Source organism: Amycolatopsis sp. NPDC049159 (assembly GCF_040648295.1).
Lineage (GTDB): Bacteria > Actinomycetota > Actinomycetes > Mycobacteriales > Pseudonocardiaceae > Amycolatopsis > Amycolatopsis pretoriensis_A.
Genome location: NZ_JBEZDL010000014.1, coordinates 166,665 through 215,547, shown reverse-complemented (window position 1 = coordinate 215,547; position 48,883 = coordinate 166,665). Strand labels below are relative to the sequence as shown.

The 48,883-nt window shown below is 71.6% G+C and carries 49 protein-coding genes and 1 pseudogene; 27 read left to right on the top strand and 23 right to left on the bottom strand.

The window, feature by feature from the left end:
* Nucleotides 1–746: 746 nt before the first annotated feature.
* Nucleotides 747–995 carry a hypothetical protein gene (locus tag AB0B33_RS26325; RefSeq protein WP_247020277.1) on the bottom strand — a complete coding sequence of 83 codons (249 nt, stop codon included), beginning with the start codon at nt 993–995 and terminating at the stop codon, nt 747–749.
* A gap of 169 nt (nt 996–1,164) precedes the next feature.
* Here AB0B33_RS26325 and AB0B33_RS26320 point away from each other — a divergent pair, with 169 nt between their 5' ends.
* The 7 genes from AB0B33_RS26320 (at nt 1,165) to AB0B33_RS26290 (ending at nt 5,849) form a co-directional block, all read left to right on the top strand.
* Complete coding sequence (locus AB0B33_RS26320) at nt 1,165–1,305, top strand: hypothetical protein (protein WP_247020279.1); 141 nt, start codon at nt 1,165–1,167, stop codon at nt 1,303–1,305.
* Between the two features lie 154 nt (nt 1,306–1,459).
* Nucleotides 1,460–1,771 carry a DUF6235 family protein gene (locus AB0B33_RS26315; RefSeq protein ID WP_247020281.1) on the top strand — a complete coding sequence of 104 codons (312 nt, stop codon included), beginning with the start codon at nt 1,460–1,462 and terminating at the stop codon, nt 1,769–1,771.
* A gap of 255 nt (nt 1,772–2,026) precedes the next feature.
* Nucleotides 2,027–2,503 (top strand): DUF6423 family protein, encoded by a 477-nt coding sequence (locus tag AB0B33_RS26310; RefSeq protein ID WP_315863277.1) that lies wholly within the window; start codon nt 2,027–2,029, stop codon nt 2,501–2,503.
* Nucleotides 2,504–2,537: 34 nt separating this feature from the next.
* Complete coding sequence (locus AB0B33_RS26305; RefSeq protein WP_360776569.1) at nt 2,538–3,866, top strand: hypothetical protein; 1,329 nt, start codon at nt 2,538–2,540, stop codon at nt 3,864–3,866.
* Between the two features lie 11 nt (nt 3,867–3,877).
* Complete coding sequence (locus AB0B33_RS26300; RefSeq protein WP_247020287.1) at nt 3,878–4,330, top strand: DUF6187 family protein; 453 nt, start codon at nt 3,878–3,880, stop codon at nt 4,328–4,330.
* Nucleotides 4,302–4,850, top strand: coding sequence for a peroxidase-related enzyme (locus AB0B33_RS26295; RefSeq protein ID WP_360776567.1), 549 nt, complete (start codon nt 4,302–4,304; stop codon nt 4,848–4,850). The genes AB0B33_RS26300 and AB0B33_RS26295 overlap by 29 nt, the downstream gene beginning before the upstream one ends.
* A 69-nt stretch (nt 4,851–4,919) precedes the next feature.
* Nucleotides 4,920–5,849: a hypothetical protein gene (locus tag AB0B33_RS26290; RefSeq protein ID WP_360776565.1), complete on the top strand. Its 930-nt coding sequence runs from the start codon at nt 4,920–4,922 to the stop codon at nt 5,847–5,849.
* Nucleotides 5,850–5,901: 52 nt separating this feature from the next.
* On the opposite strand, the gene AB0B33_RS26285 is transcribed toward AB0B33_RS26290, so the two are convergent.
* From AB0B33_RS26285 to AB0B33_RS26275, 3 genes are all read right to left on the bottom strand, one after another.
* Nucleotides 5,902–7,014 carry an epoxide hydrolase family protein gene (locus tag AB0B33_RS26285; protein WP_360776563.1) on the bottom strand — a complete coding sequence of 371 codons (1,113 nt, stop codon included), beginning with the start codon at nt 7,012–7,014 and terminating at the stop codon, nt 5,902–5,904.
* A 58-nt stretch (nt 7,015–7,072) separates the two neighbouring features.
* Nucleotides 7,073–7,867, bottom strand: a complete 795-nt coding sequence (locus tag AB0B33_RS26280) for an SAM-dependent methyltransferase (protein ID WP_360776561.1) — start codon at nt 7,865–7,867, stop codon at nt 7,073–7,075.
* Nucleotides 7,868–7,944: 77 nt separating this feature from the next.
* A complete protein-coding gene (locus AB0B33_RS26275) occupies nt 7,945–8,607 on the bottom strand; it encodes a DUF899 domain-containing protein (protein WP_360776559.1) in 663 nt (220 codons plus the stop codon).
* Between the two features lie 258 nt (nt 8,608–8,865).
* On the opposite strand from AB0B33_RS26275, the gene tpx reads away from it, so the two are divergent.
* The 4 genes from tpx (at nt 8,866) to AB0B33_RS26255 (ending at nt 11,622) form a co-directional block, all read left to right on the top strand.
* Entirely contained in the window at nt 8,866–9,405 is a 540-nt protein-coding gene (tpx, locus tag AB0B33_RS26270; protein ID WP_247020300.1) for a thiol peroxidase, read from the top strand.
* Between the two features lie 108 nt (nt 9,406–9,513).
* The gene (locus AB0B33_RS26265; RefSeq protein WP_360776557.1) at nt 9,514–9,972 is read left to right on the top strand and encodes an SgcJ/EcaC family oxidoreductase; all 459 of its coding nucleotides are present in this window, start codon (nt 9,514–9,516) and stop codon (nt 9,970–9,972) included.
* Between the two features lie 23 nt (nt 9,973–9,995).
* Entirely contained in the window at nt 9,996–10,451 is a 456-nt protein-coding gene (locus AB0B33_RS26260) for an SgcJ/EcaC family oxidoreductase (protein WP_247020302.1), read from the top strand.
* A 145-nt stretch (nt 10,452–10,596) separates the two neighbouring features.
* Nucleotides 10,597–11,622 (top strand): methyltransferase, encoded by a 1,026-nt coding sequence (locus AB0B33_RS26255; protein WP_247020304.1) that lies wholly within the window; start codon nt 10,597–10,599, stop codon nt 11,620–11,622.
* A 136-nt stretch (nt 11,623–11,758) separates the two neighbouring features.
* On the opposite strand, the gene AB0B33_RS26250 is transcribed toward AB0B33_RS26255, so the two are convergent.
* The 3 genes from AB0B33_RS26250 to AB0B33_RS26240 are packed head-to-tail and all read right to left on the bottom strand — an operon-like array spanning nt 11,759 to nt 13,730.
* Complete coding sequence (locus AB0B33_RS26250) at nt 11,759–11,944, bottom strand: hypothetical protein (RefSeq protein ID WP_360776555.1); 186 nt, start codon at nt 11,942–11,944, stop codon at nt 11,759–11,761.
* Nucleotides 11,945–11,980: 36 nt separating this feature from the next.
* Nucleotides 11,981–12,166 carry a hypothetical protein gene (locus AB0B33_RS26245; protein WP_360776553.1) on the bottom strand — a complete coding sequence of 62 codons (186 nt, stop codon included), beginning with the start codon at nt 12,164–12,166 and terminating at the stop codon, nt 11,981–11,983.
* A 37-nt stretch (nt 12,167–12,203) separates the two neighbouring features.
* Complete coding sequence (locus AB0B33_RS26240; RefSeq protein ID WP_360776551.1) at nt 12,204–13,730, bottom strand: hypothetical protein; 1,527 nt, start codon at nt 13,728–13,730, stop codon at nt 12,204–12,206.
* Nucleotides 13,731–13,902: 172 nt separating this feature from the next.
* Here AB0B33_RS26240 and AB0B33_RS26235 point away from each other — a divergent pair, with 172 nt between their 5' ends.
* The 9 genes from AB0B33_RS26235 to AB0B33_RS26195 all read left to right on the top strand — a co-directional run bounded on the left by AB0B33_RS26235 (nt 13,903) and on the right by AB0B33_RS26195 (nt 24,578).
* A complete protein-coding gene (locus AB0B33_RS26235) occupies nt 13,903–14,376 on the top strand; it encodes a hypothetical protein (protein WP_247020308.1) in 474 nt (157 codons plus the stop codon).
* An 87-nt stretch (nt 14,377–14,463) separates the two neighbouring features.
* Nucleotides 14,464–14,931: an SgcJ/EcaC family oxidoreductase gene (locus AB0B33_RS26230; RefSeq protein WP_247020310.1), complete on the top strand. Its 468-nt coding sequence runs from the start codon at nt 14,464–14,466 to the stop codon at nt 14,929–14,931.
* A gap of 29 nt (nt 14,932–14,960) precedes the next feature.
* Nucleotides 14,961–15,422, top strand: coding sequence for an SgcJ/EcaC family oxidoreductase (locus tag AB0B33_RS26225; protein ID WP_247020312.1), 462 nt, complete (start codon nt 14,961–14,963; stop codon nt 15,420–15,422).
* Nucleotides 15,423–15,528: 106 nt separating this feature from the next.
* Complete coding sequence (locus tag AB0B33_RS26220; protein ID WP_247020314.1) at nt 15,529–16,716, top strand: acyl-CoA dehydrogenase family protein; 1,188 nt, start codon at nt 15,529–15,531, stop codon at nt 16,714–16,716.
* A 129-nt stretch (nt 16,717–16,845) separates the two neighbouring features.
* Nucleotides 16,846–18,225: an aspartate aminotransferase family protein gene (locus tag AB0B33_RS26215; RefSeq protein ID WP_360776548.1), complete on the top strand. Its 1,380-nt coding sequence runs from the start codon at nt 16,846–16,848 to the stop codon at nt 18,223–18,225.
* Between the two features lie 94 nt (nt 18,226–18,319).
* Nucleotides 18,320–19,867, top strand: a complete 1,548-nt coding sequence (locus AB0B33_RS26210; protein WP_360776546.1) for a GMC family oxidoreductase N-terminal domain-containing protein — start codon at nt 18,320–18,322, stop codon at nt 19,865–19,867.
* Nucleotides 19,867–21,435 carry a GMC family oxidoreductase N-terminal domain-containing protein gene (locus AB0B33_RS26205; RefSeq protein ID WP_247020320.1) on the top strand — a complete coding sequence of 523 codons (1,569 nt, stop codon included), beginning with the start codon at nt 19,867–19,869 and terminating at the stop codon, nt 21,433–21,435. Before AB0B33_RS26210 ends, AB0B33_RS26205 begins: the two co-directional genes overlap by 1 nt.
* A 177-nt stretch (nt 21,436–21,612) precedes the next feature.
* Entirely contained in the window at nt 21,613–23,121 is a 1,509-nt protein-coding gene (locus AB0B33_RS26200; protein ID WP_247020322.1) for an APC family permease, read from the top strand.
* 101 nt (nt 23,122–23,222) lie between these two features.
* On the top strand, nt 23,223–24,578 hold the full coding sequence (locus AB0B33_RS26195; protein WP_360776543.1) for a nucleotide disphospho-sugar-binding domain-containing protein: 1,356 nt from the start codon (nt 23,223–23,225) through the stop codon (nt 24,576–24,578).
* Between the two features lie 73 nt (nt 24,579–24,651).
* Here AB0B33_RS26195 and AB0B33_RS26190 read toward each other — a convergent pair whose 3' ends face one another.
* Nucleotides 24,652–25,788, bottom strand: coding sequence for a nucleotide disphospho-sugar-binding domain-containing protein (locus AB0B33_RS26190; protein WP_360776542.1), 1,137 nt, complete (start codon nt 25,786–25,788; stop codon nt 24,652–24,654).
* 226 nt (nt 25,789–26,014) lie between these two features.
* Here AB0B33_RS26190 and AB0B33_RS26185 point away from each other — a divergent pair, with 226 nt between their 5' ends.
* Nucleotides 26,015–27,601, top strand: a complete 1,587-nt coding sequence (locus AB0B33_RS26185; RefSeq protein WP_360776540.1) for an MFS transporter — start codon at nt 26,015–26,017, stop codon at nt 27,599–27,601.
* A gap of 4 nt (nt 27,602–27,605) precedes the next feature.
* Here AB0B33_RS26185 and AB0B33_RS26180 read toward each other — a convergent pair whose 3' ends face one another.
* From AB0B33_RS26180 to AB0B33_RS26170, 3 genes and pseudogenes are all read right to left on the bottom strand, one after another.
* Nucleotides 27,606–28,571: a class I SAM-dependent methyltransferase gene (locus tag AB0B33_RS26180; RefSeq protein WP_360776631.1), complete on the bottom strand. Its 966-nt coding sequence runs from the start codon at nt 28,569–28,571 to the stop codon at nt 27,606–27,608.
* A 39-nt stretch (nt 28,572–28,610) separates the two neighbouring features.
* A pseudogene (locus tag AB0B33_RS26175) lies at nt 28,611–28,760 on the bottom strand (hypothetical protein); the annotation flags it as partial.
* A 17-nt stretch (nt 28,761–28,777) separates the two neighbouring features.
* Entirely contained in the window at nt 28,778–30,031 is a 1,254-nt protein-coding gene (locus AB0B33_RS26170; protein WP_360776538.1) for a cytochrome P450, read from the bottom strand.
* 254 nt (nt 30,032–30,285) lie between these two features.
* Between AB0B33_RS26170 and AB0B33_RS26165 the strand changes: the two genes are divergently transcribed.
* The gene (locus AB0B33_RS26165; RefSeq protein ID WP_360776536.1) at nt 30,286–31,395 is read left to right on the top strand and encodes an acyltransferase; all 1,110 of its coding nucleotides are present in this window, start codon (nt 30,286–30,288) and stop codon (nt 31,393–31,395) included.
* Nucleotides 31,396–31,549: 154 nt separating this feature from the next.
* Here AB0B33_RS26165 and AB0B33_RS26160 read toward each other — a convergent pair whose 3' ends face one another.
* From AB0B33_RS26160 to AB0B33_RS26150, 3 genes are all read right to left on the bottom strand, one after another.
* Nucleotides 31,550–32,770, bottom strand: coding sequence for a class I SAM-dependent methyltransferase (locus AB0B33_RS26160; RefSeq protein ID WP_247020335.1), 1,221 nt, complete (start codon nt 32,768–32,770; stop codon nt 31,550–31,552).
* Between the two features lie 87 nt (nt 32,771–32,857).
* Nucleotides 32,858–33,853 carry a dTDP-glucose 4,6-dehydratase gene (gene rfbB, locus AB0B33_RS26155; protein ID WP_247020337.1) on the bottom strand — a complete coding sequence of 332 codons (996 nt, stop codon included), beginning with the start codon at nt 33,851–33,853 and terminating at the stop codon, nt 32,858–32,860.
* 51 nt (nt 33,854–33,904) lie between these two features.
* Nucleotides 33,905–34,558, bottom strand: coding sequence for a sigma-70 family RNA polymerase sigma factor (locus AB0B33_RS26150; RefSeq protein WP_360776533.1), 654 nt, complete (start codon nt 34,556–34,558; stop codon nt 33,905–33,907).
* 333 nt (nt 34,559–34,891) lie between these two features.
* Here AB0B33_RS26150 and AB0B33_RS26145 point away from each other — a divergent pair, with 333 nt between their 5' ends.
* The 5 genes from AB0B33_RS26145 to AB0B33_RS26125 all read left to right on the top strand — a co-directional run bounded on the left by AB0B33_RS26145 (nt 34,892) and on the right by AB0B33_RS26125 (nt 40,627).
* Nucleotides 34,892–36,193, top strand: a complete 1,302-nt coding sequence (locus AB0B33_RS26145; protein WP_247020342.1) for an MFS transporter — start codon at nt 34,892–34,894, stop codon at nt 36,191–36,193.
* Between the two features lie 21 nt (nt 36,194–36,214).
* Entirely contained in the window at nt 36,215–37,567 is a 1,353-nt protein-coding gene (locus AB0B33_RS26140; protein WP_360776531.1) for an FAD-binding oxidoreductase, read from the top strand.
* A gap of 26 nt (nt 37,568–37,593) precedes the next feature.
* On the top strand, nt 37,594–38,043 hold the full coding sequence (locus tag AB0B33_RS26135) for an NUDIX domain-containing protein (RefSeq protein ID WP_247020345.1): 450 nt from the start codon (nt 37,594–37,596) through the stop codon (nt 38,041–38,043).
* A 173-nt stretch (nt 38,044–38,216) separates the two neighbouring features.
* A complete protein-coding gene (locus AB0B33_RS26130) occupies nt 38,217–39,437 on the top strand; it encodes an aminotransferase class I/II-fold pyridoxal phosphate-dependent enzyme (protein WP_360776529.1) in 1,221 nt (406 codons plus the stop codon).
* Nucleotides 39,434–40,627: an amidohydrolase family protein gene (locus AB0B33_RS26125; protein ID WP_360776527.1), complete on the top strand. Its 1,194-nt coding sequence runs from the start codon at nt 39,434–39,436 to the stop codon at nt 40,625–40,627. Before AB0B33_RS26130 ends, AB0B33_RS26125 begins: the two co-directional genes overlap by 4 nt.
* Nucleotides 40,628–40,678: 51 nt before the next feature.
* Here the strand turns inward: AB0B33_RS26125 and AB0B33_RS26120 are convergent, their stop codons facing one another.
* From AB0B33_RS26120 to aroB, 9 genes are read right to left on the bottom strand one after another with little or no spacing between them, the layout of a single operon-like run.
* Nucleotides 40,679–41,299 carry a DsbA family protein gene (locus AB0B33_RS26120; protein WP_360776525.1) on the bottom strand — a complete coding sequence of 207 codons (621 nt, stop codon included), beginning with the start codon at nt 41,297–41,299 and terminating at the stop codon, nt 40,679–40,681.
* Nucleotides 41,300–41,301: 2 nt separating this feature from the next.
* Complete coding sequence (gene mca, locus AB0B33_RS26115; protein ID WP_360776523.1) at nt 41,302–42,135, bottom strand: mycothiol conjugate amidase Mca; 834 nt, start codon at nt 42,133–42,135, stop codon at nt 41,302–41,304.
* The gene (locus AB0B33_RS26110; RefSeq protein WP_360776521.1) at nt 42,132–42,857 is read right to left on the bottom strand and encodes an SDR family oxidoreductase; all 726 of its coding nucleotides are present in this window, start codon (nt 42,855–42,857) and stop codon (nt 42,132–42,134) included. The genes mca and AB0B33_RS26110 overlap by 4 nt, the downstream gene beginning before the upstream one ends.
* Nucleotides 42,854–44,128, bottom strand: coding sequence for a glycosyltransferase (locus tag AB0B33_RS26105; protein WP_360776519.1), 1,275 nt, complete (start codon nt 44,126–44,128; stop codon nt 42,854–42,856). Before AB0B33_RS26105 ends, AB0B33_RS26110 begins: the two co-directional genes overlap by 4 nt.
* The gene (locus tag AB0B33_RS26100) at nt 44,122–45,078 is read right to left on the bottom strand and encodes a sugar phosphate isomerase/epimerase (RefSeq protein WP_360776517.1); all 957 of its coding nucleotides are present in this window, start codon (nt 45,076–45,078) and stop codon (nt 44,122–44,124) included. Before AB0B33_RS26100 ends, AB0B33_RS26105 begins: the two co-directional genes overlap by 7 nt.
* Nucleotides 45,044–46,051: a BadF/BadG/BcrA/BcrD ATPase family protein gene (locus AB0B33_RS26095; protein WP_360776515.1), complete on the bottom strand. Its 1,008-nt coding sequence runs from the start codon at nt 46,049–46,051 to the stop codon at nt 45,044–45,046. The genes AB0B33_RS26100 and AB0B33_RS26095 overlap by 35 nt, the downstream gene beginning before the upstream one ends.
* Complete coding sequence (locus tag AB0B33_RS26090; RefSeq protein WP_360776513.1) at nt 46,051–46,950, bottom strand: sugar nucleotide-binding protein; 900 nt, start codon at nt 46,948–46,950, stop codon at nt 46,051–46,053. Before AB0B33_RS26090 ends, AB0B33_RS26095 begins: the two co-directional genes overlap by 1 nt.
* Nucleotides 46,943–47,614 (bottom strand): HAD-IA family hydrolase, encoded by a 672-nt coding sequence (locus AB0B33_RS26085; RefSeq protein ID WP_360776511.1) that lies wholly within the window; start codon nt 47,612–47,614, stop codon nt 46,943–46,945. Before AB0B33_RS26085 ends, AB0B33_RS26090 begins: the two co-directional genes overlap by 8 nt.
* Nucleotides 47,611–48,801 (bottom strand): 3-dehydroquinate synthase, encoded by a 1,191-nt coding sequence (gene aroB, locus AB0B33_RS26080; protein WP_360776509.1) that lies wholly within the window; start codon nt 48,799–48,801, stop codon nt 47,611–47,613. The genes AB0B33_RS26085 and aroB overlap by 4 nt, the downstream gene beginning before the upstream one ends.
* Nucleotides 48,802–48,883 lie beyond the last annotated feature (82 nt).

Genomic DNA, 48,883 nt, shown 5'->3' with positions numbered 1-48,883 from the left:
CTTCGCTGCCTGGGCACGGTTGTGCCGGCGGGGTCGGCCTCGCGGGCCGGCTGGGCTGTCGGCTTCCGCGGCCTGGGTGGCCGGTCCGGAAGTGCAGTTGGCCTTCGCTGCCTGGGCACGGTTGTGCCGGCGGGGTCGGCCTCGCGGGCCGGCTGGGTTGTCGGCTTCCGCGGCCTGGGTGGCGGGTCCGGAAGTGCAGCTGGCCTTCGCTGCCCGGGCAGGGTTGTGCAGACCCGGGCAGGCCTCACGGGGCTGGCTGGGCTGAGTCGGCTTCCGCGGCCCGGGGTGGCCGGTCCGGAACTGCAGTCGGCTTTCGCAATCGCGGCAGGTTGTGCCGGTGGGGTCGGCCTCGCGGCCCGGCTGGGCTGTCGGCTTCCGCGGCCTGGGGTGGCCGGTTCGGCACTGCAGCCGATCTTCGCCGCTTGGGCAGGGTTGTGCCGGTGGGGTCGTCCTCGCGGGCTGGCTGGCCTGGGGCGGCTTCCGCGGCCTGAGGGTGGCCGGTTCGGCACCGCAGCCGATCTTCGCCGCTTGGGCAGGGTTGTGCCGGCGGGTAGCTTCCACAGCCCGGGTGGGATGGCCAGTCCAGCACTGCAGCCGCCCTTCGCCGCCGGGGCAGGGATGCGCCGGCCGGGCCGGCCTCACGGGCCGGCTGGCCCGGGGCCGCTTCCGCCGCCCAAGTAGCCAGGCCAGAACCCCCAGCCACCCGCCTCCGGCCCGGGCCGGGGTTCAACCCGGGCCCCGCCCGATCAAGCAGCCTGGTCGCCGAGCTCCTCGCCCTCCTGGCGGCCGCTCGCGAACTCCCTCAGCCGGGCCGCCACCTCGCCCTCGCGGGCCGGGGAGTACGTGCTGTGCCCAGGGTGGACCGCCACATAGCGGACCATCCCGTCGAGGAGGACCTCGACCTCCGTGTGCTCGCCCGGGACGAACGCGCCGCCGCAGGCTGCGCAGGTGCGCTGGCGCTCCGCGGCGCCCCGGTGGGTCTCGTGATCGGTCATGAGGCACCTCGCTCGACGGTCCGGGAAAATCTCCGTTCCTCCAGTGCACTCCGGTGCGATCCCCGGCCGCCACTCGTGCGGTGCGCATCCACCCGGACCTGATTCGCGCACATCCGATCCGCGACCGGGGCGGCGCATCGTGGAGATCACCTACCGGAAGGAGAAAGCCATGACAGCAGCAGCGGTTCCGGCCGAACCCCAGCCGCCCGCCGAGCCGGTCGAGCGGACCTGGGAACGGCACCTGATCGCCGTGCCCGATCCCGAGCCGGAGGCGGACGAGCGCGGGCACATCGTGCTCGGCTACAACTGACTCGCACTTTCGGAGATGACCACGTCCCGGCCGCCACGGGAAACTGGAGGTCGGCCGGGGCGTCACGGGGTTCCCGGCGGGGCGAGCCTGTGGTCGGTCCGCGACGCACGCCCGCGTCGGCCACCGGCGGACGTTCGGTTGGGAGGCCGGCGAAATGGCAGTGCGCCTCCAGCTCACCGCTGGCTTCGAGATCCTCGAGGAGTGGGCTGAATCCGCGACCCAGGCCCAGCGCAACGCGCTTTACGAAGCGCTGTTCGCGGTCGGCGACGGTTCCGCATTCCTTGTTTACGACATTTTCGGCGACGCGGAAAACCCGCGCAATTTCGTCATCGTCGTGAAAGCGAATCTCGTCCTCAAAATCATGGTCCAGCGCGCGGAATCGTCATTCGAAATCCGCTTCGTCGGCGCGCTCGAAGACGACGTCGACGTCGCCCCGGCCCAGTCGAGCCAGGTCAACCCGGAGTAACCGGCGGGGATCCTGGGCCGAACGGCGCAATGCGTCCTCGCGAGCGGCGGTACAACGACACGTGATCGGCCCAATATCACCTGCCCCTGTCATGTGTTTCACACCTTGACTATGGCCCTCCCGGTATGAAACTCTTCATATGTTCGCTGGTCAGAACGTTATTTTTGGGGCGAATAACGAGGAGGCAGCACAATGTCGTCACCTGAACTGCCGGGTCTTGACGTTTCCAGCCGGGTCCGGGCACGGGACATCCAGATGACCGGGACTGCCGATCTCGGCCGCCGGGTCCTGATGATCACCGGTGCGGTGGACACCACCGACCACGACGTCTCGGTCAGCGTCAACCTGCCCGAGCCGGGCCGGTGGCACGTGATCAAGGCGGAAACCAACCTCACCGACCAGACCTGGGTCGCCATGCAGGCGGTGATGGACGAGGACTCGACGTTCGTCGACGACGACCTGCTCATGTCGCCGCAGTTCTCGAAGAGCTTCATGACCCCGGACCAGCGCCGCCTGACGTTCTACGACGGCGAGGTGCGCCCGGGCGAAACCGTGCTCAAGGCCTATTCGATGGAGACGGGCGGGCGCAAGCCGGCGTACTTCTACTCCCGGTACAGCCCCATCCCCACCGACAGCGCCGAGCAGTCGCAGCAGACGCTGGACGAGCTGGTCGCGCACGGCATGAACCAGCGACCCGTGATCGAGCTGATCGTCCCGGTGACCGTCATCTGACGACCCGCCGGGTCCCGATCGAGCTGGGGAGCACATGATCACGTTCGTGCCCGAGCCGCACCTGCTGGACTCGCCCCGTGGACGTGACTGGCCCCGGCCCCCGGTGCCGGCCCCGGTCCGCGGCACGGCGCCCGCCGCTTCGGCGGACGTCGTGGTCGTCGGCGCCGGCCCGGCCGGCGTCGCGGTGGCCTCCGCGCTGTGGCACCACGGCGTCCGCGACGTCGTCATCGCCGACCGGACCGGCCGCCCGTGCGGCCGGTTCTTCGGCCGGATCGACCGGCTGGGCCAGCGCGTCCTCCGGTCGCCGTACGAGCACCACCCCGGGGTCGAGGGCTACCGCGACTGCGAGCTGCTCGACTTCGCGCGCCTGCACTGGGGACGCCTGACCCCCACCGAGCGGCGCGAGATCCGGATGGCGCAGTCGGGCCACCGCTCGGTGGTGCCGGTGGACGTCTTCGACGCCTACTGCGACCACCTCATCGCCAGCCACCACATCGGCCGCAAGACCTGGCAGGCGCGCGTCCGCGAGATCGTGCCCGAGGGTGACGCGGTCACCGTGCGGGCCGACCGGTTCTCGGTCACCGCCCGGCACGTCGTGCTGTGCCTCGGCGAAGAACGCCGTGAGGCGCCGGATTCCTGGTGGGGCGGCGGGGCCGCGCCGGCCGGGGTGTCCTATTGGGACGAATCGGTGCCGGTCGGCGGCCGCTGCCTGGCGGTGGTGGGTGCCGGGCTCACCGCGGCCCACCTGATCGCCGGCGCGCTCGCGGAAGGCCGCGAGGTGCACTGGGTGGTGCGCGAAACCGGCGAGCGCTACCAGTGCGCCGACGTGAACTCCTCGTTCTTCCGCCCCGAAGGCCGCCTGCGCTTCAACCGCGTCGGCTGGCCGGAGCGGCTCGAGCTGATGGACCGGTTCCGGCGGGCGTCGATCATGTTCGAGTTCCGCCCGCTGCTCGAACGCGCGCAAGCCGAGGGCCGGCTGGTCGTCCACCGCGGCGCGGCGGTCAAGAGCATCGGTCCCGGCGTCGGCGGCACGACCGTGGTGCGCCTGTCCGGTGGCGGGCGGATCGCCGCGGACCACGTCCAGCTCGCGCTGGGCACGACCCCGTCGATCGGCGAAGGCCTGCTGCCCGACGAAGCGCTTTCCGTCCGCGACGGCTGGCCGGAGCTGGACGAACGGACCCTGGCCCACGTCCGCGCCCCGCGGGTGTCGGTGGTCGGCGCCGCGGCGGCGATGGTCCTCGGCCCGGCCGCCCGCAACATCGACGGCCACCGGGTGGCGACCACCCGCGCGGCGGCGGCGATCGCCCAGGTCCTGCAGGGTGGCGAGCTCCCGGCGCCGGCGAAGACCGCGGTCGGGGTCTGAGGAGGAACGTGATGGACGCCGGCGAAGACACCCGGTTCGCGCTGCCCGAGGTCGACGCGCCCGCGGCCACCGAGGTCGGGGTGATCCTGCTCGGCCTCGAGGCCGACCGGCTGCTCGCCGGGCTCGGCCTCGCGCGGCTCGCGGACGACCCGGCGCTGGTCACGCAGGTTGTCGACCAGGCGCGGCACGGCGTCCCGGACGCCGGCCTGCCCGGTCTCCTGGAGACGGGCAAACAGCAGTGGCGGGGCCTGCGTGCGGCGCTCGGCGAACCGCCGTCGACGTCGACGCCGGGGTCGCTGCGGCGGGAGTGGGACCGGGCGTCCGCCCGGGTCGCCGCGGCCGTTCCCGGGGCGGGCGCCGCGTCACTGGCCTACCTGACGGCGTGCGTGCTCCGCCGCGCCGACGTCGACCGGATCGCGGATCGAAAGGACACCGATGTCGTACTTGAAGTCCCTGCCGGCTGAGACCACGCTGCTGCAGGTCTTCCAAGCCAACCCCGAGCCCGCCCGGCACCTGCTGGCCTTCCACGAAGTGCTGCTGCGCGGCGATTCGCCGTTCACGCCGGGGGAGCGGGAGCTGATCGCCGCCTACGTCTCCGGCATCAACGAATGCGGGTACTGCCACGGCATCCACACCGTGACGGCCGAAGCCTTCGGCGTCGCTCCGGGCGTCCTGATCGCGGCGCTCGCCGACCTGGACACCGCGCCGGTCGAGGACCGCATGAAGCCGGTGCTCGCCTACGTCGGGAAGCTGACGCGGTCGCCGTCCCGGATGACCGACGCCGACGCCGAAGCGGTGTTCGCCGCGGGCTGGGACGAGCGCGCGCTGCACGACGCCGTGCTGGTCTGCGCGCTGTTCAACTTCATGAACCGCATGGTCGACGGCCTCGGCATCCACGCCGACGACGAGTACAAGTCGCTTTCGGGCGAGCGCCTCAAGCACAGCGGCTACGCGGGCCTGGCGAAGTTCCTGCCCGAAGACTGAGCCTGGCCGGACCGCCGGAATCGTGCTTGGCTGGAGTCGACAGCAGGATGCGCTTTTCCGGGGGGTTCGATGAGAGTTCGTCATGGCGTCACCGCGCTGCTGGCCGCCGGGGGGCTGGTGCTGGGCGCCGTACCGGCCCAAGCGAGTACCGCGCTCGCCGAGCCGACCGTGACCTCGGCCGAATACCCCGACGACGGTGCCTGGCATCCCGGAGCCGGCCTCCCGGGCTCGTTCACCTTCGACGCCGGTGGCGACGCCGCGGTCGTCGGGTTCTCCTACGGGGACACCGATCCGGCGGGCACTTTCGTGCCGGCGGACCACCCCGGCGGGACGGCGACGGTCTCCTACACACCGCAGGCTTCGGGCCCCGACGACCTCTACGTGGTGAGCGTCGACAACGCGGGCAACCGGTCGCCTCAGCACGTCCACCACTTCTACGTGGCGCCGACCGAACCCGGGGTGAGCCTGCCCCGGGAAACCGGCGTCGGCATCCCCGCCGAAGTCCGCTTCTCGCCCGGTATCGCCGATGTCGTCTCCTACACCTACCTGATCGACAACGGGCCCGAGACCACCGTCGCGGCCTCGGCCGACGGAACCGCGACCACGAACATCGTCACGGCGAATCCGGGCTCGCACCGGCTCAAGGTGTGGAGCACCACCGGCACGGGCCTGACGTCCGGCACCGCGAGCAGGCCGTACACGGCCAGTGAAGCGCCCCTGGTGGCGAGCACCGACTACCCGGACTTCGTGGGCAGCGGCGGCCCCGGCGTCGCCGGCGTCTTCACCTTGACGCCCCGCACGCCGGGCGTCGTCGAGTACGTCTACTACTTCTACGAGGATTGGGACAACCCCACCGTGGTCCCGGCGGGTCCCGACGGACGGGCGAGCTTCACCTTCACCCCGGCCGCTTCCGGGTTCTACCCCATGCAGGTCTACAGCCGGACGGCCGACGGCAAGCAGTCGAACGTCGGTCGCGACTACTCCATCGTCGTGAACTGAAGCCGGGGACGCCTTCGGCGCGCAGCGAGCGCGCCGAAGGCGTCCTCCCGGCTCAAGCCAGTTCGGCGAAGAACTCCGTGATGTCGCGTCCCAGTGACTCCGGCGCCTCGATGGCCGGGTAGTGCCCGCCGCGCTCCATCACCGTGTAGCGGCGCAGGTCGAACCGGCTCTCCACCCACTTCCGCGGCACCGCCGCGGGTTCGCGCGGGTAGGCCGCGACGGCGGTCGGCACGTTGAACAGCGGCTGCGCGTCGCTCTTCGGCGTCCACGGCTTCTGGAAGCTCTCCGCGTACAGCCGCGCGGTGCTGCCCATCGAATTCGTGAACCAGAACAGCGAAAGCGTCGTGAGCACGCGCTCGCGCGGGTACCCGGTTTCGAAGTCGCCGTCGTGGTCGGTCCAGTCGTGCAGCTTCTCGACCAGCCACGCCGCTGTCGCAGCCGGCGAGTCGCCGATGTAGGCGATGCTCTGCGGCCGGGTCGTGTGCAGCACGAAGTAGCCGTTGCTGTAGCGCGCCCACGCCGTGTTCGCGGCGCGGCGCGCCTTCTCGTCGTCCGCCCAGAGCTCCTCGGGGATCGGGCCCTCGAGGCTGAACGGCATCGTCGTGTGCAGCCCGACGACCGACTCCGGGTGGTGGTGGGCCAGGTGCTGGCCGATGATCGCGCCCCAGTCGGAGCCGTAGACGCCGTAGCGCTCGTGGCCCAGCACCTCGGTCATCAGCCGGTGGTACATGGCGGCGGTTTCGGCGTACCCGATGCCCGGCCGGGCCAGCGGCGTCGAAAAGCCGTAGCCCGGCAGGTCCGCCACCACGACCTCGTGGCCGGCCAGGTGCGGCAGCACGTCCTTGAAGTCCCAGAACGTCCACGGCCAGCCGCCGATCAGCAGCAGCGGCACCTTCCCGTCGCCGGGGACGTGCAGGTAGTGCACCGGCTGACCGTCCAGCTCGACGCGGTAGTGCGCGTGGGCGTTCATCTCCGCCTCGTGCGCGCGCCAGTCGTAGGTGTCCCGCCAGTCGGTCAGCAGCCCGGCCAGGTAGTCCTGGTTGGTCCCGTACTCCCAGCCGTCGTTGGCCAGGTCGCCGGGCAGGCGCGTGCGCGCGAGGCGCTCGCGCAGGTCCTGGATGTCCTCGTCGGGCACGGCGATGCGGAACGGTTCCGGTTTCGGCAAGGGATTCGTCCTTCGTTCGTGGTGACCACGGCCGCGGACCCGGCCGCGGGGGCGGTGGTCAGCCCAGCCGGCCGAGGCCGCCGTACATCCGGCGGGTGGTGTCGCCTTCGCGGCGCCAGTGCCCGGTCGGCACCAGGCCGGGCGCCTGCAGCGTGAAGCCGTTGAACAGCGCTTCGATTTCGGCGCGGGTCCGGAACACCATCGGCGACGTCGCGTTGCGGTAGATCGCGCGCATGGTGTCCTGCTCGTCGTCCGGCGACTCGTCGGCGTTGAGGTGCGAGAGCGCGAGGAACGACCCCGGCGCCAGCCGCTCCCGGAACGTGCGGATGATGCCGTGCGGGTCGTCTTCGTCGGTGATGAAGTGGAAGACGGCGACGCACAGCAGCGCGACCGGCTGCGTGAAGTCGATGAGGTCCGCGAGCTCCGGATTGTCCACAATGGACAACGGGTCGCGCAGGTCCGCGGTCAGCAGCCGGGTGATCTTCTGCTCTTCTTCGGTGAGCAGGGTCTTCCCGTGGGTGGCGACCACCGGGTCGAGGTCCACGTAGGCGACCCGGGCGTCCGGGATGGACCGGCGGGCGATCTGGTGGGTGTTCTCCATGCTGGGCAGCCCGGCCCCGACGTCGATGAACTGGCGCACGCCGTGCTCGGCCGCGAGGTGGTGCACCACCCGGCCGAGGAAGCGGCGGTTCTCCCAGACGACGTCCTTGGTGAGCACCTCACCGACCTGGTCGATGACGGCGTCCCCGGCTTCCCGGTCGACCGGGAAGTTGTTGTCCCCGTGGAGGAAGTAGTCGTACATCCGCGCCGGCGACGGCTTCTCCGCCGCCACGGCGTCTTCTGCTCCCGGCATCCTGGCCTCCCGCACGTCGGTCCCGGCCGCGAGCCTAAGCCGCGCCGGGACCGCGGTCGCCTTCGTGCGTGCGCTGGTCAGCGTTGCGGGTACTCGTCGCGCAGCCGGAGCCAGCCCATGGTGGAGGTCTGCGGCCAGCCTTCCGGCGAGTCCTCCCAGACCTCCTGGCGCCCGTACGGGGTGAGGTCGAGCAGGTTGAAGTCGAGGCGGAGGCGGTCGGTGCCGCGCCCGTTGGTGAACCAGGTCCGGAAGACCTCGTCGCCGTCGCGCAGCAGCACGCTCACGCCGAAGCCGCCGCCGGTGCCCATGTCTTCGTTGAACGTGCTGCCGTAGCTCGAGTACCACGGGATCTGCCAGCCGAACCGCTGCCGCAGCGGTTCGAGTTCTTCTTGCGGCGCCACGGACTCGAGGATCAGCCGCACCCCGCGGGGAGCCAGGTGCGCCCACGGCGAGAGGTTGTCGGTCAGCGACGCGCAGCCGACGCAGAGGTGGTCGCTGCCCGGCTGCTTCATGTAGTGGTAGATGATCAGCTGGTTGTGGCCGTCGAACAGCGAGACGAGATCACCGGTTTCGCCGTCGGGGCCGGTGAAGACGTAGCCGTCCTTCAGGCGGACCATCGGCAGCCGCCGCCGCTGCGCGGCGAGGTCGTCCAGCGCGTGGGTGAGCTCCTTTTCCTTGACGAGGAGCTTGTCGCGCTCGGCCTGCCATTCCTCCGCCGAGACGACGGGCGGGCGATTCATGGGGTGGTCCTTTCCTTCGGCGGTGGGGAAACCGACCGTAGCAGCGGTTTCGGACGGGGGACATCGGTTGCCGGTGGGAGCGCACGGGAGAAGACGCCGGTCAATCGTGTGGGTGAAAGACTGGAGTTTTCGTTCGATGAGCGGCCGGAAACGGCGAGCGGCGGGCCGGGGAAACCCGGCAGCCGAGGAGAGGCGCCCGATCCGGGGAAGCCGGAAACTGGGGCCTCGACCCGTACCCAGCCGAAAGTGGTCATGTCCATGAACGCGATTCCCGAACGCACCGGCGTCACGACCTTCCGCGGCCGTCCGGTGACCCTGCTCGGGCCGGCCGTCGGTGTCGGCGACCAGGCTCCGGACTTCACCCTCGCGGCGCCGGACATGTCGCCGCTCGCGTCCGCCTCCCTCGCCGGGCGGGTGCGGATCGTCTCGGTCGTGCCGTCGCTCGAGACGCCCGTCTGCGACCTGCAGACCCGCCGGTTCACCGAAGAGGTCACCGGGCTCGGCGACGTCTCCGTGCTCACCGTTTCGGTCGACCTGCCCTTCGCGCAGGCGCGTTGGTGCGGGGCCGCCGGGATCGAAGGCGCGCTGGTCGGCTCCGACCACCGCGACCTCTCCTTCGGCACCGCCTACGGCGTCGTGATCAAGGAATTCCGGCTGCTCGCGCGCGCCGTTTTCGTGATCGACGCGAACGACACCGTCGTGCACGCCGAATACGTGCCGGAAATCGGGGAGCACCCCGACTACGACGCCGTCATCGCCGCCGCCAAGGCCGCCGAATCCGCGCGGCTCGCCGCGTAGGGACGACAAGCACGAATGAAGGCGCCCGCGCGGAACCGGGTGCCCACCATGGTAACCGGGGTTTGCTGTGCCGAACCCGGCAGAGATCCGTGACGACAAGGGGCCGGAATGACGACCACCGAACAATCCCGTTTGGACGCGTACTACGGAGAGTTCACCAGCGACAAGGAGAAGGAGGTGCTCCAGGTTCCGCTGCGGCTGGTGGCGGCGTGGGCGAAGAACGACGCCGACGGTGTCGCCGACGTCTTCCTGGAGGACGGCCTCCTGCTGCTGCCCGGTGACGTGTACAAGGAGGGCCGCGAAGAGATCCGCATCTTCATGAAGGCCGCCTACGCCGGGCCGTTCAAGAACAGCGGTGTCACCGGGCAGCCGGTCGACCTGCGCTTCGTGACCGACGACGTCGCGCTGATCCGCACGCACGGCGGCATCCTGGCCGAGGGCGAGACCGAGATCGCGCCCGAGCTGGCCGTCCGCTCGACCTGGATCACCGTCAAGCGCGACGGGAACTGGTACCTCGCCGGGTACCAGAACAGCCCGCGCGGCGAAGGCGCCACCCTCCGCTGGTAACCCCCATCTTCGAGGAGACACCGATGACTTCCAAGGCTTCCGACCTGGTCGCCAAGGCCAAGCAGTGGGCCGGCTACTACGGCGACTTCCCGAACGGCGAGGAGGGCGCGATCTTCACCGTTCCGCTGCGCCTGCGCGCCGCCTGGGACGCCGGTGACGCCGACGCGCTCGCCGACCTGTTCACCGTCGACGGCAGCATGCTGATCGGCGACGAGCAGCTGCGCGGCCGCGAGGCGATCCGCGCCTACCTGACCGAGCAGTTCGCGGGTGCGTACCGCGGCAGCCGCGTCGCCGACGAGCCGGTGCAGGTCAAGTTCCTGGCCGACGGCGTCGCGCTCGCCATCACCAAGGGCGGCTTCATCAACCAGGGCGAGACCGAGATCGCGCCGGAGAACGAGAACCGGGCCACCTGGGTCGTGCGCAAGGAGGGCGGCGACTACAAGCTCGTCTCCCACCAGACCAGCCCGATCCGCGGCTGAGCCCGTCGCGGTGCGAAGGCCACCCCCGCGCGGGGTGGCCTTCGCGCGTGCACCGTCCACTGTGGTCGGGCACGGGAGAAGTCGACGCCGGGCGCGGGCCGCCGCCACGATGGGTGGCCACAGGCGACGAGCGGAAGGTGATCCCGTGGACAGCAAACCCGCAAGACTCTCCGATCAGGAACAGGCCGGTATCCGCCTGTTCGAGGAGACGCTGGGCTACGTCTATTCCGCGGCGTTGCGCGCCGCGGCCGCCGTGGGCGTCGCCGACCACCTGGCCGACGGGCCGAAGTCGGTCGTCGAGCTGGCGCAGGCCACCGGGGCCCACGCGGACAACCTGAACCGCGTCCTGCGGGCGCTCGCCATGCGCGGGGTGTTCCACGAGGACGAGCAGGGGCGCTTCGAGCTGACCCCCGAGGCCGAGCTGCTGCGCTCGGACGTGCCGGGCTCACTGCGGTCCGCGGTGCTGACGTTCACCGACAAGACGTTCTGGAACTCGCACGGCGAGCTGGCCCACAGCGTCGAGCACGGCGACGCCTCCTTCGACAAGGTGTTCGGCACGACGTTCTTCGACTACTTCCGGGACGTCGAGTCGCCGGAGACGTTCTACTCGGGCATGCAGTCGAAGTCCGACTCGGAAAACGCTTCCATCATCCGCAACCTGAAGTTCCCGGCCGGCGCGACTGTCGTCGACGTCGGCGGCGGGTACGGCGGGCTGCTGCTCGAAGCGCTGCGCGCGGACGACAGCCTCTACGGCCTCCTGATGGACCTGGGCGACCACGTCGTGTCCGGCCACCGCCTCGGCGAACTGGGCGACGACGAACGCTGGGAGCTCGTCACCGGCGACTTCTTCGAGGAGTGCCCGCCGGCCGACGTGTACCTGCTCAAGCACATCATCCACGACTGGAACGACGAGCAGTGCGTCCGCATCCTGCGCAACTGCCGCCGCGCAATGCGCCCGGGCGGCCGCATCGTGGTGCTGGACACGGTGATCCCGCCGCGCAACGAACCGCACCTGGGCAAGCTGTTCGACATCATGGTCATGTCGATCCTGCCGGGTCGCGAGCGGACCGAGGAGGAGTTCCGGGCGCTGTTCGCGAAGGCCGAGCTGGAGTTGACCCGGGTGCTGGACACGGGGTTCGCGGTGTCGGTGGTGGAGGCCGTGGCTCGTTGAGTGCTTGGGGTGGAGGGCCTCGCTCGCGGTTGGCGGGCGGGGCCTTTTCGCTACGCGTGTGCGCGCCTCGACCTCCCGGAGGCGGTACAGCTTGTGCAACGGGCTCCGCTCGCGCTCGGCGAGCGGAGCCCTTCCGCTACGCCGCCAAGTCTTCGGGAAGATCCAGCAGCTGCCCGAGCGCGGCACCCTCCCGGTGCAGCCGGCGGCAGATCTCGTTGATCCGCTCCGGCAGCCCGAGCACCTCGTTGGCGGTGAGCAGCCCGTGGGCGAAGAACCAGCCCGCGCGGGCGTCGACTTCTTCGAGGCAGTGCGGCTCGTGCAACGGGCCCCGCTCGCGCTTGGCGAGCGGGCCTTTCCGCTACGCGGCCTGGTCTTCGGGAAGATCCAGCAGCCGCCCGGGTGCGGCACCCTCCCGGTGTAACCGGCGGCAGGTCTCGTTGATCCGTTCCGGCAGCCCGAGCACCCGCTCCGCGGTGAGCAGCCCGCGGGCCAGGAACCGGCCCGCGTGGGCGTCGACTTCTTCGAAGCAGTGCGGCTCGTGCAACGGGCCTCGCTCGCGCTCGGCGAGCGGAGCCCTTCCGCTACGCCGCCAAGTCTTCCGGGATCTCCAGCAGCTGCCCGAGCGCGGCACCCTCCCGGTGCAGCCGGCGGCAGATCTCGTTGATCCGCTCCGGCAGTCCGAGCACCTGCCCGGCCGTGAGCAGACCGTGGGCCAGGAACCAGCCCGCCTGCGCCTCGACCTCCTCGATGCAGTGCAGCTCGTACAGGTCCGACGGCAGCTCGCCGGAGAGGACTTCCGCTGTCACGCGGGCGGAGTGGGCCGCGGTGAAGCGCAGGGCCAGCTCGGACCGCGCGTTCCAGCCGGCGAACGTCCCGTCCAGCCCGGTCGTCAGTTCCTCGTGCAGCAGCCGCTCCCGGTGCCCGAAGAGCGTCACCCACTCGTCGGCGCCCGGGGCGGCCGCGGGTGGGGTGTAGTCCTGGCCCGCCGCCATCGTCCAGGCCGCGTCCAGCCGGATCAGCCGGTTGTCGCCGCCGGCGGACTGGAACGCCAGCGTCAGGCCCTGGTAGCCGATGAGGCGGTGCTCGGAGAAGAAGCCGGCCGTGCCGCTCGCCGAGCGGGCGCGGTTCACGGCGTCGTCGGCCAGCGACGTGACCGCGACCTTCGTCAGCCCCAGCTCGCGGTGCACGCCGGGCGGTGCGCCGAAGGACCAGTAGCGGCCGGTTTCGCGCCGGGCGAGCGTCGTCGCCGCCAGTGCCGACGCCAGCGCGCCGAACAGCAGGCGCTGCTGGTTGAGGTGCTCGATCGCGGGGATCTCGCCGGCCAGCCGGTCGAGCGTGCCGCGGTGGCTCGCGCGTTCGAGGGCGAGGGACACGCTCGCGCGCGCGACCGCGGCCAGGCCGACGGTGATCGCGCCCCAGCCGAAGCGGCCCATGCTCATCGTGCGCCGGCCGCGGGCACCGGTGTCGGCCAGCGGGTCGTGGAACTCGCCCGCGGAGGTGATCGACGCGCCGTCCCGCAGCCAGCGCCGGTAGGGCACCCGGACGCCGTCGAAGCGGACCGTCGCGTAGTCCAGGGGCAGCAACGCGGTCGGCGGGCACGGCTCGATCGTGACGCCCGGGCACGGCCCACGCTCGTCGCGCACCGGCACCAGGAACAGCGCGGTGCCGTGCTCCGTGCCACCGATGACGAGCCGGGCGCTGACGACGGCGAGCGTCGCGAAGCCGGCCGGGCCGAAGGTGGCGGGGTACTTCGCCGCGCCGGGCACCGGGCTCGACAGCACGAACTCCCGCGTCGCCGGGGCGAAGACGGCCTCGGTGTGCGTGCGGGAGTTGCTGTTGGCGTGACCCAGTTCGGCGAGCAGCGCGGCGCCGGTCCAGCGTCCGGAGACGAGGCCGGCCACGTCCTCTTCGGCCGCGCCCTGGTCGAGCGCGGCGCCGGTGGCCATGCAGTGGTGCAGGAACAGCAGGAAGAACCGGCCCGGATCGGCCACCGCGGCCGACTCCAGCAACGACCGCAGGCGCGGGTGGTCGTGCAGCAGGGGCCGGTCGGCGGCGAGCGCGGCCCGCAGGCGCGCGTCCGGCGGCTCCTCGGTTCGCAGGGGAATCATGTCCGCCCTTTCCGCGGGCCGGGTCCACTCCACTGTCGCACGGTAGTCAGGGCTCGCACAGCGCTCTACTCCGAGGGTGCCCTCTGGGTTTCGGGCTTCGCCGGAAAGTGGCAACGCCTGCCGTGCGGTGCCATTCTCGGTCGTTCCACACCTACTCTCCACAGGAGTGACCGTGAATTCGGAAACCACGCTGACCAGAGAACTGTACGACGGGTTGCAACTCGTCGAGTTCGACCGCTGGGACGCCATCATCGCCGACGACGTGCTGATCAACAGCCCGGCCCAGTTCGGGCAGATCGGCCTGGGGGCACTGAAGGAATGGGCGAAGTGGTTCGTGCGCCTCGGCAAGCGCATAGACCTCGTCGACGAGCACCTCGCGCTGGACGACCAGGGGAACGGGCGGGGATTCATCGTCTTCAACCTGCACTGGAAACACGACGAGCCGTTCTTCCACATCGGGCCGACCGGCCGGGAGGGAACGTCCGTGGAAACAATTGTGCTGAAGATCGAGAATCACCGCATTTCGCAGATCGACGTCGCGAGCAACACCGTCGACCTCGTCCTCTACCTGACGCAGCGCGGCTGGCCCTACCCGCACAACGTGCGCCCGGAGCCGCTCGTCGCCGGGCTCGACCGGAGCGCGTGACTTAGCGGCAATGCAGAAGGCGCCGGGTCACGGGGTGGCCGCCGATGATGGACGGGACCCGTCCGCTGAGGCTAAGAGGAGGACCCGGTGTCCGCTGAAGTCGACGCGTCGTCCGCGTTGGACGACTACTACGGCCCGTTCACGAGCGAGCGGGAAAAGGAAGTGCTGGGCGTCCCGCTGCGGCTCGTCGAAGCCTGGGCGCGCAACGACGTCGACGCGGTCGTCGACGTCTTCACCAAGGACGGCACCCTGATCCTGCCGGGTGACGTCTACAAGGTCGGCCGCGACGAGATCCGCCCGTTCCTGGCGGCCGCGTTCGCCGGCCCGTTCAAGGACTCGCGCATCACCGGCAAGCCGGTGGACCTGCGGCTGGTCAACGACTCCGTCGCGCTGATCCGCACGCACGGCGGCATCCTGGCGCCGGGGGAGACCGAGATCTCGCCGGAGCTGGCCGTCCGCTCGACCTGGACGGTCAAGAAGGAAGAAGACGGCGTGTGGTACCTCGCCGGCTACCAGAACAGCCCGCGCGGCACCGGCGCGACCCTCCGCTGGTGACCACCCCGAACACCGACGAAGGAGCCGCAATGCCCGCCACCGCAACGGAGATCCTCGCCTCGTACGGGGTCGAGGAGGACACGGACTTCTACCGGGAGTTCACCGACCCCCGGGACCGCGCCGCGCTGACCGTGCCGCTGCGCATCACGCACGCGTGGAAGACCAACGACGCCGACGAGTTCGCCGGGGTCTTCACCGAGAACGGCAGCCTGCTCATGCAGGACCAGCAGCTGACGAGCCGGGAGCAGATCCGCGCCTACATGCAGGCGGGCTTCGACGGCCCGCTGGCCGGCGCGCATGTCAAGGGCTGGCCGCTGCAGGTGACGTTCCTGGCCGAGGACACCGCCATGGTGATCACCCAGGGCGGCATCATCCTCGACGGCGAGACCGAAACCGCGCCGGAGCGCCAGATCCGCGCCACCTGGATCGTGGTGGAGCGGGACGGCGAGTGGTCGCTCCTGTCGCACCAGAGCAGCCCGGTCCGGGGCTGAGCACCGTCGCCCGGCGGCGTGCTCCGCAATCGCGGAGGTGCGCCGCCGGAGCGGGTAAGCGGATTCTCGATCCGAAGCCGCACGTGGAAACCCGGAAGGACCACCGATGACGACGAACGTCCCCGTCCCTTCGCGCGAGGAACTGGTCCGCCGGGCCCAGGGCCTGGTGCCCCTCCTGCAGAAGAACGCCGTGTGGCACGAGGAGAACCGCCGCCTGCACGACGACACCCTCGAAGCGCTGGGCGACGCCGGGTTCTTCAAGCTGCGCGTGCCGAAGCGGTACGGCGGGTTCGAGGTCGACACCTCGACCCTGAACGCCGTGCTCGTCGAACTGGCCCGCGGTGACGGCGCCGTCGGCTGGACGACGTCGGTGTGGAACATCCCCGGCTGGATGGTCGGCATGTTCCCGGACGCCGTCCAGGACGAGGTCTACTCGACGCCGGACGTCCGCGTCTGCGGGACGCTCAGCCCGGGCGGGCAGGCCGTGCCCACCGACGGCGGCTACGTCGTCAACGGCCGCTGGGGCTTCATCAGCGGCGCGCTGCACAGCCACTGGCAGGAGATCATCGCGATCGCCCCGACGCCGGACGGCCAGGGCATGTGGCCGGTCGCCGCGCTGGTGCCGCTGAGCGACCTGCAGGTCATCGACGACTGGTACACGATGGGCATGGCCGGCTCCGGCAGTGTCACGACCGTCGCCAACGATCTGTTCGTGCCCGCCGAGCGCGTCATCCCGCTGGTCTCGATCCTGCAGGGGCAGAGCCACTCGCCCGCGAGCGCCGAGCTGCCGATCTACCGGAACCCGTTGCTGGGCGTGGCGAACGCGTCGTCGGCGGGCACGCCGATCGGGCTGGCCGAGGCCGCGATGGAGAACTTCCTCGAGCGCGTCGGCACCCGCAAGATCACCTACACCGACTACGCGCACCAGGCCGAAGCTCCCGTCACGCACCTCAAGGTCGCCGAGGCCCGGCTGCAGATCGACCAGGCCGCCTTCCACGCGGACCGGATCACCCGGACCGCGGACGAGAAGGCCGCGACCGGCGCGGAGTGGTCGCTCCTCGAGCGCGCCCGCACCCGCGCGGACATCGGCGCGATCTGCAAGCTCACCAAGTCCGCGGTGGACGCGCTGAGCCTCGCCAGCGGCGGTTCGTCGGCCTACACCAGCGTGCCGATCCAGCGCATCGCGCGGGACATCCACGTCGTCAACCTGCACGCGCTGATGGCGCCGGACACGAACAACGAGCTCTACGGCCGGGTCCTGCTCGGCCTGGAACCGAACACGCAGTACATCTGAGGCGCCCCGCACCGGCGGAGAAGTCGACGACCGACCGCCGGGTACGGTGAATTCGGTTTCGGAAAGTGTTGTGTGCCAACGTTCCTGGGGCGAATTACGTCGTCTCCTCTCATGATTGGACTGAAAGCCGTGACCACACCTGGGATCCCGCCGTTGTCCGCCCCGGCGCAGGAACTGGAAGACCTCGACCGCAAGCACCTGGTCCGCTCGATGCACCGCGGTGACATCACCGACCGCCTGGTCATCGTCAAGGGGCAGGGCAGCACGGTCTGGGACGCGCGCGGCAACGAGCTCCTCGACGCCGCCGGTGGCGGGGTCTGGCACTCGCCGGTCGGTCACGGCCGCGCCGACCTCGCCGAGGTCGCCGCGAAGCAGATCAAGGAGATCGAGTTCTTCACGAGCCTCCTCGAGTTCACCAACGAGAAGGCGATCCGGCTGGCCGAGCGGCTCGCGCAGCTCGCGCCGGCCGGCATCAACCGGGTCGCGTTCTCCAGCGGTGGCTCGGAAGCGGTGGAGACGGCGATCAAGGCCGCCCGGCTCTACCACACCCGCAAGGGATCGCCGGACCGGACGTGGATCCTCGCCCGGCACTACTCGTTCCACGGTGCGACCTACGGCAGCGGCACCGCGACCGGCTTCCCGCCCATGCAGGCGGGGGTCGGCCCGAACCTGCCGCACGTCGAGAAGCTGTCCCCGCCCTACCCGTACCGGGCGAAGCAGCTCTACGGCGACGTCGACCCGACCGACTTCCTGGTCAAGGAGCTCGAGGACACCATCGAGCGGATCGGCGCGGGCAACATCGCCGCCATGATCGGCGAGCCGATCATGGCGGGCGGCGGCGTGCTCGCCCCGCCGCCGGGGTACTGGAAGCGCGTGCGCGAGGTCCTCAGCAAGAACGGGATCCTGCTCATCGCGGACGAGGTCGTCACGGCGTTCGGCCGGATCGGCTCGTGGTTCGAGTCGGCGAACCAGGGCATGGACGCGGACATCATCACCGCGGCCAAGGGCATCGCCGGTGGCTACGCGCCGCTCGGTGCCACGCTGATGACCGACGACATCGCCGACACCCTCATCGGCGACGGCGGCTTCTTCCACGGCTACACGTTCCAGGGGCACCCGGTCGCCTGCGCGCTCGGCCTGGCCACGCTCGACATCATCGAGCGCGAAGGCCTGCTGGAGAACGCGCGGCGCATCCAGGGCTGGTTCGAGGAGGGGCTGGCGCCGGCGCGCGAGCTGCCGAACGTCGGGGACGTCCGCATCGAGGGCACGCTCGCCGCCCTCGAACTGGTCGCCGACAAGGAAACGACGATCCCGCTGGACTGGTCGCAGGTGGAGGCGGTCGCGTTCGAGACGCGCAAGGCCCACGGCGTGATCGCCCGGCCGTACGGGCACAACTTCGTGCTCGCGCCGCCGCTGGTGTTCACCGAGGCGGAGGCGCGCCGGGCCACCGCGGCGGTCGTCGAGGTCGTGTCCCGGCTGCGTCCGGACGGCACGCTCGCGCCGCGCTGACCCCGTGGGACGGCGGGTGCGAGCCCGCCGTCCCGCCCGCCGAGCTCCGGCAGCGAGCTCGACCCCGATCCACCTTCTGGAGCTTGGAGAACAGATGTACGACTACGTGATCGTCGGCGCGGGTTCGACGGGGTGCGTGCTGGCGGCCCGGCTGTCGGAGGATCCCGACGTCAAGGTGTGCCTGCTGGAGGCGGGGCCGCCGGACGACGCCGAGGAGATCCACATCCCGGCGGCGTTCAGCCAGCTGTTCCGCACCCGCTACGACTGGGACTACGACACCGCGGAGGAGCCGCACCTCGGCGGGCGCCGGCTCTACCTCCCGCGCGGCAAGGTGCTGGGCGGCACCAGCTCCACCAACGCGATGCTGTACGTCCGCGGCACGAAGCTCGACTACGACGGCTGGAACCAGCCAGGCTGGTCGTTCGACGAGGTGCTGCCGTACTTCAAGAAGTCCGAGGACAACGAGCGCGGCGCTTCGCCCTACCACGGCGAAGGCGGCCCCCTGTCCGTTTCGGACAACCGCTCGCACAACCCGAGCTCGGTCGCGCTCGTCGAGGCCGCCGTGCAGGCCGGGTACAAGGCCACCGACGACTTCAACGGCGCCGAGCTGGACGGCTTCGGCGAGTTCCAGCTGACCCAGCGCGACGGCAGGCGGTGGAGCACCGCGGCGGCGTTCCTGCGCCCGGCGCTCGGCCGGCCGAACCTCACCGTGCTGACGGAGTTCCGCGCGCACAAGGTGATCATCGAGAACGGCCGCGCGGTCGGCGTCACCGGCCAGCAGCGCGAGGACGCCCCGGTCGACATCCGCGCCGAGCGCGAGGTCATCCTCTCCGCCGGTGCGTACAACTCGCCGCAGCTGCTGCAGCTGTCCGGCATCGGCCCGTCGTGCCTGCTTTCGGCGTTCGGCATCCCGGTCGTCGCCGACAGCCCGCAGGTCGGCCAGAACCTCTCCGACCACGCGCTCGTGCCGCTGGTTTCGGTGCACTCGCAGCCGATCAGCATGACCGCGGCGGCCACCCCGGAGAACTTCCGGCTGTTCATGGAAGAGCAGCGCGGCCCGCTGACCGGCAACGGCCCGGAGGCCGGCGGCTACTTCCGCACCCTGCCGGACCTGCCCGCCCCGGACGCGGCGATCTTCGCGGCGCCGGTGATGTTCGTGGAGAGCGGGCTCGCGTTCCCCTACGAGCACGCGATCTCCCTCGGCCCGGTGCTCATCACACCGGAGAGCCGCGGCAACATCACCCTGCAGTCGACCAACCCGACGGCGAAGCCGCGCATCCTCAACAACTTCTTCGCCGAGGAGTCCGACCTGGAGACGGGTGTGCGGGCGCTGCGGGTCTCGATGGACATCGCCAAGCAGGAAGCCCTGCGGCCGTTCCACGAGTCGTTCTACCAGCTGCCGGCGTCGGACTCGGACGAGGACCTCAAGGCCTACCTCCGCCGCTACACCCACTCGATCTTCCACCCGGCGGGCACCTGCGCGATCGGCGAGGTCGTCGACGCGGAGCTGCGCGTCCAGGGCGTCGACGGCCTGCGCGTCGCCGACTGCTCGGTGATGCCGGTCGTCGGCCGGGGCAACCCGAACGCGTCCGCCATCATGATCGGCGAGAAGGCCGCCGACCTCATCAAGGAGGCCAGCTGATGTACGACTACATCGTGGTCGGCGCCGGCTCCGCGGGCTGCGTGCTCGCGGCTCGGCTGTCCGAAGACCCCGACGTCAAGGTCGCCCTGGTCGAGGCGGGCGGCAACGACGACGTCGAGAACATCCACATCCCGGCCGTCTTCGGCGACCTGTTCCGCACCCGGGTCGACTGGGACTACGACTCCCACGAAGAAGAGCAGCTGAACCGGCGGCGGATCTTCCACCCCCGCGGCAAGGTGCTCGGCGGCACCAGCTCGATCAACGCGATGCTGTACCTGCGCAACAACCGCATCGACTACGACGGCTGGAACCAGCCCGGCTGGAGCTACGACGACCTGCTCCCGCTGTTCAAGCGCTCGGAGGACAACGAGCGCGGCGCGTCGGAGTACCACGGTGCCGGCGGCCCGCTGTCCGTTTCGGACGGTCGCTCGCTGAACCCGGCGACGACGGCGCTCGTCGAGGCGGCGCTGCAGGCCGGGCACCCGGCCAACGACGACTTCAACGGCCCCACCCAGGACGGCTTCGGCCGCTTCCAGGTGACCCAGCGCAACGGGCGCCGGTGGAGCACCGCGCAGGCGTTCCTGCACCCGGCGCTCGAGCGGCCGAACCTGACGCTGATCAAGAACTACCAGGTCTACCGCGTGCTGATCGAGAACGGCCGCGCGATCGGCGTCACCGGCCGTCAGGTCGACGAGGAACTCACGCTGCACGCCGAGCGCGAGGTCATCCTCTCGGCGGGGGCGTACAACTCGCCGCAGCTGCTGCTGCTCTCCGGCGTCGGCCCGGCCGACCAGCTGCGCGGGCTGGGCATGGAGGTCGTGCTCGACCACGCCGAGGTCGGCAAGAACCTGCAGGACCACCCGCTGGTCCCGCTGATCTACGAACACTCGCAGCCGAACAGCCTGCTGAGCGCGTTCGAGCCGGAGAGCATCCGGGCGTTCCAGGAAGAGGGCCGCGGCCCGCTGACGTCGAACGGTCCCGAGGCCGGCGGTTACGTGCGCACCCAGCCGGGGCTGCCCGGGCCGGACGTCGTGTACTTCGCCGGGCCGATGGAGTTCGTCGACAGCGGCCTGACGGTGCCGACCCGGCACGCGATCACCTTCGGCCCGGTGCTGCTGACGCAGCGCAGCCGCGGGCAGATCACGCTGGTGGCGGAGGACCCGACGGCCAAGCCGAAGATCGAGCACCGGTACTTCACCGCGGAGGGCGACATCGACGTCGCGGTGGCCGGCGTCCGGATCGCCATGGACATTGCGCGCCAGCCGGCGTTCGCGAAGTTCAACGAGCGCCTGCTCAACGCCCCGGCGACGGACTCCGACGACGACCTGCGCGAGTACGTTCGGCGCTACACGAACTCGATCTTCCACGGCAGCGGCGCCTGCGGGATGGGCCGGGTCGTCGACCACGAGCTCAAGGTGTACGGCGTCGAAGGCCTCCGGGTCGCCGACGTCTCGGTGATGCCGACCGTCGGGCGCGGCGCGCCGAACGCGACGGCGATCGTCATCGGGGAGAAGGCGGCGGACCTGGTCCGCGGCGCGCAGTCGACGCACTTGGCCAAGGCGTCCTGACGCGGCTCCCCGCGCGGAGAAAGGGACGGCCGGCACCCGCCGGCCGTCCCTTTCGCGTCCCCGGCTCCGCTCACGACCCGCCTGGTCGAAGTGCGCAGCGGGGGAGACGAGGGCGGGCCGCTCGCAAGCGAAAACTTGGTCGCGAACCCCTTCGCGAGCGAGTGAGAGGAAGAACCCGTGAGCGCAGCATCCGACCGCGGCTCCGGGGACGCGCGACCGGCGTCCCTCCGCCGCACCCTCGGCACTCCCAAGATCGTCTTCCTGGTCGTGGCCGCCGCGGCTCCGCTCGCCGCCATGGTCGGGACCGTTCCGCTGGCCTTCGCCATCGGCAACGGGGCCGCCGTGCCCGCGATGTTCGTCTTCGCCGGGCTCACGCTCCTCTGCTTCTCCGTCGGGTACGCCGCGATGAGCCGCCGGATCGTCACCTCCGGCGGGTTCTACGGCTATCTGTCCGCCGGGCTCGGCCGGCCGGCCGCGGTCGGGGGTGGCTGGGCCGCGGTGCTCGCCTACAACACCGCCACCGTCGGCATGACCGGCGCCTTCGCCTACTTCGCGCAGCTCGTCGCCTCCTCCTACGGCCTCGACTGGCCGTGGCCGGTGTGGGCGGCGATCGGCCTGGCCCTGATGGGTGTGCTGGGCTACCGCAAGATCGACTTCAGCGCCCGCGTGCTGGCCGTCCTGATGATCGCCGAGGTCGCCATCCTGGTGCTGCTCGACGTCGCGGTGCTGATCCGGCACGGCGGCGGCGCGCTCCCCGCGGCCTCGTTCGACCCGGCGACGATCGTCGGCGCCGGGCTCGGCGTCTCCCTGATGTTCGCCCTCATCTCCTTCATCGGCTTCGAATCCGCCGCGCTGTACGGCGAAGAGTCGCGCAACCCGCGCCGCAGCGTGCCGCTCGCCACCTACTGGTCGGTGATCCTCATCGCGGTCTTCTACGCGCTGACGAGCTGGGTCGCGGTCGGTGCCGTCGGGCCGGGGCAGCTGCGGGACGTCGCCGGGCAGCAGCTCGGCAACCTCTTCGGCAGCCTCACCGACGACTACCTGGGCTCCGCGGTCACCACCGGGATGCAGATCCTGTTGTGCACCAGCCTGTTCGCCGGGATGCTGGCCATGCACGGTGCCTCGAACCGGTACCTGTACGCCCTCGGCCGCGACCGCGTGCTGCCCGCCGGGCTCGGCGCGGTGCACCGCAAGCACGGCTCGCCGCACCGCGCGAGCCTGACGCAGACCGTCTTCACCGTCGCCGTGACCGCGATCTTCGCCATCGCCGGCGCGGACCCCTACGTCAACCTCGCCACGACCATGACCGGGCTGGGCACGCTCGGCATCGTCGGGCTGCAGGCGGCGGCGTCCCTTTCGGTCATCGCGTTCTTCCGCCGCCGGCCGGACCGGCACTGGTGGCGCACCGGGGTCGCGCCCGTCCTCGGCCTGCTCGGGCTGGTGGCGTCCGCGGTGCTGGTGATCCAGAACTTCGACCTGCTGACCGGCACCACCAGCACGCTGGTGAACTCGCTGCCGTGGGCGTTCGTTGTCGTCGTGGCGGCCGGCGCGGGCTTCGCGCTGTGGCTGCGTGCCCGCCGTCCCGAGCGTTATGCGGCGCTTTCCCGAATCGCGTCGGAACGCGGCGGCCTGGCGGCGGTCCCGGACCCGGAAGAGCCCGGTGACCGGCGGGCCGAGGCAGCCTGAGCGGCACTCGGGGAGATGTCCGCCCCGCTTCGCGCCCATACGATTTTTCCTTGGCGGCTGAAGAAAGTCTCCCGCCGACACGTCCTGGAGGAGCCGAAACAATGCGTGTGCAATTCGCCATCTGGCCGGCCCCGGCGCACACCTACCCGCTGGCGCCGCTGGCCTGGGCGCTGAAGTCCGCGGGGCACGAAGTCGTGATCGCCACGCACCCGGGCGGGGTGGAGACGATCGCGTCGATGGGCATCACCCCGGTCCCGGTCTGCGACATCGACAGCATGCCGATCCCGATGGGCCCCGGCCGCGCCTACGAGAAGGAGCGGGCGGACCTGGCCGAGATCACCGAGGCCCTCGAAGCACTGGGCTTCGACGCCGACGACCCGGACCGCGAGCACTGGGACGTCTACAGCCAGTACTACCTGCCCGCGCAGTGGGACTTCGCGCCGTGGAAGGGCGACCCGAACGAGCCGCTGCCGTTCCTCGACGGCCTCGTCGAGTTCACCAAGGCGTGGAAGCCGGACCTGGTGATCTGGGACGCCTGCCTGCCCGCCGCCGCGGTGGCGGCCAAGGTCGCCGGCGCGGCGCACGCCCGCTGGTGGACCGCGCCCGACGTCTTCTGCCGCAGCATCGACAAGTTCAAGGAGCTCACGAGCAAGCCGGGCGCGCCGGAGCTGCCGAACCCGGCGGTCGAGACGGTCCGCGCGGCGGCCGAGCGCTACGGCGTCGAGATCGACGACGAGCTGCTGTGGGGCCAGTGGACGATCAACTCGCAGCCGACGGAGATCGGCCCCGAGGTGTCCGCGAACGTCGTCCCGATGCGCTGGGTGTCGTACTCGAGCCAGCAGCCGATGCCGGACTGGCTGTACCCGGTGCCGGAGCGCCCCCGCGTCGCGGTGTCGCTGGGCCTGTCCGAGCGCGCGTTCATGGAGGGCGGCTGGGACCACATCCCGGTGCTGCTGAACGCACTGTCCGAACTGGACGTCGAGGTCGTCGCGACGCTCGACGACCAGCAGCTGGCCAAGGTCGAGCAGATCCCGGAGAACGTCCGCGTCCTCCCGTTCGTCCCGCTGGACCAGCTGGTCCCGACGTGCTCGCTGCTCATCCACCACGGCGGCGTCGGCACGGTCATGCCGGCGATCCTGAACAGCGTCCCGCAGCTGCTGGTCGACTTCGTCGGCCACAGCATCCGGGCGAACCCGTCCGGCGCGGCCCGCCTGGCCCGCTCGCGCTACAGCCTCGGCCCGGCGCTGGCCCGCTTCACCCTGGCGAAGGGCGCGGGTCTGGTGCTGAACGTGGCCGAGCCGGACGCCTCGGTGATGCGCGAGCAGATCCGCCGGGTCCTGGAAGAGAAGTCCTTCAAGGAGAACGCCCAGCGGCTGCAGAAGGAGATCAACTCGGTCCCCGGCCCGGCTGAGTACGTGAAGATCCTGGAGCAGCTCACGCTCGACCACCAGGGCTGAGCCGGGAGCTGGGAGCAAAGGCCGCGGGCCGGGGGAGCGATCACCCGGCCCGCGGCCTTTTCGTGCGAGCGGTTCAGCCGGCGCGGCGGAGTTTCGGCTGCAGTGCCAGGGGCGTCAGCGTCCGCACGACTTCGGCGGGTGACGGCTGGGCGGCGTTTTCCGCGGCGACCCCGGCCGCCACTTCGGCGAACCGCGAGTCGTCCAGCAGCTCCCGGCACGCCGCCGCCACGGCTTCGGGCGTGATCTCCCCCGGCGCCAGCCGCAGCCCGGCGCCCGAACGGACCACGGCTTCGGCGTTCCCGATCTGGTCGTCGAAGTGCGGCAGCACCAGCTGTGGCACGCCCGCTTCGATCGCCGCCAGCGACGTCCCGTTGCCGCCGTGGTGGACCACCGCGTCGCACGTCCGCAGCACCTGCGCCAGCGGGAGCCGTCCCGCGTGGAGCACCGCGGACGGCAGCGTGCCCCACTCCGCCGCCGTCTCGTCGGCCACCGCCACCACCAGCTCGATGTCCAATGTGGACAACTCCTCGAGCAGGGCCAGGAACAGCCCGGCCGTGCCCAGCCCGGGGAGCACGGTGCCGAGCGTCAGGCACACCCGCGGCCGGCGCGGCGGGACCGCCAGCCAGCCCGGCAGCCGGGCGTCGCCGTTGTAGGGCACGTGCCGCATGCTCGCGTGCTCGGCCGCGTGCAGGTGGCGCAGGCTCGGCGGCCAGGTGCCGACGACGTGGTCCGCGCGCGGCAGTTCCGGCAGCCCCAGCGCGGACAGCTCGCCGGCGAGCACCTCGTTCGCCGCGGCCCGGTACTCGCGCAGCGCCGGCACGCCCCACTGCAGCTCGACGCCGGGGACGCCGTGCACCGCCGCCGTGACCGCGCCGGCCGCGGCCGCGCGTTCGAACACCACCAGGTCCGGCTGCCAGCTCTCGGCGAGCCGGAGCGTGCCGACCAGGTTGGCGGCGGAGATGCGGGCGAACACCCGGCCGTGGGCGAGCAGGTGCTCGCCGGCGTCGTCGAAGCCGTCCCCGGCGAGACCGGTGAAGTCCGCCGCGGGCCCGGCCGGGGTCGCCGGGAGGCCCGCGCGCAGCACCGTCGGCAGGTAGTCCGCCGACGTGGTCACCACGACCTCGGCGCCGGCGGCCCGGTAGGCCCACGCGAGCGGCACGAGGGGGAAGAAGTGTCCCGAGAGGGGCACCGTGGCGAAGAGGATCCGCATGATCGTGTGCTCCCAGCGTCGGCGAACGCCCAGGTGGGCGACGGTCCTTGCCTTCGAGGTTCCCAGCCGCCCGGCGCCGTCAGCGTCTCGTCGATTGCTTGCGGAGTTCGTGACGCAGAGCAATCAGAAAGATGCGGTCGTCATCGAGAGTGACCGACGATCAGTGTTGGACGAGTCACGCCCGGTGACTCTTGAAACGATTCAGACAAATCATCCAAAGGGGATCATGACCACCAACAGCTCGACGCCCCCAGGCGAGCGGGCGGGCAAGAAGGAGTGGATCGGCCTCGCCGTCCTCATCCTCCCGACCCTCCTGCTGTCGCTCGACCTGAGCGTCCTCATCCTGGCGATCCCGCACGTCACCGCGGACCTGCACCCCAGCAGCGCGCAGATGCTGTGGATCGTCGACATCTACGGCTTCACCATCGCCGGGCTCCTGGTCACCATGGGCAACCTCGGTGACCGCATCGGGCACCGCAAACTGCTGATGATCGGCGCCGCGCTGTTCAGCGTCGCCTCGGCGGTGGCGGCCTGGTCGTCCAGCGCGGAGATGCTGATCGCCGCCCGCGCGGGGCTCGGCATCGCCGGCTCCACGCTGATGCCCACGATGCTGGGCCTGATCTCCACGATGTTCCGCAACGCCAAGCAGCGGGCGGTCGCGATCAGCGTCCAGACGAGCTTCTTCATGGTCGGCATGGCGATCGGCCCGCTGGTCGGCGGCGTCATGCTGTCGGCGTTCTGGTGGGGTTCGGTGTTCCTGCTCGGCCTGCCGGTGATGGGGCTGCTGCTGGTCGTCGCCCCGATCCTGCTGCCCGAGCACCGGGCCGCCGGCGCCGGCGGCTTCAAGCTCGACCTGGTCAGCATCGTGCTGTCGATGGCCACCATCCTGCCGGTCGTCTACGGCCTCAAGGAACTGGCGCGCGGCAGCTCGGTCGTGGTGTCGCTGGTGGTCCTCGCGGCGGGCCTGCTCTTCGGGGTGGCGTTCGTCCGGCGGCAGCGCCGGCTCGCCGACCCGCTCCTGGACGTGCGGCTGCTCGGCCGCCCGGCCTTCAGCGGCGCGCTGGGCATGATGCTGCTCGGCGGCTCCACGATCAGCGGCATCATCCTGCTGTTCAACCAGTACCTGCAGCTGGTGCTCGGCCTGTCGCCGCTGAACTCCGGCCTGTGGCTGATCCCGTACACCGTCGGCATGGTGGCCGGGTACATGGTGTCGCCGGGCCTGGCCCAGCGGTTCCGCCCCGCCGTCGTCATCGCCGGCGGGATGCTGGTGTCCCTGGTCGGGTTCGTGCTGCTCACGCAGGTGCCGGCGAGCGGCGGGCTGGTCATCGCGGTGCTCGGCACGGTCCTCGCGACCGCCGGCCTCTCGCCGATGCTCGTGCTGGGCATCGGCCTGGTGATGGGTTCGGCGCCGCCGGAGAAGGCCGGGGCGGCGGGCGCGATTTCGCAGACGAGCAACGAGCTCGGGGTCGCGTTCGGGATCGCCGTGTTCGGGTCCGTCGCCACGGCCGTCTACCGCGGCGTGGCCGAGGTCCCGGCCGGCGTGCCGTCGGACGTCGCCGCGGCCGCCCGCGAGGGCATCGCCGAAGGCACGGCCGCGGCCGGCACGCTGCCCGGTGACCTCGCCGGGCAGCTGCTGACCGCCATCCGCGAAGCCTTCACCAGCGGGTTCGCCGGTGCGGCCGTGGTGTGCGCGGTGCTCATGGTGGTGCTCGCGACGGTGGCCCTGCTGCTGTTCCGGCACGTGCCGAAGAGCGGCCAGGAACCCGCCCCGGCTCCCGAGCCGGAGAAGGTCCCGGCCGCCGAAACCGTGTAGTCCTTCAGCCGTCGACGACGCGAGGTTCCGGGAGCGGGACGATGAACCGCCCCCGGAACCCGTCGGCGCGCAGCAGGGAAATCAGCTCGTCGGCGATGTGCCACGACAGCAGCAGCGCGTACTCCGGCTGGTCGGGGCCGCACAAGCGATCCTGCGCCACCACGGGGAGGTGCGCGCCGGGGGAGAGCCGGCCGATCTTGCGCGGGTTGACCTCCGAAACGAACTCGAGGTCGGCCGGGCCCAGCCCGCAGTAGGTCAGCAACGTCGTCGCCCGCGCCGGAGACGTCGCGGCCGCGACGCGCGAACCGTCCCGCGTCACCTCGGCCAGCAGGCCACGCAGGCGGTCGCGGTGGTCGGCCACGCGCGCGGCGAACTTCCGGTAGACCGCTTCTTCGTTCAGCCGCAGGGGTTTCTCGAACTCCCGCAACGCGGCCACCGAGCTGTCCACTGCGTACTTGCCCGCGAAGCCGGCGTGGACGCGGAGCGATCCGCCGCGCGTGGGAATCCGCTCGACGCGGAAGACCTCGAGCCCGTGCGGGGCGAACGCCGCTTCGAGCGCCGTCAGCGAGTAGTACCGCGGGTGCTCGTGGTAGAAGAAGTCGTACTGCAGCGTCTCGAGGAGATCCGGCAGGTAGTGCGACTCCGAGACGAACAGTCCGTCCTCGCGCAGGATCGCGCGCACCCCGCTCAGGAAGTCGGCCGGGTCCCCGACGTAGGCCAGCGTGTTCACCGCGGCGACGATGTCCACAGGGGACAGTCGCCGGGCGGTCCCGGCGCCGAAGAACTCCCGGATGACCGGAGCCGCGCCGAAGCCGTTCGGGTCGACGCCGAGCACGTCGAGCCCGCGGGCGGCCAGTTCGGTGAGCAGCACCCCGTGGTTGCTGCCGATCTCGACGACCGAGGCGCGCGGGTACGCGGTGGCGAGGTCCGCCGCCAGGTCGCGCAGGTGCCGCCGGTAGCTGCCGGTCACCCCGTCGAGGTGGTGGTAGTCGCCGGAGAACAGCACGCGTTCGCTCACCGGCGTCACGATCTGGACCAGGCCGCAGCGCGGGCAGAAAGCGACGTCGAGCGGCCACGCGGGCTCGGCCGCCGCGTCCGCGGGGAACAAGCAGGCCGGCTGCGGCCCGAGCGCGAGGAACTCACGGACCTCGACGCCCGGGCACGTACGACAAACGGTTACCGCGCACCGCCCGGCGTGAAGGCCACCGGCAGGCGCTTGATGCCGTTGATCATCGGCGACGTCAGCCGCGCCGGCTCGCCCGTCGAGTGCAGGTCCGGGAGCCGGGTCAGCAGCTCGCGGAACATCACGCCGATCTCCAGCCGGGCCAGGTGCGCGCCGAGGCAGAAGTGCGGGCCCGGGCCGCCGTAGCCGATCTGCGGGTTCGGGTCGCGGCGCACGTCGAAGCCCGCGGGGTCGGTGAAGTACTTCGGGTCCCGGTTGGCGGCCCAGTAGTACATCATCACCTTGTCGCCGGGGACGAGCAGCTGACCGGAGAGCTCGACCGGCTCGGCGTCCTCGGCGATCGTGCGCCGCTGCGCGATGACCGGCGTCGTCCAGCGGACGATCTCCTCCACCGCGGTCGGCGTCACGCCGTCGAGGTCGGCCAGCCAGGCTTCGCGCTGCTCGGGGTGCTGCGTCAGCAGGTGGATGCCCCAGGTGATCGCGTTGCGCGTGGTCTCGGTGCCGGCGCCGGTGAGCAGGATGAAGAACTGGGCCAGCTCGTTCGGCGTCAGCGACTCGCCGTTGACCTCGGCGGTCATCAGCTGCGAAATCATGTCGTCGGTGGGGTTTTCGGCGCGCTTGGCGGCCAGCTCGTGCAGCAGGTTGGTCAGCTCCTGCACGGCCTTGAACAGCGCCTCGAACGCGTCTTCGCCCTCGGGGACGTACTCCGGGTCCTGGACGCCCATCATCTTGTTCGTCTGGTCGAAGACGAACTGCTGGTTGGCCTCCGGCACGCCCATCATGTCGCAGATGATGCGCAGCGGGAGCTTCGAGGCGATGTCCTCGACCGCGTCGCACTCGCCGCGGTCGATCACCTCGTCGACGATCTGCTTGGCCACCTGGGCCACGTTGTCGTGCAGCGACTTGATCTTCTTGTTGGTGAAGCCGCGGGAAACGATGCGGCGCAACCGGGCGTGCCGGGGGTCGTCCATCGAGATCATCGACTGGTCGAGGAACTCCGCCGGCATGTCGACCGGGGTGGCGTTGCCCTTGCCGGAGATGAACGTGCCCGGGTTGCGGCTGGCGAAGAGGATGTCGTCCATCTTGGTCACCGCGTAGTAGCCGCGGCCGCGCGCCAGCGAGCCGAACTCCGGCTCCTCGAAGAACGGCAGCCCCGGCCGGGCCCGCAGCTCGTCGAACGCGGCGTGCCGGAAATCGAGGGGCTTGGCCCAGAAGCCTTCGAAATCGGAAAGGTCGATCGTGGTCATGTTTCCGGCCTCCACGCCCAAAGTACGGTGTAGGACCGACTATCGCAGAGACCGGTGCTCGAGCGCGCCTTCGAGGTTGCGCGCGAGGGCGGCACGCCGGGAGACGCCGCCACCGCACGGCGAGTTGAAGAGTGAAACCGGAATATCAGCTTCGGCTGCCTCGAGCGATCCCAAGAGCAGGAGCCGGCATGGCGCAAACTGTGGAAGTACCCCTCGAGCCCCACCACCTGGGGGCGCCGAGGAAACTCGATTCGTTGACCGGCTTGCGGTTCTACGCCGCGTTCGTCGTGTTCCTCTTCCACACGGGGATCATGATGAACCCGGCGCTGCCGACCGGGCCGATCAACCCGTTCGCCGACGTGGACGTCGCGAAGTGGTACGGCGCGATCTTCGGGACCGGCGGCTTCGTCGGCGTGTCCTTCTTCTTCGTGCTCAGCGGGTTCGTGCTGTCGTGGTCGGTGAAGCCCGGCGAGCGCGCGCGGGCGTTCATCCGCCGCCGCCTGGTGAAGGTGTTCCCGAACCACCTGGCGATGTGGGTCGCGGCGATGGTGCTGTTCGCGGCCGCGTACACCAGCTGGAAGGCGTGGCTGCCCAACCTGTTCCTGGTGCACCCGTGGTTCCCGGACTTCAGCATCGCGATGAGCGTCGACACCCCGTCGTGGTCGCTCGGCGGCGAGCTGCTGTTCTACATGCTGTTCCCGCTGATCATCCGCCCGATCCTGCGGATGGGCACCCGCCGACTGTGGCTGTGGGCGGGGATCATGGTCGCCGGGCTGTTCGCCTACCAGCTGATCGCGACGTTCGTCGTGCCGAGCGACGGCGCCAACCCGAACATCCCGATTTCGCCGCTGCAGTACTGGTTCGGCTACTTCCTGCCGGTCGGCAGGCTGTTCGAGTTCGTGCTGGGCGCCGTGCTGGCCCGGATCGTGCTCGCCGGCAAGTGGATCGGCATCAAGCCGGCCGTGTCGGTCGTGTTCATGGTCGTCGGGTACGTCGCTTCGATGTTCGTGCCGTTCCAGTTCTCGCTGAACTTCGCGACGCTGATCCCGATCGCGGTGATGGTGGCGTCGTTCGCCAACGCGGACCTGCACGGCACGCGCACGCGGCTGCGCGGCCCGATCGCCGTCTGGCTCGGCAACGTGTCCTTCGGGTTCTACCTGTCCCAGGGCGTGACGATCTTCTACCTGCGGTCCCTGATGGGCAACGCCGTGCTGAGCACGCCGCTCGCCATCCTCACGCTGATCGGCCTGTTCGTCGTGACGCTGTTCGTCGGCTGGCTGCTCTACCGGTTCGTGGAGACGCCGATGATGCGCCGGTTCAGCCGGGCCCGTCCGGCGCGGATCCCCGCACCCCGCGCGAGCTAGCGCTTTCCCGAGCGGCCCCGTCACCCCCGTGGTGGCGGGGCCGCTTTCGTGCCGCCGTGTCCCGGCCGCTGTCCGTGCGGACGCGGGAAAGCCACCGGCCCCGCCCCTCCGGAGAGGGACGGGGCCGGTGGCTGCCCGTACGGCGGGTGCGGCCTCAGCGCTCGAGGATCCGCGGCTCCGGCAGCGGCTCGATGAGCGTGCCCCGGAAGCCTTCGTTGCGCAGGTTGGTGATGACCTCGTCGGCGATGTGCCACGACATCAGCAGCGCGTACTCCGGCTGGTTGTCCCCGGCCAGCTCCTGCTGGCTGATGATGGGGATGTGCGTGCCGGGGAACAGCTTGCCGATCTTGCGCGGGCTGATCTCGGAGACGACGTCGATGTCGTCCGGGCCGAGGCCGCAGTAGTTCAGCATCGTGACCGCGCGGCCCGGCGCGGACGCCGCCGCGACGCGCGCGCCGGTGTTCTTCAGGAACCGGACCAGCTCGTTGAGCTTCTCGCGGTGCTGTTCGACGCGCTCGGCGAACTGCGTGTAGATCATCGAGTCGCGCAGCTTGAGGGAGTCCTCGAGCTCGCGCAGTTCGACGACCGACTGGTCGACCTCGTGCTCGCCGACGAAGCCGGCGTAGACCCGGATCGACCCGCCGTGGGTCGGGATCCGCTCGATCTTGACCGTCTCCAGGCCGTGCCGGCGGAACGCCTCGTCCAGCGCGGTCACCGAGTAGTACCGGGAGTGCTCGTGGTAGGCGAAGTCGTACTGGAGGGTCTCCAGCAGGTCCACCAGGTAGTGCGACTCGGTGACGAACAGACCGTCGTCCTTGAGGAGCGCGGTCACGCCGTCCAGCACGTCGTGCAGGTTGGTGACGTGCGCGAACACGTTGAGCGCGACGACGAGGTCGGTCTTGCCGCGGGTGGCGGCGAGGTCGGCCCCGACGGTCGAGCTGAAGTAGTCCTTGACCACCTGGGAACCGGCGGCGGTCACCTGGCCGACCGGGTCGACGCCGAGGACGTCGAACGAGCGCGCGGCCAGCTTGTCCAGCAGGCTGCCGTCGTTGCTGCCGAACTCGACGACGGACCGGCCGTCGGTCGAGTCGAACAGGCCCGCGAGCGTGTCGGCGAGCCCCTGCAGGTGCTCGTGGTAGCCGGCGGTGAGGCCGGCGAGGTGGTGGTAGTCGCCCGAGAACAGGATGCGCTCGCTGACCGACTCCAAGACCTGCACCAGGCTGCACTGTTCGCAGAAACCCAGTTCGAGTGGCCAGAGGCGTTCGTTCTCCGCTTCTTCCCGGTTCGCCGGGAAATGGAACGAAGGCTGCTGGCCGAGTGAGAGGAACTTGCGGACCTCCACGTCCCCACACGTCTGGCAGAGCGTTTTACTCACGACCTACTCCTTCGGGCTAGCCGTACGGTGCTCCGGTGGACAAACGTACGGCGGCCGCTTCCGCGCAGGCGTCTCCGCGATTGCGCGCTAGCGCCCGAGAATGCCGTACCGCGCCTCGGTGTCCGTTTTCTGCGGTTTCCACCACCATTCGTTTTCGCGGTACCAATCGAGGGTCGCGGCCAGTCCGGCGCGGAAATCCGCGTACCGCGGCCGCCACCCGAGTTCGGTGCGCACCTTGGTGGAATCGTTGGAATAGCGCAGGTCGTGGCCGGGCCGGTCCTCGACGTGGTCGTAGGCGTCCGTGGGCAGCCCGGAAAGCTCGAGGATCAGTTCCACGATTTCCTTGTTGCTGCGCTCGTCCCCGGAACCGATGAGGTAGGTGTGGCCGGTGCGGCCGCCGTCGATGATCCGGTGCACGGCGTCGTTGTGGTCGGCGACGTGCGTCCATTCCCGGACGTTGGCGCCGGCGCCGTACAGCTTCGGGCGGGCGCCGGTGAGCAGGTTGGTCACCTGGCGCGGGATCAGCTTCTCGACGTGCTGGTACGGGCCGTAGTTGTTGGCGCAGTTGGAAAGCGTGGCCTCGACGCCGTAGGAGCGGACCCACGCGCGGACGAGCATGTCCGAGCTCGCCTTGCTCGCCGAGTACGGGCTAGACGGGTCGTAGGCGGTTTCCTCGGTGAACTGCTCGACCGCGTCGAGCGCCAGGTCGCCGAACACCTCGTCGGTGGAGATGTGGTGCAGCCGCCGCCCGTGCTTGCGGACCGCTTCCAGAATGGTGAACGTGCCCATGATGTTCGTCCGGACGAACGGCGACGGATCGTGCAGGGAATTGTCCACATGGGATTCGGCGGCGAAGTGGACGACGGTGTCGGACCCGGCCACCAGCCGGTCGACGAGCCCCGCGTCGCAGATGTCGCCGTGCACGAACCGGATCCGGTCGGCGACCGGCCCGAGGCTGTCGCGGTTGCCCGCGTAGGTGAGCGCGTCCAGCACGGTCACTTCCGCGTCCGGCCGCCGTTCGATCGTGTCCTGCACGAAGTTCGCGCCGATGAACCCCGCTCCGCCCGTGACCAGCATCCGCATGCGGGCACGGTGCCACGGCGCGGACCGCCGGCGCGTCTCTTCCCTTGCGCGTCAGGCCGCCGGCCGGTCGCGGTCGAGCAGTTCCATCACGACGTCCACTTCGGACCGGTCGAGCGCGCTCATGTACCGGCGGAGCCGGACCCGTTCGGCGCCGGAGGGCCGCACCCGTTCGCTGCGCGCGCCGGGCAGGTGCCGCTTCATCGTCGACCGCGCCCGCTGCAGCGCGCTGTTGGCCGAGGCGACGCTGATCGCGAGCACGTCCGCGCACTCCTTGGCCGACCACCCGAGCACGTCGCGCAGCACGAGCACCGCGCGCTGCTTGGGCGGCAGGTGCTGCAGTGCGGTGAGGAACGCCAGCTCGAGCACCTCCCTGGCGAGCACGGCGGCGTCCGCACCCGGCGTGCTCGGCTCGGGGCCGCCGGCATCGAGCTCGTCGGCGTCCGGCTGCCGGGCGAGGTGGTCGAGGCAGCAGTTGGTGGCGATCCGGTACAGCCAGGCCCGGAAGGTCGAGCGGCCGGCGTACTGCTCGCGCTTGTGCCACGCGCGGAGGAAGGTCTCCTGCACCATGTCCTCGGCCTCGTCGTAGGACCCGAGCAACCGGTGGCAGTGGACGCGCAGCTCGTGCCGGTGCCGTTCGAGCAGCCTCCCGAACGCCCGCTCGTCGCTCACGGCGACGGCGCTGGTCCGGCCCGGTCTGTCGTCCACTCGTCGTACTCCCCTCGCATCCCCGGGTCCAGGCTCGCAGCGCGGTGGGCAGCGCCCTACTCCTCGGTTGCGGTCCGCGTTCGCGCGCGGGAGGGGACCGGGCGCGGCGGTTCTTCTCCCAGGGTGCGGTCCGCGGTCCCGGCCGTCGCGGTCAGTTCGCACCCGGGCACGTGCGGTGAAGGCCCGTTCCGGCCCGTTGATCAGCGGCGGGTGCCCTTCGGCCCGCCGGCACGTCTCCCGTAGTGCCCTTTGCCGCTCGGCAACGCGGGAGATGTGCCGGTCGATCAGCTCCCGCACGATGAGGTGGTTGACGCCGATGGCCGGGAGGAAGTCGTGTCACCAGGATTGGGAGCCGCCGCCGGGACGCCGCCGGCCGACACGGCGAGCCGGGCCGAGCTGTCCGCGCGGCGGCGTGGGATGTTGGCGTTGTTCACCACCGCCACCCTGATGAACGCCGCCATGGCCGCCGTCGCGCCGACGAGCACCATCTGGGCCGAACCGTACGTCGGTGTCATGTGGAGCGCGTTCCCGCAGACGTTGACCATCCTCGGCACCGGTCTCGGGGCACTGCTGCTCGTGCGGGCCACGTCGTGGCTGGGCTGGCGGGCGAGCCTGATGGTCGCCTTCGCCGTCGGGACGCTCGGGGGCCTGATCTGCTTCACCGCGACGCTGATCGAGAGCATTCCCCTGCTGGACGCGGGGATGTTCGTGCTCGGCCTCGGCGTCGGCGGTTCGATCGTCTCGCGGTACGCGGCCGCTGAGCTCTACCCGAAGCACCGCAGCGGGTACGCGCTCGGGCTGGTCGTCGCCGCCGGTGCGGTGGGCTCGGTCGGCGGCCCGCTGCTGCTGGCCCCGATGAGCTCGCTGATGGGGAAGTTCGGCCTGCCGGAGCTGTCCGGGCCGTTCCTGCTCGCCGCGGTGGTCAGCGCGGTGGCCGGGCTCGGCGGCATCACGCTGCCGCGGCACAAGGCCCCGCGCGGGGAAGGCTCGCAGCTGGCCGTGCTCGGCTCGGTGTTCCGCTCGAGCTCGGCGCGGATGCTGCTGCTGGTCATGATCGTCAGCCAGCTCATCATGGTCGGGATCATGACCGCGGCCCCGATGGACATCATCCTCAAGGACGGCACCCTGGTCGTCGTGGGCGCCGCGCTCGCCGCGCACGCCGGCGGCATGTTCGTCTTCGCCCCGCTCACCGGCTGGATGATCGACCGGGTCGGCGCGCGCAAGGTGATGTTCGCCGGCCTGGCGGTGCTCGTGCTCGCCGCCGCGATCGGCGCGGGCTCCACGATGTCGCACACGGTGCTCGGCTCGATCTCGCTGTTCCTGCTCGGCTACGGCTGGAACCTCGGGTTCATGGCGGGCAGCCGCACGCTCGCGACGACGCTGTCCTCGAACGGCCAGGGCCAGGTCGTCGGCGCGGTCGACGCCGTCGTCTGGTGCGTCTCGGCGACCGGCACCATCGGCGGCACTGCCTTGCTCGGCGCCGGCGGGTACTCGATCATGGCCGAGATCATGGGGATCCTGCCGATCGTCGCCTTCCTGCTGCTGCTCCGCAGCCGCCCGGTCGCGGCGGTTTCGCCGGCCGCCGCCCCCACGGGCGAGGCCGGGACCCCCGAACGCGCCGACGAAGCTGCCTGACCGCGAGGAAGGACGACCCTGGTGCGCTGGAACGCGCTGGAGCGGCGGCTGGCGGGTGAGCTCCTCACCCCGGCTTCGGCCGGTTACGACGAGGCCCGCCGCTCCGAAATGGCCCGGTACGACAGCGTCCGCCCGGCCGTGGTGGTCCGCTGCACCACCGACGCCGACGTGGCGGTGGTACTGGCCGCGGCCCGCGAAACCGGGCTGCCGCTGGCCATCCGCGGCGGCGGCCACGACTTCGCCGGGCATTCGTCCACCGCGGGGATCCTGCTGGACACCCGCCCGATGGCGACGGCGTCGGTCGAAGGCGGCCGGCTCGTCGTCGGTGCGGGCGCCCGGCTCGCCGACGCCTACGACGCCCTGGCGCCGCACGGCCGGACGATCCCGGCCGGCTGCGGCCCGACGGTCGGCCTCGCCGGGCACGCGCTCGCCGGCGGCATGGGCATCCTCGGCCGCCGGCACGGGTTCGCGGCCGACCGCCTGCGCGCGGCCACCGTGGTCCTCGCGGACGGCCGGGTCGTGGCCTGTTCCGAGCAGCGGGAGCCGGACCTGTTCTGGGCGCTGCGCGGGGCGGGCACCGGCAACTTCGGCGTCGTGACGCGGCTGGTCTTCGACCCCGTGCCCGCGCCGGAGGCCACCAGCTTCCACCTCACGTGGGGCCGCGAGCACGCCCCGGCGCTGGTGCTCGCCTGGCAGGAGTGGCTCGTCGGCGCGCCGCGCGAAGTGGCCCCGAGCCTGATGGTGACGGCGTCGGCGAACCCGGCCGACGAGCCCGTCACGCACCTGTTCGGCACGCTGACCGGCGGTGCGGAATCGGTGACGGAGTTCGTGCGCTCGCTGCCCGCGCCGGTCACCGACACCCGCGTCACGCTGCCCTACCGCGAAACCAAGGCCTACCTCGCGGAGAACGGGCCGGGCGACGACCACCCGGGCGCGCACCTCTACAGCCGGGCGGAGTTCATCGGTACGCCGCTGCCCGCCGACGTCGTCGAAGCGCTGCTGGCCGAGTTCGACGACGGGCGCAAGGCGGGGGAGGGCCGCTCCCTGGAGCTGCTGCCTTCGGGCGGCGCGTACAACGACGTCGACCCCGCCGCGACGGCCTTCCCGCACCGGGACGCGCAGTACCTGCTCAAGCACGCCGCCGACATCGACGCCGACCTCGAGCCGGCCGACACGCGCAAGTGGCTGAACCGCTCGTGGGACCTGACGCGCCCGTGGGGCACCGGCGGCGCCTACCCGGGCTTCCCGGACCCCGACCTCGAGGACGCCCCCTCGGCCTACTACGGCGCCAACCTCGCCCGGCTGCGGGCGGTCAAGGCGCACTACGACCCGGACGGACTGTTCCGGTTCGCCCAGTCCGTGCCGCTCGCGTAGCGGGACGGCCAGGAAGGAGAGGAACCATGACCGAGCCCACGCCCGCGCCGCACGTCTGCGCGGGGACACTGTTCACCCGCGGCGACACGGTGCTGCTGCTCCACCGCTCGATCTACGAGAACGGCTGGGACATCCCGGGCGCGCTGGTGGGGCACGGCGAATCGCCGGCCGCGGCCGCGCGGCGCCAGCTGGGCGAGGACCTCGGCCTGGACCGGGAGCCGCGGGGCCTGGTCGTCGTCGACTGGGTGCCGGGCGACGACGGCGACGAGTTCCTCTACGTCTTCGACGGCGGCGAACTCGCCGACGACGACATCCGGCTCACGCTCGGCCGCAACGGCCTGGACCGCTCGGAGTGGGTCCCGGTGGACCGGCTCGCCGAGTACCTGCCGCCGGAGCTGGCGGCGCGGTTCACCGTCGCGCACGGCACGACGAAAACGCTCTCCCTGGAGCGCGGGAAGCCGGCCGGCAACGGCTGAAAGTCCGCTCACCAGAAGAAGAGCCCGGCCGCGGCCGGGCTCTTCCCATGCCCTGACCAGGAAAGTCACGATCGGCAGGGGATTTTTCGCCTGGCACCGATGAGTTCTGCACCCGCCGGCCGTCACATAAGCAGGCAACAACCACTGGGTGGAGACGAAAACGAGGTGCGGTCATGACGATCGAGCAGGCGAGCGCGACGCTGGTGCCGGCGGCGCGATCGCGGCTGCATCAGGCGTTCTCGGCGCTGTCGGAGCCTGAACTGCGGTCGCGGCCAGGGGCCAAGTGGCAGGTCGTGCGCCCGGACGTGGTGCCGGCGTGGGTGGCGGACATGGATTTCCCGGTCGCGGAGCCGATCCGGGAGTCCCTCCACGACCTGATTTCGGCGGGCGACTTCGGCTACCCGGACTGGCCGACGGGCGCGCGGACCGTGCGCGAAGCCTTCGTCGACCGGATGGCCGACCGCTACGGCTGGTTCGTGAACCCGGGTGACGTGCGCGAGTTCACGAACGTCGCGCAGGCCGTGCGCGTGGTGCTGGAAGCGTCGACGCGCCCGGGCGACGGGATCGCCATCCACACCCCGGCGTTCGGCCCGCTCACGAAGATGATCACCAGCCTGGGCCGCCGGGTCGTGCCGATCCCGATGGAGGACACCGAAGCAGGCTGGCGGTTCGACGCCGGGCAGCTGGACGCGGTGCTGGCCGGGGCCAAGCTGCTCCTGCTGGTGAGCCCGCACAACCCGACCGGGCGCGTGTTCACCCGCGCGGAACTGACCGCGCTCGCCGCCGCCGTCGAGCGGAACGACATGCTGGTCGTCTCCGACGAGCTGCACGCCGACCTGACGTTCGCGCCGCACCGGCACATCCCGTTCGCTTCGCTGAGCACGGAAATGGGCGCGCGCACGGTGACCGTGTACGGCGCCAGCAAGGCCTTCAACCTGGCCGGGCTGCGCTGCGCGGTGGCGCACCTCGGGCCCAAGTGGATGCGCGCGGTGGTCGACGTCCAGGCGGCCCTGCTCGGCTCGGTCAACATCTTCGGCGCGGCCGCGACGGTGGCCGCGTGGACCCGGGGCGACGAGTGGCTCGACGCGACGGTCTCCTACCTCGACCGCAGCCGGTACATGGTCGCCGAGACGATGCGGACCGAGCTGCCGATGGTGCGCTACCACCTGCCGGAGGCGACTTACCTGGCGTGGCTGGACTTCCGGGCGTTCGGCTGGTCGGACCCGACGTCGGTGGTGCGCGAGACCGCCGGCATCGAGCTGAGCCCGGGCGAGTCGTTCGGCCGCGGCGGGCAGGGGTTCGCGCGGCTGAACTTCGCGACTTCTTGGCCGTTGCTCTGCGACCTGAAAGGCCGGGTGGCGGCCAGCGTTCCGTTGCTATCGTCCGTGGCATGAGTGCTCCGGAGCCGCTGCTGATCGAGGTGAGCAGGCTCCTGCGCGGCCCGCTCGGCGAATGCGTCCCGGACGCCGCCGTCCTGGTGGTGGACGGGAAGATCGCCGCGGCGGGCCCGCGCGGGTCCGTACCGGCGCCGGACTCCGCGCGGCGCCTGGCGTTCCCGGGCGCGACGCTGGTGCCCGGCCTGATCGACGGGCACGTGCACCTGGCGATGGACGGGGGTAGCGACCCGGTGGCGGCGCTGCTCGCCGCGGGCCCCGGCGAAGTCGAGGCCGGGATGGCGGCGCGGGCCGCGCGGCTCGTCGCCTCCGGCGTGACGACGGTCCGCGACCTCGGCGACCGGCCGCCGCGGATCACCGGGCTCCGGCGGGAGATCGACGCCGGCACCCGGCCGGGCCCCCGCATCCTGGCCGCGCTGGCCCCGCTGACCCCGCCGGGCGGGCACTGCTGGTTCTTCGGCGGCGAGGTGACCGGCGAAGCGGCGATGCGAGACCTGGTCCGCGCCAACGCCGAAGCGGGCGCGGACGTCATCAAGGTGATGGCCAGCGGCGGCAGCCTCACGCCCGGCGGCGCGGCGATGTGGGAGTCCCAGTTCACCCCGGCCGAGATGAAGGCGGTCGTCGCGGAGGCGCACGCGCTCGGCCTGCCCGTGGCGGCGCACGCGCACGGCACGGAGTCCATCGAGTTCGCGGTCGACGCGGGCGCGGACACGATCGAGCACTGCTACTGGCTGGCCGGCGACGCGCAGTGGCACCGCCGCGAGGACATCGCGCGCCGGATGGCTTCCGCCGGCATCGCGGCGTGCTGCACGGCCGGCCCGCGAGACTGGCTGGTGCAGCGGGAAAAACTCGGCGAGGCGGCGGCCCGTCCGCTGTTCGACCGGATCGCGTGGCTCGACGCGCTGGGCGTGCCGATCCTGCCCGGCTCCGACGGCGGCGTGCGGAACGCGGTGTTCGGCGAGTACGCCGGGCTGCTGGGGATGTACGAGTGGCTGGGGTTCAGCCCGGAGCGGGTCCTGGAACTGGCCACGTCCGGCGCGGCGGACATCCTGGGGTTGTCTTCGGTGACCGGCCGCGTGCGCCCCGGACTGGACGCGGACCTGCTCGTGGTCGGCGGCGATCCGCGCACCTCGACGTCCGTGCTGGCCGACGTGCGCTTGGTGGTCGCCCGCGGCCGCGTGGTGCGCTGAAGGGGACTTTCCCCGCAGCCGATGCCGGGAAAGTCCCCTTCAGCACGCCGTTCAGGAGAAGTCGGGCTCCGAAATCCGGGCCCGCTTGATCTCCGAAACGTGCTCGAAGCCCGCCAGCGTCGCCAGCGCGTCGAACAGCCGTCCCGCGTCTTCGCCGCGCGCGATCTTCGAGACCACCGGGCCGAAGAACGCCGCCCCGTCGATCCGGATGATCGGCGTGCCGATCTCGATGCCGACCGCGTCCATCGCCTCGCGCGTGCTCGCGCGGACCTGGTCGTCGGCGGCATCCGTCGTGGCGACCTCGTTCAGCTCCGCCGGCAGGCCCAGCTCGTCCAGCGCCGCCGAGATCACCGCCGGGAAGTCCTTGTTGCCTTCCTCGTGGATCCGCTTGCCCAGCGCGGTGTAGAGGTCGCGCAGGACCTTCGGGCCGAGCTGGTCGGCGGCCGCCGTCGCCACGCGGACCGGGCCCCAGGCTGCCTGCATCCGCTTGAGGTACGCCTCCGGGTCGTCGAGGTACTGCTCCGGGATCTCGCGGTCGGCGTTGACCACCGAAACGCTCATCACCCGGAACCGCAGGTCGATCTCCCGGACCTGCTCGACCTCCAGCAGCCACCGCGACACGACCCAGGACCACGGGTCCATCGGGTCGAACCACTGTTCCACGGTGTTCATCCTTACCCCTTCCGCACTTCGATGCCGGCGAACAGGTCGTCCTCCGGCCCAGAGCCGCCCACCCGGGAACGGGCGAGCTCGAAATCTTCGGTCGGCCACAGCTGCCGCTGGAGCTCCAGCGGGACGGCGAACCAGTGGCTGTCCGGGTCGATCTGGGTGGCGTGCGCGAGCAGCGCGGCGTCCCGCTGCGGGAAGTGCTCCGCGCACGGCACCCTGGTCGTGATCCGGGCGTAAACGTCCGGCTTGGTGTCCCACTCCTTCAGCCACTCGTGGTACGGCGACTCCAGGCCTGCTTCGAGCAGCGCCTCGTGGAACATCGCCATCTTCTTGCCGCACCACTCGTGGACGTAGTAGAGCTTCAGCGGCTGCCAGTCCGGGTCGTCGCCGGCCGCCTCGAACGCCGCGACCGCGACCTCGTGCGCCCGGATGTGGTCCGGGTGCGGGTAGCCGCCGTTCTCGTCGTAGGTGATCACGACGTGCGGCCGGAACTCCCGCATCTCGACGAGCAGCCGTTCGGCGCACGTTTCCAGCGGCAGGCTGGCGAACCGGCCCGGCGGGACCGGGGTGCCGTCCGGCCAGCCGGAGTCGGCGAAGCCGAGCCACCGCTGCTCGACGCCGAGCACCTCGATCGCGCGGGCGATCTCGCCGCGGCGGACCGCGGTCAGGTCGGCGCGCACTTCCGGCGTGTCCATGGCCGGGTTGAGGATGCTGCCCTCTTCGCCGCCGGTGCAGGTGACGACCAGGACTTCGTGGCCCTCGTCGACGTACCGCGCGAGCGTCGCCGCGGCCTTGCTCGATTCGTCGTCCGGGTGCGCGTGCACCGCCATCAGCCTCATCGTGCCCTCCGCACCAGGGTCGCCCCGCCGTCGACGTCCAGGCCCTGCCCCGTGATGTGCTTCGCGGCGGGCGAGCAGAGGAACGCCACGACGTCGGCGACGTCGTCGGCGGTCTGTTCCCGGCCGAGCGGGACGCGGTCGGCGACGACCTCGTCGAACTCGGCGCGGCTGACGTCCTGCCACTGCTTGCTCCAGACGAACCCGGGCCGGACGGTGTTCACCCGCACCCCGGCCGGCGCCAGCGCGACGGCGAGCGAGGTGCTCCAGTGCTCGAGCGCGGCCTTCGCGGCGCCGTACGCGGGGGAGACGACCCACGGCATGTTCGCCGCGATCGAGCTGACGTTGCAGATCGCCGAGCCGCGGCCGAACCGCTCGCGCAGGGCGCGCGTCACGCGGTAGGCCGTGGTGAGGTTGAGCGCGAAGATGTCGTCGAACACCGCTTCCGGCGGCCACGCCGGGTCGTCGACGGGTTCGAGGTGCGGGCGCCGTTCGCCGCCGAGCACGTTGACGAGCACGGTGAGCTCGCCGGGCAGCGCGGCCGCCAGTCTGTCCACTTCGGACGCTTCACGCAGGTCGCAGACGAAACCCTTGGCACCGGCGGGAACCACCGGCTCGACCACGTCGACCGCCACGACTTCGTCGACCACGCCGGCGTCGAGCAGCCGCTCGGCCACGGCCGACCCGATCCGCCCGCCCGCGGCGGTGACCACTCCGGTTCTCATCGAGACGCCCCTTCCGGGATGCGGGCCGCCACCGCGCGGTAGTCCGCGACCAGGCGGTCCATCGGGTAGGTGGCCGCCGCCGCGGCCGCCGCGGCCGCGCCGATGCGCTCGCGGTCCCGCAGGCAGGAGAGCAGCCCGCACACGGCATCCGTGACGGCCGCGGTGTCCGCCGGATCGACCAGCAGCCCGGTCCGGCCGTGCTCGATCTGGGCACACAGCCCGCCGACGCGCCCCGCGACGACCGGCCGTCCCTTGGCCATCGCTTCGGTGACGGTGAGCCCGAAGCCTTCCGCGAGGCTCTTCTGCACGACGACGTCGGCCCGCCGTTGCAAGGCGTTGATCAGCAGGGCGGCTCGTTCGGGGTGCTGCTGTGAGGTGCGCAGGAGGTGCACCCGGCGCCGCAGCGACGCGGGCAGTGCGGCCCTGAGCCGCCGCACTTCGGCGAGCACGGCGAGGCCTTCGGGGTCGTCCGGGATCTCTTCGGGGTCGTTGCCCGCCAGCACGAGGTGGACGTCCCCGGGCAGGCCGGGCAGGAGGCGGAGAACGCCGGGCATGTCCTTGAGCGGGTCCCACCGGGAGACCTGCAGCACCATCCGAGCCCCTACGGGCATGGGCGCATCCTGCTCGACGACGGCGAGCGCCCCGGCGGCCTCCGCCGTCAGCCCGGCCTCCGCCAGCAGCGCACCCGTCTCCGCCGCGCACATCGGCCGGTTCTTCGCCGCCTTCGGGTCGAACGCCGGCGCGCACACCGCCACCGGACGTCCCGGCGGGGCGTACTCCGCCAGCGCCGTCACCACGACGTCCACAGAGGACAGTTCACCCGCGAAAGCCCGCCACACCACCTCGGGCCCCGCCGCACCCGCGGCGTCGGTCCCGATGTGGCAGTGCCACACCACCCGCGCGCCCACCGCCGCCAGCGCCGGGGCCAGGCCCAGCACCTGCGGGTCGTGCAGCACCACGGTGTCGCCCGGCCCCACCCGCGCGGCCAGCCACTCCGCCTGCGGGGCCAGCACCGCCCGGTAGTGGTCCAGGCCGGCCGCCGGGATCCGCGGCGCACCGCGGTCGTGCAGCAAGTGGTGCAGGGACTTGGTGAACGCGAAGAACCCGTCGTCCCCGGCGATCACCGCCCACCCCGCGTCGACGCCGGCGGCGAGCTGCGCCGGTACCAGGCCGTGCAGCAGCTCGGCGACACCGCCGCCGGTCGCGGTCGCGTTGACGTGCACCAGCCGCGGCCCCGGGCCCGGCTCACGCACCCACGCGGGCTTCACCACGTCCGCCCTTCGGCCACCGCGTCCGGCACCATCGACCGGAGCACGCCGAGGCCGCGCTCGATGCTGCGTTCGCGGGGGAGCAGCGTGTCCTCGTGCTCGAGGTACAGCACGCCGTCGAAACCTTCGTCCTGCAGCGTCGCCACGATTTCCGCCCAGGGCAGCTCGCCGAGGCCGAGCGCACGGAACCGGATCGGCGGCTGCGGTCCGTAGCGGCCCCAGCCGGGGCCGGACGGCAGGCCGCGCCCGGACCAGCGCTGCAGGTCTTTCGCGTGCACCGAGCCCATCCGCGTTTCCCAGCCGCGCACCGCGTCGACCGGGTCGTGGCCGGTCGCGGCGAGGTTCGCCGGGTCGACGCACAGCCCGAGCACGTCGGCCCAGTCTTCGGTCATCGAGAACAGCAGTTCCGCGCTCGCGCGGTCGTAGACGACCTGCTTCGGGTGCGGCTCCACCAGCAGCCGGACGCCGGCCTCGCGCGCGGCCCGCACCAGCGGCTCGGCGGCCGTGCGGAACGCGGCGATGTTGTCGGCCCAGCTCACGTCGCTGTGCCACCACGACAGCCAGCGCCCGAAGTCGGGGCAGCCGGGCAGCAGCCGGACGTCCGGCGCGCCGAGCCGCTCGGCCAGGCGGATCGCGCCGAGGGCGCAGGTGAGCGCGTGGGCGCGCTTGGCCGCCGCGTCGCCGCGGTGCACCGGGTCGGTGTGCCGGTCGTGCGGGCCGAGCAGCAGCTGCGCGTCGCGGCTGTTGCTGACGCAGCCGATCTGCTGCCCGCGCAGCACCTCCGCCACCTCGTCGCGGTAGGTCGCGTCGTCCGCGCACCGGACCGCGTCGATCAGCCCGAACGTCGTGTCGGTCGGCACGTCCAGCCACAGCGGGCCGAACTTCTCCGCGTGCCGCAACGCGGTGGCCAGGTCGAGGTCACCGAACGCCGCCAAGCACAGTCCCAGCTTCATGTCGCCTCCTCGGGGGCAGCGCCGCGGCGTAGGCGTCGAGCCCGCCGGGCAGCGCCGGTTCGCCGGAGCCGGCGAACCGGTCGAGCGCGGTCAGCACGACCGAGGCCGTGTCGGTCACGAGGTCGGCGCTGCCGGCGCCGACCGGTCCGGTCAGGTGGTGGGCGAACTGCTCGTACAGCTCGGGGCACCCGGTGAACACCCCGCCCGCCGCGGCGACGGCGAACCCGTCCGGCAGGCCGAGCGCGTCGCGGACCGCGTACACGCCTTCGGCCAGATCGCCGACGGCCTGGTCGATCACGCCGAGCGCGACGTCGTCGCCGGCCAGCCAGGTCCTGCAGATCACCGGTGCGAGCGCGGCCAGGCCCTGCTTGGGGAACGGCTGCGCGGCCAGCCGGCGCGCGAGGCCGGCGACGGTCGTCCCCGCGTACTCGCTCAGCGCGTCGACGAGCTGCGTCTCCGGGCCGCGGCCGTCGGTGGCGCGGACGGCGGCCCGCAGCCCGCGCAGGCCGATGTCGACGGCGCCGCCCTCGTCGCTGCCGAGGTACTCGCAGCCGCCCGCGTTGGCCACGCGCTTCCCGTCGGTCCCGAAGAAGCCGGAGCCGGTGCCGCACACGGCGACCACGCCGACGCCGGAGAGCGCCGGAACGCCCCACAGCAGCGGCAGCACGTCGTTGGAGACGACCAGCCCGGCGTCCAGGCCCACGGCGTCGGCGGCGGCGCGGGCCCGCTCGAGCTCCGGGCCGATCCCGCCGGGCCCGGCCGCGGCGCTGGCCAGCCAGCCGACCGACGGCCCGGTCCCGAGCACGGCGCCGATCTCGGCGAACGCCTCGCGCAGGGTGCGGCCGGCGGCGTCGCCGGTGGCGTGCGGGTTGATCGACGGCAGCTCGAACGTCCGCCGCGGGCCGCCGTCTCCGGGCACCACCAGAGCCCGGGTCCGGCTGCCGCCGGCGTCGATCGCGAACCGGCCGACCATCAGACCGCGACCACGGGGCCGGTCCGCAGCATCTGCCGCAGCCCGTCCGCCGGCGTCATCGGCGTCCAGCCGGCCAGCCCGGGCAGGTGCCCGAAGTCGTCGCAGGCCAGCGAGGAGTGCCGCGGGCGCGAAGCCCACAGGGTGTCGCGGCGCAGGACCGGCCGCACCAGCGCCGGGTCGGTCCCGCTCAGGCGGTAGGCCACCGTCGCGAAGTCGAACCGGCTCAGCTCGGCCGGCCCGGCCAGGTGCGCGATGCCGGTCGGGAGCTCCGGCACGCGGCAGAGCGCGGCCAGCACCGCAGAGACGTCGTCGATGTGCACGGGCGTGAACGACTGGTCGGTCGGCGCCTCCAGCTCCTCGCCCGCGGCGGCGGCCTGCAGGCAGCGCTGGCCGTAGGTGGCGCGGTGCGCCGGGCCGGTCCAGCCGTAGACGAGGCTGACGCGCAGGGCGAGGTTCGGGCCGGTCAGCAGTTCCTGCTCCGCCAGCGCCTTGACCCGCCCGTAGACGTTGTGCGGGCTGATCGGGTCGGCCGGGCGGTGGCCGCCGCGCGAACCGTCGAAGACGTTGTCGGTGGAGACCAGCACCGTCGGCACCCCGGACCCGGCGAGCAGCTTGGCCACGCCGTGGTGGACGGCCTCCGCGCGCTGCTCGTTCGCTTCGATCCAGGTGACGTCGCTGGGGCCGTGGGTCAGGATGACCCGCGCCGGGCGCAGCGTGTCGACGTGGGTGCGCAGGCGTTCGCGGCCCGCCGGGTCGTCGAGGTCGACGGACAGGTGCCCGGCGTGGGCGAGCGGCGTGGTCGACACGGTCGCCACGTCGTGGCCGTCCGCGCGCAGCCGGTCGGCCACCGAAGCACCGATCAGCCCGCGGCCGACGACCAGAACCGTGTGGTCAGACATGGGTTTCGCTCCTCCTCGTCAGCGCGATCGAGCCGGTGCCCACCGTGGCCGCCAGCGCGGCGAGGTCCGGCACCAGGATGTCCACATCGGACGGATCACCGAGCAGGGGCCCGTCGATGCCGATGACGCGGCAGCCGGCGGCCCGCGCGGCGAGCACGCCGGGCCGGGCGTCCTCGACGACGACGCACGACTCCGGCACGAAGCCGAGCCGCGCGGCGGCGGCGAGGTAGCCGTCGGGGGCCGGCTTGCCGCGCGGGACCTCGCCCGCGGCGATCAGGACGGCCGGGACCGGCAGCAGCACGCTGGTCAGCCGGGCGGTCGCGAGCGGCCGCGTCCCGGACGTCACCACGGCGTGCCGGGTGCCGGGCAGCGCGGCGAGGATCTCCGCCGCTCCGGGGCACGCCACGAGCTCGCTGGTGTCCGCCGCCTGGAGCAGTTCCAGTGCGGCGGCTTCACCGGCGGCGTCGAGGTGCGGCGCGACGGCCGCGATCGTCTCGGCCGACGGGCGTCCGTGGCAGGCGGCGACCACGGCGTCCGGGTCCAGCCCGTGGTCCACCGCCCAGGCGCGCCACGACCGCTCCACGGTGCTGCCGGACTCCACCAGCACGCCGTCGAGGTCGAACAGCACCGCCGCGCACGACAGCGCATCGGCCGGGGTGCTCATGCCGCCCTCGCCCCCTCGCGGGCTTCGGCCAGCGCGGTGGCGCGGGTCGCGGCCATCGCCATGGCGACCTCGTCGTCGGTGACGTCGTCGGCGATGACCGTGCAGCCGTACTCGATGGGCAGCACGAACCGGATCTTCGAGTCGCGGATCTTCCGGATCTGGCCGAGCGCCGCCGTGACGGCACCCGCCTGGACCGAGCTCGGGAGGTCCAAAGTGGACGTCGGCAGCCCGCAGCGGTTCAGCAGGCCGACCAGCCGCGCGCGGTCCTTCTCGGCGAGCATCCCGCGCCGCACCGCGATTTCGGCGGCGATCGTCATGCCGTAGGCGACGGCCTCGCCGTGCAGCACCGGGCCGTAGCCGGTCACCGTCTCGACCGCGTGGCCGACGGTGTGGCCGAAGTTCAGCGGGCGCCGCAAGTCCACTTCGTACGGGTCCAGCTGGATCAGCTCGGACTTCACGACGCTCGCCGCGCGCACGATCTGCTCCAGCGCGGGCAGGTCGCGGTTCAGCGCCAGGTCGGCGTTGTCCTCGATGAGGTCGAACAGCGGCGGCGAGCCGATCATGCCCTTCTTGATGGCCTCGGCCAGCCCGGCCGCGATCTGCCGGCGGTCCAAAGTGGACAGGTAGGCGACGTTCGAGACGACCGCCTTCGGCTGGTAGAACGCGCCGATGAGGTTCTTCGCGCTCGGGTGGTCGACGGCGACCTTGCCGCCGAGCGCCGCGTCCACCTGGCCCAGCAGCGTGGTGGGGACGTTGATGTACGGGATGCCGCGCATGTAGGCGCTGGCGACCCAGCCGATGGTGTCGATGACCACGCCGCCGCCGACCGACAGGATGATGTCGCGCCGGGCGATGGACGTGCCGGCCAGCCAGTCGAGCATGCGGACCGCGGTGTCGATCGACTTGTTGGCCTCCCCGGGTGCGAACGACGTCATCGAGACGTCGATTCCCTTGTCCCGCAACGAGGTCGCGAGTCGCTCGGCGTGCAGCGCGGAAACCGTGTCGTCGGTGATGAGCGCGACCCGGCGCCCGTCGATCTGGTTGAGGAGGAATTTCTCCGCGCAGGGTTCGGCCTTGCAGACGAACACCGAATAGGTGTCGTCCCGGCTGGCGGAGGCGGTGAACGGCTCGGTATCGTCCGCGGCGGGAATCGGTACCAGATGCGGACAACGCACGTGCTCGAGCATGGTTTGACTCCCCTTGAAGTCCTCTTGATCGCGCAACCGCACCTTGCGGACCCGCTCGGTGTCCAAATCGTGGAACCCCGTG

Excerpts from the sequence above, each read along its gene's own strand:
- AB0B33_RS26325 (WP_247020277.1), bottom strand. The coding sequence starts at position 995 with ATGACCGATCACGAGACCCACCGGGGCGCCGCGGAGCGCCAGCGCACC.
- AB0B33_RS26320 (WP_247020279.1), top strand. The coding sequence starts at position 1,165 with ATGACAGCAGCAGCGGTTCCGGCCGAACCCCAGCCGCCCGCCGAGCCG.
- AB0B33_RS26315 (WP_247020281.1), top strand. The coding sequence starts at position 1,460 with ATGGCAGTGCGCCTCCAGCTCACCGCTGGCTTCGAGATCCTCGAGGAG.
- AB0B33_RS26310 (WP_315863277.1), top strand. The coding sequence starts at position 2,027 with ATGACCGGGACTGCCGATCTCGGCCGCCGGGTCCTGATGATCACCGGT.
- AB0B33_RS26305 (WP_360776569.1), top strand. The coding sequence starts at position 2,538 with ATGATCACGTTCGTGCCCGAGCCGCACCTGCTGGACTCGCCCCGTGGA.
- AB0B33_RS26300 (WP_247020287.1), top strand. The coding sequence starts at position 3,878 with ATGGACGCCGGCGAAGACACCCGGTTCGCGCTGCCCGAGGTCGACGCG.
- AB0B33_RS26295 (WP_360776567.1), top strand. The coding sequence starts at position 4,302 with ATGTCGTACTTGAAGTCCCTGCCGGCTGAGACCACGCTGCTGCAGGTC.
- AB0B33_RS26290 (WP_360776565.1), top strand. The coding sequence starts at position 4,920 with ATGAGAGTTCGTCATGGCGTCACCGCGCTGCTGGCCGCCGGGGGGCTG.
- AB0B33_RS26280 (WP_360776561.1), bottom strand. The coding sequence starts at position 7,867 with ATGCCGGGAGCAGAAGACGCCGTGGCGGCGGAGAAGCCGTCGCCGGCG.
- AB0B33_RS26275 (WP_360776559.1), bottom strand. The coding sequence starts at position 8,607 with ATGAATCGCCCGCCCGTCGTCTCGGCGGAGGAATGGCAGGCCGAGCGC.
- tpx (WP_247020300.1), top strand. The coding sequence starts at position 8,866 with ATGAACGCGATTCCCGAACGCACCGGCGTCACGACCTTCCGCGGCCGT.
- AB0B33_RS26265 (WP_360776557.1), top strand. The coding sequence starts at position 9,514 with ATGACGACCACCGAACAATCCCGTTTGGACGCGTACTACGGAGAGTTC.
- AB0B33_RS26260 (WP_247020302.1), top strand. The coding sequence starts at position 9,996 with ATGACTTCCAAGGCTTCCGACCTGGTCGCCAAGGCCAAGCAGTGGGCC.
- AB0B33_RS26240 (WP_360776551.1), bottom strand. The coding sequence starts at position 13,730 with ATGATTCCCCTGCGAACCGAGGAGCCGCCGGACGCGCGCCTGCGGGCC.
- AB0B33_RS26225 (WP_247020312.1), top strand. The coding sequence starts at position 14,961 with ATGCCCGCCACCGCAACGGAGATCCTCGCCTCGTACGGGGTCGAGGAG.
- AB0B33_RS26220 (WP_247020314.1), top strand. The coding sequence starts at position 15,529 with ATGACGACGAACGTCCCCGTCCCTTCGCGCGAGGAACTGGTCCGCCGG.
- AB0B33_RS26210 (WP_360776546.1), top strand. The coding sequence starts at position 18,320 with ATGTACGACTACGTGATCGTCGGCGCGGGTTCGACGGGGTGCGTGCTG.
- AB0B33_RS26205 (WP_247020320.1), top strand. The coding sequence starts at position 19,867 with ATGTACGACTACATCGTGGTCGGCGCCGGCTCCGCGGGCTGCGTGCTC.
- AB0B33_RS26195 (WP_360776543.1), top strand. The coding sequence starts at position 23,223 with ATGCGTGTGCAATTCGCCATCTGGCCGGCCCCGGCGCACACCTACCCG.
- AB0B33_RS26190 (WP_360776542.1), bottom strand. The coding sequence starts at position 25,788 with ATGCGGATCCTCTTCGCCACGGTGCCCCTCTCGGGACACTTCTTCCCC.
- AB0B33_RS26185 (WP_360776540.1), top strand. The coding sequence starts at position 26,015 with ATGACCACCAACAGCTCGACGCCCCCAGGCGAGCGGGCGGGCAAGAAG.
- AB0B33_RS26170 (WP_360776538.1), bottom strand. The coding sequence starts at position 30,031 with ATGACCACGATCGACCTTTCCGATTTCGAAGGCTTCTGGGCCAAGCCC.
- rfbB (WP_247020337.1), bottom strand. The coding sequence starts at position 33,853 with ATGCGGATGCTGGTCACGGGCGGAGCGGGGTTCATCGGCGCGAACTTC.
- AB0B33_RS26135 (WP_247020345.1), top strand. The coding sequence starts at position 37,594 with ATGACCGAGCCCACGCCCGCGCCGCACGTCTGCGCGGGGACACTGTTC.
- AB0B33_RS26130 (WP_360776529.1), top strand. The coding sequence starts at position 38,217 with ATGACGATCGAGCAGGCGAGCGCGACGCTGGTGCCGGCGGCGCGATCG.
- AB0B33_RS26125 (WP_360776527.1), top strand. The coding sequence starts at position 39,434 with ATGAGTGCTCCGGAGCCGCTGCTGATCGAGGTGAGCAGGCTCCTGCGC.
- AB0B33_RS26120 (WP_360776525.1), bottom strand. The coding sequence starts at position 41,299 with ATGAACACCGTGGAACAGTGGTTCGACCCGATGGACCCGTGGTCCTGG.
- mca (WP_360776523.1), bottom strand. The coding sequence starts at position 42,135 with ATGAGGCTGATGGCGGTGCACGCGCACCCGGACGACGAATCGAGCAAG.
- AB0B33_RS26110 (WP_360776521.1), bottom strand. The coding sequence starts at position 42,857 with ATGAGAACCGGAGTGGTCACCGCCGCGGGCGGGCGGATCGGGTCGGCC.
- AB0B33_RS26100 (WP_360776517.1), bottom strand. The coding sequence starts at position 45,078 with ATGAAGCTGGGACTGTGCTTGGCGGCGTTCGGTGACCTCGACCTGGCC.
- AB0B33_RS26095 (WP_360776515.1), bottom strand. The coding sequence starts at position 46,051 with ATGGTCGGCCGGTTCGCGATCGACGCCGGCGGCAGCCGGACCCGGGCT.
- AB0B33_RS26090 (WP_360776513.1), bottom strand. The coding sequence starts at position 46,950 with ATGTCTGACCACACGGTTCTGGTCGTCGGCCGCGGGCTGATCGGTGCT.
- AB0B33_RS26085 (WP_360776511.1), bottom strand. The coding sequence starts at position 47,614 with ATGAGCACCCCGGCCGATGCGCTGTCGTGCGCGGCGGTGCTGTTCGAC.
- aroB (WP_360776509.1), bottom strand. The coding sequence starts at position 48,801 with ATGCTCGAGCACGTGCGTTGTCCGCATCTGGTACCGATTCCCGCCGCG.